Here is a 57,671-nt window from a genome sequence, read left to right as displayed (position 1 = left end):
ACGGCATGGCTTCGAGTATGTTTGGCGTACACCGGAATAATGCCAAAGCCCGGGCCGTTTTGCAAGCCGATGGCAAAGTAATTGTGCAAAGTGCTACCAGCGATATTGGGCCAGGTACCGGCACGGCCATGACCCAGATTGCCGCCGATACGCTAAACATTTCGCCTGCTCTAATCCGCTTCGATTTAGGCGAATCTACTTTACCCGATGCACCCGGCCAAACCGGTTCTACTACGGTTTCGAGCGTAGGCTCGGCGGTAAAAGTGGCCTGCGAAGCCTTAAAACAAAAGCTGCTGCAATTGGCTGTAACTTCCCCTCATTCAACTTTATACAATGCTAACCCCGCAGATTTATCTGTGGCGGATGGGCGAATATTTAAAACCCAGAACCCAGCGGTTAGTATTACTTATACCGAAATATTAAAGCAAAACAACTTACCCCAACTGGAAGTAACCGAAGAATCGAAGCCCGGAGCCGAATGGCAGAAATATTCCATGTCTGCGTTTGGGGCGCATTTTGTGGAAGTGCATGTAAACCCAATTACCGGCGAAGTACGGGTTAAGCGGGTAGTAACGTGTGCCGGCGTAGGTAAAGTAATTAATTTAAAAACCGCTCGCAGCCAATCTATTGGCGGCATAGTGGGCGGCATTGGCATGGCTTTAACCGAAGAATCGGTAATGGACCACCGCTTTGGCCGCTACGTAACCGCTGATTTTGCCAATTACCACGTACCCGTTCACGCCGATGTGCCCCAAATAGATGCATTTTTTATAGACGAACACGACCCGCACGTAAACCCCGTGGGTGCCAAAGGCCTCGGCGAAATAGCCATTGTGGGCGTTTCTGCTGCCATTGCCAACGCGGTGTTTCACGCTACCGGCAAACGCATCCGGAACCTACCCATAACGCCGGACAAATTAATCTGAGGGAAAAAGTAGCAGGTAGCAGGTAGTAAGTATCAGGTATCAATAACGCCCTCCTATTCGTTTAAATATGTGTAAATTTGCTTATCTTTTTTTGGGAAGAAATATATAGTGGTCGGTTAAAGTAAAGTTCTGAAACCTACTACCTGTTACTACATTCATGAAGGAAATACAGGAAATTGTAAAAGCTTACGACGAAACGCAGTTGGCCGGCAAGCAGACGGCCCTTGCCACAGTGGTACACGTAGCCGGTTCGTCGTATCGCCGGCCCGGGGCCCGTATGCTGGTTACCGAAGACGGTCAGCTTACCGGCGCTATTAGTGGCGGGTGTTTAGAAGGCGATGCGCTACGTAAAGCCCGGCTGGTGATGGTGCAGCAAAAAGCCATGCTGGTTACCTACGACACCACCGACGAAGACGATGCCAAGCTAGGCGTGGGTTTGGGCTGCAACGGCATTATTCAAATATTAATTGAACCCATTCAGTCAGCCAATCCGGTTAACCCTATTGCGTTGCTTAAAGCTGTACTAGCCCGGCGACAGCAAGCCGTATTGGTTACTTTGTTTAACTTGCAAAACCGGCAGGCACCCCAACCCGGGACTTGTTTGCTGCAACTCGCCAACGGTCAACTATCCGGTTCTATATCGGACGATCGCCTGCAAAACCAGTTAACTACCGATGCTGCCGAAGTTTTTGCCACCCAATCATCGGCTATAAAAACGTATGTAACCGGCCTGTATAACCTTACCGCCTTTGTAGAATTATTGAAACCACCGGTAGCTTTGGTCATTATTGGGGCTGGCAATGATATTAGGCCGCTGGTGGAAATTGCCAAAGTTTTAGGCTGGAAAACTACTATAGTAGATGGCCGCAATAATTACGCCACTGCCGAACGTTTTCCGTTAGCCGACCAGGTTTTAATTGCCAAACCTGAAAAAGTATTGGAGCAATTAGCCGTAGATGCCCAGACTGTTTTTGTATTAATGACCCACAATTACAATTACGACCTGGCCATGCTCCGGCAACTAATTAATTTAAATATTTCTTACATAGGTGCTTTAGGCCCTAAAAAGAAACTCGACCGGATGCTGGCCGAATTACAGGACGAAGGCATTAATCCCAGCGAGGCGCAACTCCAGAAAATATACGGGCCAACCGGTTTAGAACTGGGCGCTGAAAACCCGGAAGAAATTGCTTTATCTATTATTTCGGAAATAAAAGCCGTGCTGGCTGGTAAAACGGGTGGTCTGCTCCGCGATAAACCGGATGTTATTCATGCCCGCCAGGACGAAGCCATTACCCAGGTGACGCTTTTGCCGTAATAGAAAATATCCGGAGTGAATATTTAAAAATTTTGCACAATGGCTTCAGTTGGACTTATTTTATTGGCAGCCGGTTCTTCCAGCCGCCTCGGTGAACCCAAACAAAATTTACTATACGAAGGTCAGCCTTTGTTGCAACGTGCCATCCAAACTGCCCTGGCCTCTTCGTGCGAGCCGGTTTTGGTAATATTGGGCTCCAACGCCGAAGCTTTCCAGGCCAGCCTGAACGATTTACCAGTGCAAACAATTTTTAATCCCGATTGGCAGGAAGGCATGGCCTCTTCCATTCGGCAAGGAATATTGGCTTTAAACCAAATGGCACCGGATTTAGACGGCGCCATTATTATGGTCTGCGATCAGCCGTTTGTTACTACTGCTTTATTAAATGACATCGTAGAACAGAAAAGATTGCATGGCCACGGCATTATTGCTTGTTCGTACCACAACACTCTAGGTACCCCCGCTTTATTCGACAAACAATTTTTCCCGGAATTATTAGCTTTAAAAGGCCAGGAAGGCGCTAAAAAATTATTGTTCCGGCACGCCGCAGTTGTAACTCCTATTACCTTCCCGCTCGGCACTTTTGATATTGATACGCCCCAGGATTACGAAGACCTGCAGCAACACCGGGTAGAATAATTAATAACCCTGCATCCGTAAATAAATTACCAGGTACCCACCAGTTGTTTACGAAAAGAATAATAGTAAACAACCGGCAAAAACTACATTACATGAACTACCAACCAAAATCTATCCGCGCATTTATTGGCGCAAAAAACTATGAAGAATCAAGAGCGTTTTACCGGGAACTTGATTTTGAGGAAATTGTAATTGACCAAAAAATGTGTTTGTTTAAGGTAAACGAAAATTTAGGTTTTTATTTGCAGGACTACTATGCGGAAGAATGGGTAAATAATTCGATGATATTTTTAGAAGTAGACGACGTTGAAAAATGCGCTGCCGAATTGCAAAGCAAAGGTTTGACGAGTAAATTCCAAGACGTAAAAATTACAGAAATTAAGCAATTTAATTGGGGCAGAGAATTATTTATGCATGACCCATCAGGTGTATTGTGGCACTTTGGTGAGTTTGCTAAATAAAGGATGATAGCCCGAAACAACCATAACTATTACTACCATCAAATAGTACCTGCGCTTTCCAATGGTTTTGTCATCCTGAGCTTGTCGAAGGATCTATAACAGCATTGTAATGTAATTAATAGCTATTTCGCCAGGCTCAATATGACCCGATAATGTAAGCGCATAAATTGCCTAATAATGGGATTAATAACAAAAAAGAGCCTTGCGGCTCTTTCTGTACAGTATTAATCTCGTTTGCTTTTCAATAACTTTCGTAATTCAGCCAGCTCATCGCGGAATTTGGCAGCTTGTAAAAAGTCTAAATCTTTGGCAGCGGCTTCCATCTGCTTTTCGGTTTTCTTAATCAGCTTTTCGAGTTCGTCGCGCTTCATGTATTGAATTACCGGTTCTGCCGCTAAAGACATTTCCGCTTCGTCGGGGCCAGCATAAATCTTCACTTCTTTCCGGGCATCGGCAACCGAAGTCTGTACCATAATCTCTTCTTTCGATTTGTATACCGTGGTTGGGGTAATGCCGTGTTCTGCGTTGTAAGCCATTTGTACGGACCGGCGGCGGTTGGTTTCGTCAATGGTGCGCTGCATCGAACCCGTCATGCGGTCGGCGTACATAATTACTTTGCCCTGGCTGTTCCGGGCCGCCCGACCCGTAGTCTGAATAAGTGAGCGCTGATCACGCAGGAAACCTTCTTTATCGGCGTCCAGAATGGCTACCAACGACACTTCGGGTAAATCCAAACCTTCGCGCAGCAGGTTAACGCCAATCAGCACATCAATGTGGCCTAAGCGCAGTTCCCGCAATATTTCTACGCGGTCTAAAGATTTAATCTCCGAGTGAATATATTTTACTTTAATATTCAGCCGGTCCATATATTTGGATAATTCTTCAGCCATGCGCTTGGTAAGCGTAGTCACCAAAACGCGGTCGCCCATTTTAATACGGGTATCTATTTCGTCCAGCAAATCATCTACCTGGTTAATGCTCGGGCGCACTTCAATTTCGGGGTCCAGCAAACCGGTGGGCCGGATTATCTGCTCCACTACTACCCCGCCGGCTTTCTGCAGTTCGTAATCGCTGGGCGTAGCACTAACAAAAATAGTCTGCTGCATCATCGACTCAAACTCATTAAACGTAAGCGGGCGGTTATCCATGGCCGAAGGCAGCCGGAAGCCATACTCTACCAGTTGGGTTTTGCGCGAGCGGTCGCCGCCCCACATGGCCCGCACCTGGGGCGTGGTTACGTGGCTTTCGTCTATCACCATCAGGTAATCGTTGGGGAAATAATCTAATAAACAGAATGGCCGCGCGCCGGGCTGCCGCCGGTCGAAATAACGCGAATAGTTCTCAATGCCGGAGCAATAGCCTAACTCCCGAATCATTTCCAGGTCGAACTCGGTCCGTTCTTTAATACGTTTGGCTTCATCTTCCCGGAATTCTTTCAGAAAATAATTGTGCTGCGCCATTAAGTCAAACTGAATTTCCTGAATGGCTTGCTGCATAACGTCCTGGCCCGTTACGAAGAGGTTGGCCGGGTACAAAGCTACCTGGTCTTCATCGCCAATTTTTTTACCGGTGCCGGGATCAATTCGCTGGATGGCTTCAATTTCGTCGCCGAAGAAATAAATACGATACGCGTAATCGGCGTAGGCCGGAAAAATATCGACGGTATCGCCTTTTACCCGGAAAGAACCGCGGGTAAACTCGGCTTCGGTGCGGCTGTATAATATTTGTACAAACTGGTAAAGCAAATGGTTGCGGCTTACCCGCTGGCCCGGCCGAATGTAAATTACGTTTTTACCAAATTCTTCGGGGTTACCAATACCGTAAATACACGAAACCGAAGCCACCACAATTACATCGCGCCGTCCCGATAACAACGCCGACGTACAGTGCAGCCGCAGCTTTTCAATTTCTTCGTTAATAGCCAAATCCTTCTCGATAAAGGTATTAGTGGAAGCGATATAAGCTTCGGGCTGGTAATAATCGTAGTACGATATAAAATATTCGACGGAGTTATTGGGGAAGAAACTCTTGAACTCCCCGTACAACTGGGCGGCCAGGGTTTTATTGTGGCAAAGTACCAGGGTTGGTTTTTTAACCTCCTGAATAACGTTAGCCACTGTAAACGTTTTACCCGTACCCGTAGCACCCAGCAAAACCTGAGCAGGTTCGCCATTTCTGACGCCCTCTACTAATTGGGCAATGGCTTTGGGTTGGTCGCCGGTTGGTTTAAACTCCGATGTTAGCTTAAAATCCATGGAATAAAGTTAGAAATATTCAGATCAATTTGTAACAAAATTTGCGCCCGGCTAGTTGCCTCTGTTCTAATTTATTTAGCTGAATTACTAAATATTACATATAGATTACTAATTATTAATTAATAGTTAAGCCCAACAGTATGTTTTAAACTGAAAATCAGTGGTTAATTACTAACTACTATACTTAAATAAAAAACCTGCTCAAATATTAAGCAGGTTTAGTATGCTATAATAAACAATATTGTAAAAGAATAATCCTCTTTAAATTTTTAGTTGCTATTTACTTGCCCAACGTGTAACTGGAGCTTAAAGCAAGGCCAATGGTATAGGGTTTGCGCTGCTTACTATTTAAATTTTCGGGATGAGCGGCCAGGCTGGTTAAATACTGGGTGCCTTCTAAACCTGCTTTTAAACTAATAGACTCTGATACCCGAAATCCTTTACCAGCCGATAATACAGTGGCAAATTGCCAGGAACGGAAAGGCGAATCTGTGTTACTGCCAAATTTCATATTAGGCACCCGGTCCGATTCGGAAACAATATTGGCTTGCACCAGCAAGTTGGTTAATAACCCCACCGAAGCAAAATAAAACGATTTCCGGCTCTTGGTCTGGTAGTTTAATTTAAGCGGCATGCCCAGCGAGCGGTACCGATATTCGGTTTCGTAAGTAGGCGTTTGAATTACAGCCGCATTACCCAGGTGTTGCTGTCCGGCTAAAGAAGCTACTAACGCCGTGGTGGGTAAAGCGGCGGCCTGTGCCACATTTTTAGTATCGTTCAGGCCGGCCATCGGATCATTATTACTGTAACGAACCGCCAGATAAGAGTTACTAAAAACGTACGACGACTTGCTGGTAGCAATATTTTGGGTAAAGAGCAGTCCGGTTTCTAAAGACCAATGCTCGTTTAGCGCGTAGCCTACTGCGGCCGCTGTATTGTACGAAAAGCCCGAGGAGGTATTCCGGTCATATTCATTCAAGGCTTCGGTATAACTTAAGGTATTTACATTAGCCGCCGGCGCGCCGTTAAAGCTGCTGTTGCCAGGCGCCATTAAATATTGCGGTGCGGCTGCCGATGCCAGTTCTACATTTTGGTTAAAGTACTGCGGAGCATATTTTGCACTAAAACTCCACCGCGACATTTTAGGTTTTTCCGGTTCCGGAGTAACGGTTGGTTGCCAGGCCAAAGCAGGAGGCGTAGCATCAATGGCTTTGGGTTTCCATAAAGAATCGGCGGGAGTTGCTCCTTTGCTCAAAGCCCAGGCATTTACCGATTGGAGTGGTTCCAGCCCATTATTTGCTTCTCTATTTTCGATTAATACTGCCCGTTTCGCATTTCTGGCTAAGGAAATATTATTTGCTCCGGTTAACAGATTATTTTCACCTTTAGTATTATTTAAATTACCAGTTGCCAAACCAATATTTTCTTGATTTACATTATTATTATTTAATTGCGTAGCCGCATACGTTTTAGCTGAATTTTTATTTGCATTAACCTGATTATCTGGCAAGTTAATAGCATAATTATTTGTAGCATTATTTTTAGAACCTGCTTCTTTTGCGGCTAATGCAGGTTGCGCCGGCAAAGCAGCTTCGGCAGTTGCGTTTGTATTTTCGGTTGGTTGGCTGTTGTTATTATTTAACGGACTGGAGGCTACGGGTGAAGAAGTTTTGCTATTGGCACTAGCGGGGTTATTTTGGGTTTGCGGCAAAGTTGCTACCTGCTGATTGGCCGGATGCTGCGTATTTGCATCGTAGTACAGGTACACGGCCGCGCATACTAGTAAAGCAACGCAAGCCGCTGCCAACGACCGGTACCAGACAACCCGCTCTTTGTAATAACCGGCTTCTTTCAGGTCTAACCCTTGTTCAATCCGCTCCCACACCCGCTCCGACGGCGTTGCTTCCGCCGCTTCCATCTGGGTCCGGAATAAATCTTCCAGGCGCTGCGGTTTGCTTTTATCTGATAATTCTTTCATTGTACTTTTCTTCGTGACGTTCCAACATGTTTTTTAAAATTGCACGCGCACGTGAATATTGTGATTTAGAGGTTCCTTCGGAGATTTCCAGCATGGTGGCAATCTCTTTATGAGAATATCCTTCTATAGCATATAAATTAAATATGAGCTGATATCGCGGGGCCAAACTTTGTACCATACCCAATAAATCTTCGTAGGCATAGTTCGACAAAACAAATTCTTCTTCCGGAATATTTTCGATTTTATCGCTTTCGGCTACCGAGCTTACATACATTTTTTTGCGATGGTGCTTCAGGGCCGTATTCACCATAATGCGTCTTATCCAGAATTCTAGCGGGCACTCGCCTTTAAACGTAGCTATATGCTCAAAAATCTTTACAAACGCTTCCTGCATAATATCTTCTGCCTCAAAACTGGTTTTGGCGTAGCGCAAACAAACCGCCATCATTTTTTTGGCATAAAGGTCATAGAGGGCCTTTTGCGTAGCTCTTTTACCTGCTATGCACCCCTGCACCAGTTCTTGCTCAACTGTAAGACTTTTCCGAAAGAGCTTCAAGTAGACGTCCGAATATCTGAATAGTTATAACCTTCACCCCCATGACCCACTAGTAGCAGGAATGGTTGCAAGGAGAAAATTTATTTAAAGAATTATTTCAAATATACTATGTAAGGCAGCACATAGAAAGGGCCGGCACAAATATTTATGATATTAAATAAAGGTGGTTATGAGCGGTTTAAAGAATATTTCGGAAGCAGCAATTTTTCTTAGCGGTTCCAGATTTCCCAGGCAACTTCGGCTTGCCGCACCAGCATTTCGTGGCCGTTTTTAGTTTTGGCACCAGCTTCGCGCCCTTTTTTCAGGAACAAGGTTTCGGCGGGGTTGTATACCAAATCATATAAATAATGATTACCGGTAAGCGCTTCGTACGGCAGATCCGGGCAGGTATCTACTTTGGGGTAAGTACCCAGAGGCGTAGCATTAATTAACAAAGAATATTCGGTTAACAGGTCTGTGGTAAGGTTGTTGTAATGCAATTGGCCAGGTTGCGGCTGGCGCGAAACTATTTTGTAAGCAATTCCCATTGCATCCAAAGCTGCTAGCACGGCTTTTGCCGCCCCACCCGTACCAAATATTAAAGCCTGTGCGCCAGCCTTAATTGGGTAAAAATTCTCTAAACTCTGAATAAAGCCCTGGTAATCGGAGTTGTAACCCGTAGTGCGGCCATTCTGGAATTTTATAACGTTTACGGCGCCTATTTTTTTTGCTTCTGCTTCCACCTCATCCAAATAAGCCATTACTTTCTCCTTGTGGGGTACTGTTACATTTAGGCCATGCAGGTTGGGAATAGATTTTAGGAGTGCCGGAAACGCTTGAATATCCGGCAACTCGTAAAGTTTGTAAACACAATCAGTAATATTCTCGGCCTTAAACTTTTCGGCAAAATATTTCTCAGAAAAAGAATGCGTTAAAGGGTAACCAATCAGGCCGTATGCTTTCATGCTATTGCTTCAGAAATTATTGGTGCTTGGGTTTTGTTTATCAGACGCGGCTTTTGGCGCTAAGCTTGTGCTTGGCAAATTCGTATAATGGTGGCAGAATGGAAATAATAATAATGGCAAAAATAGCCAGGGTGAAATTCTTTTTCACGGCCGGAATATTACCAAAAAAGTAGCCCGCGGCCACAAACAAAGCCACCCAAATAAAGCCTCCAATAATATTATAGGCAATAAATTTACTGTACTTCATGGTACCTACGCCCGCAATAAAGGGGGCAAAGGTGCGAATAATAGGAATAAACCGGGCAAAAATAATGGTTTTGGCGCCGTGCTTCTCGTAAAAATGCTGCGTTTTAAGCAAATGCTCTTTTTTCAGGAAACGGTAGTTGCGCCGGAACACTTTAGGGCCAATATAATCGCCGATGTAATAATTAAGGGTATCGCCTAAAAAAGCCGCTACAAATAAGAGCCCAATCAGGTAAAAAACGTTAAAGGGCCCCGGCACCAGTTCGCCGGCTTGGGTTAATTGGGGCGCGGCAAAAGCCCCGGCCGCAAACAGCAACGAGTCGCCGGGTAAAAAAGGCATTACCACCAAACCAGTCTCCACAAAAATAATCAGGAATAAAATCAGGTAGGCCCAAATGCCGTAATCATGAATTATTTGAGACAAATGCACATCCAGGTGCAGAAAAAAATCGATAAAATTGTGCAACAGCTCCATGTAGGCTGGTTAAAATATAAACTTATTTAAAACTAAACGGCCAGAACAGGTATTTGCCACTATACCTATTCCGGCCACCAATTATTTAACCTCGTTCAGGTTTATAAAATGTAAAAAAGTATCGCCTCGCAAACCAAGCCTGATTGTTTCCAGCGGCACTACCTCTTTCGGCGAAATATTGCCCAGGTTTACATTAGCCCCTAATAATTTAACAAACCAAACCTGCTGTTCTTTTTGCGGTGCTTCCCAAATAATTTTTTCGAAAGGAATTTTGGTTAATATTTCTTCTACCAAACCACTCCGCACTTCGCCGGTAGACCGGAACAAACCTACGTTGCCGCCTTCGCGGGCTTCGCCAATTACTTTCCAGGCGCCGGCATCGAGTTCGGCCTGCATTAAGCTAATCCACTTATAAGGCGGAATTATTTTCTGATCGTCTTTTGAGCCAACTTCCGACAAAACCGTTACCTGCGAAGCCAAAGTGCTGATATATTGACACTTCTCATCGTGCGGTAACTCAATAGAGCCATCCGATACCTCGGCGTATTCCAGGTTATATTTATCCAGAATCCGGCGATATTCGTCAAACTCATTCCGAATAATAAAAGCTTCGAACAAAGTGCCGCCAAAATATACCGGAATGCCGGCCGCTTTATAAACATCTAACTTGCCCTGCAAATTAGGTACTACGTAAGAGGTAGACCAGCCCAGTTTCACAATATCTACGTACTCGCCGGCTACTTCTATAAAATCTTCTACCTCCCGGATGCTAAGGCCTTTATCCATGGCCATGGTGTATCCTTTTTCCCGCGGTTTGGCATCCCGCTCAGGCAAATGGTTCAGGGTATAATTCATTAAGATTTATTGTTATATTAACTAATGTAGAATGGTTGTTGCCCAAATGATTTAATAATTAAGAAGCTTACAGATTATTTAAAAATCATTTAAAATTGGCTATTAAATAATTTAAGTTAACTAAAACTATTAAGTGCCCCTGCCTGTCGTTTATTTCCGGTATTGGTCTATCAGGCGGGCCAGGGCTTTCTGCGATTCCAGTTCGGGAAAATATTCAAAAAGCAGGTGGTGCTTATCGAAGTCCAAAATTAATGCATTTTCGAGATAATTATAGGCTTCCTTGTAATTTCCTGCCGAAAGCAAATAAGCGCACATGCGGTAATGCAATTCGGCTTCTTCCGGCTGAATCTCAATAGCATTCTCCATCAGCTCAATAGCGCCCTCGTAATTGCCTTGTTCGTACAGCAAAATAGACCAGTTTAACCAAATATCTTTATTAGCAGGGGCTAGTTCGCTGGCCTTTTCGTACGCCTCAATACTCGATACAATGTGCCCCACGTTATACTCGGCTGCGGCCAGGGCCAGCCAATAATCCGAACTATCGGGGTAAATGGTGGTGGCTTTCCGGAAAAAATGCACGGCTTCGAACCACTTGGCTTGCGCATTTAAAATTACGCCAATGCCAAACCAAGCCTCATCCATGTTCGGATCTAAATCAATGGATTTCTGGTAATATTTGCGGGCCTGGTCCCATTGCCGCAGCTTTTCGTAGCACTCACCAATATTACAGTAAATATCCGCGGATGGCGCATCATGCTGGGTAAATTGGTTAAAGTGGTCAATGGCTTTGGCAAAATCGCCGAGTTGTACGTAGGTATTAGCTAGCTGTAAATAGCCATTGGCAAAATCGGCTTTAATAATGGTGCTGTATTCAAAAGCGCTCAGGGCTTTCTCGTACTGCTCCAGCCTAAACTGCACCAAACCCAGGTTATACCAGGCTGTATGGGAATAAGGGTCGGCATCGATAAACTCCTGAAAAAAAGGCAGGTTGTTTTCCAGGTTACCCGTAATATCCAGGCAATACAGCAGTTCCTGCATGCACAAATCATTTTCGGGGTTTATTTGCAGGCACTGCTTGTAATATTTTGTAGCCGATTTAAATTTACCCCAACTTTGATAGGTAAGCCCAATGTTAAAATAAATATCGTCGCGATCGGTGGTTACGGCCGCCGCCTTCTTAAAATATTCAATAGCCGTGCTGTATTCGCCTTTCTGGGTATAAATAACACCCCGGGTTACTAAAATATCGGCATTGTCGGGGTCTATCTGCGCCACTTCTTCAATCAATTGCAGCGCTTCCTCAAATTTACCGCCCATAGCCAGCAATTGCGATTTATCAATTAGCAATTCCGTAGAAAAGGGGTATTGTGCCAAAGCGGCATTGCAGGCCGCCAGTGCTTTGGTATAATTTAAATTAGTAGTATAATGATCAATGATTAATTCGAATTCCGATAAATCAAAAAATATGGTATCGTTTTCTTTTACCATATTTTCGAATTTATTTATTAACTCCAACTCCTCATTTCTATCTTCAAAATGTTCATCCATCTATCGGGGTCTCCTTTCCGCTGCAAAAATACAGCCTCTTTTTCTAACAACAAGCATTACTTTTAACCTAAGCTAATTGGGCCCGATGCAACTGGTTAAGTTCCTGGCAGCACCAATTAATGGTTTGGGTTAGCGGTACAAACTCCAATCCAAGCTTGGTTTTAATTTTCTCGTTGCTGTACATGTGTTTCTTTTTGGCAATACGGGCCGTTTCTTTAGTTATTAAAGGTCTTTTACGGGTAAAAAAAGATCGTACGGCCTCAGCCCGCCAAATTATTTCGGTTAATACCCCGGGGACTTTTACCGAAGGTGCTTTTTTCTGCAGACAACCGGCCACCTGGTTAAAAAATGCTTCGTACGACAGCAAACCGGCATTTAAAATAAAGCGATCACCGCTAATATCAGCCTGCATCAAAGCAGTCATTGCCTTAATAACATCCCTTACATCCACAAAATTCGCGCTGCCCCGGGTATAAAATTTACGTTCTTCAAAAACGTATTTAAATAATTGGGTGCTGCTCCGGCTCCAGTCGGAAGCTGGCCCCAATACCACCGAGGGGTTTACAATAACGGCCTGCAGCCCTTCGGCAACTCCCCGCCACACTTCCAGTTCGCCGAAATATTTAGAATTAGCGTAAGCCGAATGTGCAGCATTCAAATCCCACTTAGTTTCTTCGGTTAAAATTTGTTTGCCTTTAACGTGCCCAATGGCGGCAACTGAACTAACGTGGCATAACTTAACACCCGGGTTTTCCAGACAAGCATCTACGATATTGGCCGTACCGGTTACATTAATTTCCTTTAACAAAGCGGCATCCTGGGGCGCATACGAAACTAAACCGGCACAATGGTAAACCTGGCTCACCTCTCGGATGGTGTCGCGCATTAAAGTAGTATCTAAAATGTCGCCTTTAATCCATTCTATTCTGCTTTCGTTTTTAAATTCGGTGGGAATGTGCTGCCGGTACAATACTTTTAGCGACGCCCCATCGGCCAGCAATTTCCGGATCAGAAAGCTGCCAATCAGGCCCGTACCCCCGGTAATAAAAATCATTGGCAGGAAGTTTTAGAAATTAAAGTTGCGGGTTGCGCAAGGGCAAAGCCAATGCTTTTTTAAAATAAGAGCTGGCAGCGGCTTTGGGTAATATTTCCAGGTGCCGGAGCGCATGCGCATCGCTCCCGACAAAATGTACGAGTTTTAAATCTACCAACTTTTCGGCTACCTTTTTAGCTGCCTGCGAGTAATAACCCGAAAACGAATTAAGGTTTAGCTGAAATAAAACCCCTAGATCATGCATTTCTTCCAGGGCATCTAGTCGGTTATATAAGTATGTATACCGCTCCGGATGTGCCAGTACCGGCATGTAGCCGGCGGCTTTCAGCGAAAAAATAATTTCTTTAAAGTTGAAAGGCTCATTTATGTAGGAAGTTTCAATTAAAACGTAATTTTCGCCAAAGCTCAACAGCGGCTCTTCGGCTTTTATTTTACCTAAAAACCATTCGTCTAGGTAATATTCGGCGGCACAATCCAACTCCATTTCCCAGCCTTTTTCCTTTACCGCCGTTCTTACCAAAGCTAGTTTTTCCCGGATACCAGTAGGTGTATTCCGGTAAAAATCGCCCATAATATGCGGGGTAAGAATAAGCTTGCGGTAGCCTAAATCGCCTAGAACTTGTATCATTTCCAGCGATTTTTCTATAGTATCCGCGCCATCGTCTAAGCCGGGTAAAAGATGCGAATGCATATCTACGGCTATTTCGGCAAACGGGCTGCCGTTATTATTTTTCCGGAAAAACTTCTTAAAAGCCGTTAACATTCAGAATATTACATAAAGGTTCTTCTGAAACGCTTCCAAGGACTTTCCCGGACTTCATCGTCGTAGTAAGCATTCCCGTAACCATAGCCGTAGCCGTAACCATAACCGTAACCATAACCTGCAGCCATGCCTTTAGCATCGTTCAGAATTACAGTAAGTCGGGTAAAGTTATTTGTTTTCATAATCTTGTTTATATTCTTCAGGAACGACTTCTTCGAATAATCGGCCCGAACAATATAAATAGGCACATCGGCTTTGCGCATAACTAAAATCCCATCGGTTACCAGCCCTACCGGTGGCGTATCCACAATTACCACATCGTACAGTTGGTACAATTCCTCCAGCATTTCGTCGAAACGGGTATTTAAAATTAGCTCCGACGGATTAGGAGGTGTTGGGCCAGCCGAAACAAAATGCAGATTAGGAATATTACTTTGCTGGATACACTCCTGCACTGAATGTTTGCCTATCAGGATGGTACTTATTCCAATAATATTTTCGGTTTCGAAAGCTAAGTGTACTTTAGGTTTACGTAAATCCAAGTCCAGAACAATTACTTTCTGATCCGATAAAGCAATGATACCCCCCAGATTTACGGCCACAAAAGTTTTACCTTCGCCGCTTACGGTAGAGGTAACCGATATTAGACGTTTCTTTTTAGAAGATGCATTTATAAACTCCAGATTAGTCCGGATAGAGCGGATAGACTCACTAATAGCCGATTTGGGGTTTTTATCGACAATCAGTTTTGAAATATTAAGTTTTTCGCGGGTATAAGATGGTACAACTCCTAGTACAGCGGCTTTTGTGCTACGCTCAATCTCAGCCACACTCGTAACGGTGTTGTGCATAAAGTACCGACCAGCAATTAAACCAATGCCCAGCATTAAACCACTAGCTAAACCAATGGCATATACAATCATTCGGTCTGGAGATATTGGCTTACTGGGCAGCGAAGCCGGCGATAGAATTTGAAAGTCAGCGACTGTACCTGCTTTGGAAATACCGTATTCTACCTTTTTATCCATCAAACTCAGGTAGTATTTCTCGTAAAGGCCAAAAACCCGGGCTAAACGGGCCCGTTCGGTTTCTTTTTGCGGCATACTTTGTAGCTTACCTTCTATTGTACCCATGTTGCCGTTAATGGTAGCTATTTCTTTTTCCAGCAGCTGAATATTCTGGTCCAATAATTTACTGGCAGCTTCTTTCGTCAGGCTTATTTCTTTCTGGGCACGTTTTACGGCTTCGGTTTCGGGTTTATAAGAGCGTAGTAGCAATTTGTAATAAAGCTGCATGTCGCTGAGTTCGGCTATTCGCTGGCTTAACTCCTGATCTTCTACGGCCTTTAAGGACGGAATTACCTGATCCAACTCACTATCGTTATTTATCAACTGAGCTACATCCCGTAAGAGCGATATCCGCATACTTAAATCCAGACGCGCTTTGCCTAATTCTTCCAGCTTGCTTATTTGGGTACTTACATCGGCTTTAACATCGTACGTTCTGTTTTCACGCACAAAGTTTTCCATTTTCCCTTCTGAGTTAGCCAAGTTATCCTGGGTTTCTTTTAGCTGTTCGTTCAGAAATTGTTCTATCTGACTGGTAGCTAAGTTTTTTTGCCTGATCTTCTGTTCGAGGTAAGCCGAATCTATTTTATTTACAATATCGCGGGCTTTGGCCGGATTAAAATCGGTAAAAAAAATACCAACGGTATGGGCATCTGGATTAACAATTTCTACCGAAAGGTTTTGGTTAAAATAGGCATTCAGGGCACCATCACTATTTATAACAAAGTAATATTTACCGTCCAGGGTACCTTCGCCAAAATTATTGTTGGGGTAAAGTGTTAAGCTGATTTCTTTTTTATCGATCTTTTCACCAAAGCGGTAATCGCCGGAAATTTCTTCTTCTCCCACCAGATACGACAGCCTGAAACGGTTCGCATCCAGAAAATCCACATTAATTTTTTTGTTGTAGAATCTTCCGTCTTTTATATCATACGTAATTTTAAATGGCGAATTATTATACAATTCTTCGCTTAATACATTCCCCAATGCATAATAACTTACATTCAAATTAAGCCGCCGCTTCAGGTTCTCGTATATTAAATCAGATTTAATTAATTCTATTTCCCCGGATAAAGAAGAAATAGCTTGCTGGTCACTTAGAGGACCACCTAAACCTAATGCACCCGCTTGTGATTGCTCGTCTATTTTAATAATAGATGATGATTTGTAGATTGGTTTGGTATATCGTAAAAACAAATAAGAAGCTGTAAGCCCCAGCAAAATGAGTAAAATCACCCAAACTAAGCTTTTGCGGGCTACAGCCAGAAGCGTTACAAAATCTACGTCACTACCGCCTTCCTCTTCTGAATCCGTATCAGTAACTCTGCTGTTGAGTTCATCAATGTCGGCGAATTTTTCTAATGCCATTAACTAGCTAATATTTATTAATATTGATTAACTTCAATATACCTACTCAGAACTACTTTAAATTGTTTACTAATAAAACAGTAGTAATAATAGCACTTGCCGTGCCTAATACAGTACTCACAATTGGCGCAATTTCCCGGAAAACTTCAAAAAATAACCGCTGGTTTGGTTCTATGTAAATCACATCGTTTGGTTCAATATGCAGGCTCGCCTGTTTTAATCCTGCAATTGTGGTTAAATCCACCACCTGCACAATTGGGTCATGATCCATGTAATTCCGAATAATTTTTATTTTATCAGCACGACCAAATCGCGATTGTCCAAGAGCAGTTCCCCCTCCACTTCTACCTCCATCAACTCCCCCAGCTAAAGCAATAACTTCCAACAGGTTCATGTTATCATTGGTCATTGGGATAACTTGCCCTCCCGGAGAGCCCAATACGAACACACGATTATTTGTAACCTGCGTTGTTACGAATGGATCAACATAATACGTTGCATAAAGTGTCTGTAGTAGACTATCCGCCTGTAATAAGGTCAAGCCCGTTACTTTCACATAATCCACCATCGGCAACTTTATCCTTCCATCATATTGGACCAAAAACTGAGAGTTGCTAATCTGATTATTTTGCCCCCCGCTAGTTCGATTACCTCCTCGCTGGCTAGCACCTCCACCCGGCGCACCAAAAGGCAACTCTCCATTCGGGTCAAAAATCCGTTCACCTTTATTGGTATAAACCCGTACATCCAGGTAATCGTTCGGCTGAATAATATAATTGCGCTCTACGTTAGCCAAAGATTGTTTTAGCTTATCCAGGTTAACACTCCCTTCGCCCCGGAACATAATATTCTGGTTATAGCTGCGACAGGAATAAAAAGAAAGGGCAAAAAGGATTATAAAAAGACGGAGTAAATTAGGCTTAAGAATAGCTTGCATTTAATACAAGAAAAAAGAGTTAACTAAATATTGGGTTCTGTTAAATTAATTTTTAACAAAACGCCTGCAAAGTAAAACAAAATCAGGCGGGTATCAAAAGATATTGTGCCGGCATCGGGTAATATTTCGTCTGCAACTGGCTCTAATCTTCGGTATTTTGGCGCACGGTTTACAAACAAGGCCAATAATGTCCGCAAAAATCTTTTCAATTCCTCCTTTCAAAACTATATATTTTATTATCTTGTAATAACACCGTAACCAACAACCAGGCAACACCACATGAATTTAGTTAAAACGGAAAATCAGGAAATAATTGCCCAGATGGTACGGGATTTTGGAGCCAGACATATTCGGCCTTACATGATGGACTGGGACGAAAGCCAGAAATTTCCGATCGAAGTTTTTAAACAATTAGGCGAACTGGGCCTGATGGGAGTATTGGTGCCGGAGCAATACGGGGGCGCTGGTTTCGGGTATCCGGAATACGTAACGGCCATAGCCGAAATAGCCAAAATTGATGGTTCTATTGGTTTATCGGTAGCGGCCCATAACTCTTTGTGTACCGGCCATATTTTGCAATTTGGCAACGAAGCACAAAAACAACGCTGGTTACCCAAACTAGCAACCGCCGAATGGATTGGTGCCTGGGGTTTAACCGAACCCAACACTGGTTCCGATGCCGGCAATATGCGTACGGTGGCAGTGCCCGATGGCGATTATTATGTACTAAATGGTGCCAAAAACTTTATTACCCATGGTAAATCGGGCAACATAGCGGTAGTTATAGCCCGTACCGGCGAAGTAGGCGATTCGCACGGCATGACGGCTTTTGTAATAGAAAAACCGCACGAAGGCTTTAGCCACGGCAGAAAAGAAAATAAACTGGGCATGCGGGCCTCCGAAACTACCGAACTGATTATGCAGGATTGTCGGGTGCATAAAGACAATATTCTGGGGCAGGTTGGTGACGGCTTTGTACAGTCGATGAAGGTGCTGGATGGCGGACGAATTTCGATTGCAGCTTTAAGCCTGGGCATAGCCCAGGGAGCTTACGAAGCGGCTTTAGCCTACGCCCAGCAACGCCGGCAGTTTAACCAACCTATTGCTCATTTTCAGGGTATTTCTTTTAAACTGGCCGATATTGCTACTGAAATAGAAGCGGCAGCGCTGCTTACTTACCGGGCTGCTGATTTGAAAAACCGGGGTATAAATGCGACTAAAGAATCGGCAATGGCTAAATATTATGCCTCAGAAGTGGCGGTAAGAGCGGCTACTGAAGGCGTGCAAATATTTGGCGGTTACGGCTACACTAAAGATTATCCAGCCGAAAAATATTACCGCGATGCCAAACTCTGCACCATTGGCGAAGGCACTTCCGAAATTCAAAAACTGGTGATTGCGCGGGAAGTACTGCGGTAATTATAGAGGGTAAGTAGGGTAAGTAAAAGGTAGCGTTTAAAAATATTTAAAATTTAAACCTTCTCCTTGATTTTCAGTATTAATTGCTTACATTTGCAATCCTGAAAGAAAAATACAAATATTTAAACATGATAATTGTTAACGTAAAAGATAACGAGTCAGTAGACAGAGCTCTTAAAAGATTCAAGAAGAAATTTGAAAGAACCGGCGTTCTGAAAGAATTACGCGCCCGCACGTATTTTGAAAAACCATCTGTGTCTAAGAAAAGACAAAGAGAGAGAGCTGTTTACAAGCAACAACTTTTCGCTACCGAAAATTACTAGTACTTAGCTACTAGCTTTAATAGTTTAATTCCATAAATTAGTGGCTGTGTAGGATATGGCACAGCCACTTGTTTATGGAATTATTTTTTAAATACCTGCGGTACGAGAAACGCTACAGCCCCCATACGCTGCTCTCGTACCAAACCGATCTCGGACAATTTTCTGCTTACTTAGCTTCTGTTTACAATATAACTGATCCGGCCGAAGCCGACCACGCAATTATTCGGTCCTGGATTGTTTCGTTGGTGCAAAAAGACCTGGATGCCCGCACCGTTAACCGCAAAATAGCTTGTTTACGTTCGTACTACAAGTTTTTACTTCGCAACAACCGCATTACCAAAAATCCTATGTTGCGGCTGAAACCACCTAAAACTTCAAAAAAATTACCGGCTTTTGTTTCAGAAGAAACGTTTAATAAATATTTAGATGCTTTTGCCTTTGAAGATACTTTTGAAGGACAGCGCGATAAGCTTATTCTGGAATTTTTGTACGGCACCGGCATTCGGCTGGCCGAACTGATTGGCATTGCCGATGAAGATTTAAACATGACTGGTAAAACCGTACGGGTAACTGGTAAAGGCAACAAAGAAAGAATTGTACCAATCAATGATACCCTTCTAATAAGCATTGAAAAATACCTGGAAAAGAAAAAAAGCAAATTTCCGGATAACTTAACCGCAAAACTGCTCGTTACTAAGAAAGCGCTTCCGCTTTATCCTAAGCTTGTTTATAGAATTGTGAAAAAACACCTGAGTTTAATAACCACCTCCGAACACGCCAGTCCGCACGTATTGCGCCATTCGTTTGCTACCCATTTATTAAATAAGGGTGCCGACCTGAATGCTATCAAGGATTTGTTGGGGCATACGAGTTTGGCGGCTACCCAGGTTTACACACATAACTCTATCGAAAAGCTGAAGTCTATTTTCGATAAAGCGCATCCGAAAGCATAAGTTCAACCTAAAATTAATAAACTATGAAGCTACAGATGTATTCCATCCACTTCGATGCCGACCAATCTTTGTTAGATTTTATTCAGACGAAACTTAATAAACTGGATACTTTTTTTGATAGAATTACAGATGGCGAGGTATATTTAAGACTTGATAATAATAATCCTGTAAATAATAAAATTGTAGAAGTTAAGCTGTTTGTACCCGGGCAAACGCTTTTTACCAAAACCGAAGGCGCTACTTTTGAAAATGCAACCGACGAAGCCTTGGATATTTTATCGCGGCAGGTTAAAAAATACAAAGAAAAGTTAGCTACGCATTAAAAACAGGATTGTATAAAATAAAAAAGAGCGGCCTGACTTCATGAAGTCAGGCCGCTCTTTTTTAGAGGTAATTAGCAGGCTTATAAATTAAAAGCAGCTTTCACCTGATCTACAAAGTCCAGTTTTTCCCAGGTAAATAATTCTACTTCTACCTGGCGGCTATCGCCATTATTACCCGAAAAAGTTTTGGTTACCGTTTCATTTTTCCGGCCCATGTGCCCGTAAGCAGCAGTTTCGGCATAAATTGGGTTACGCAGTTTTAAACGGGTTTCAATGCCGTAAGGCGTCATATCGAAAATCTCACCTACTTTCTGGGCAATTTCGCCGTCGGTTAAACCAACTTTGGCCGTACCGTAAGTATTTACATAAATACCCATGGGGTCTTTAACCCCAATGGCATAAGAAACCTGCACCAATATTTCGTCGGCTACGCCGGCAGCTACCATGTTTTTGGCAATGTGGCGCGTAGCGTAAGCAGCCGAGCGATCTACTTTAGATGGGTCTTTGCCCGAGAAAGCACCACCACCGTGCGCACCTTTACCGCCGTAAGTATCAACAATAATTTTACGGCCGGTTAAGCCGGTATCGCCGTGCGGGCCACCAATTACAAACTTACCGGTTGGGTTAATGTGGTATTTAATAGCATCGGTAAACAAAGCTTGCAGTTCTGGTTTAAGCTGACTTTTTACCCGCGGAATTAATACATTAATAATATCTTCCCGAATTTTTTGCTGCATGGCTGCTTCGCTGTCGAAATCATCGTGCTGGGTAGAAACCACAATGGCATCAATCCGGATGGGGCGATGATCATCGCTGTACTCGATGGTTACCTGCGATTTAGCATCCGGGCGTAAATAATCAATTTCGCCATTTTCGCGCCGAATAGCAGCCAGTTCAATTAATATTTTGTGCGCCAGGTCTAATGCCAGCGGCATGTAATTATCGGTTTCGTTGGTGGCATAGCCAAACATCATACCTTGGTCGCCGGCACCTTGCTCCTGCCGGTTCAACCGGTCTACGCCCTGGTTAATATCGGCAGATTGCTCGTGAATAGCCGATAATACCCCGCAAGAATTTGCTTCGAACATATATTCAGACTTGGTATAGCCAATTTTCTGAATTACTTCGCGGGCAATTTTCTGCACATCTAAATAAGTCTGCGATTTTACCTCGCCGGCCAAAAATACTTGTCCGGTAGTTACCAAGGTTTCGCAAGCTACTTTGGAATCGGCATCCCAGGCTAAAAAATTATCAATCAGGGCATCTGAAATCTGGTCGGCAATTTTATCCGGATGCCCTTCGGATACGGATTCAGAAGTAAATAAATATGGCATTTCTTTATATGAGTAAAATATATTTAATTATCTATGTTATCGCAAAGCTAAAACAAATCCGGCAGAGTTAAAACTTTATTTCTTACTTAAGAACAACCTATTTACCTAAATTTCAGTACGCAATGGCCCCTTGTTGTCAGGCAGATATAGGTCAGATTATTAATTTTCCTATAACCAAAATGAGTAGCTAAAGTGCTCCAGCGTATGCTTATGTTACCCTATATATTTCTTTATTGCGGGGATATTTAAAGATGAGAAAAAGCAAAAAACAACTACAAAATTCTAATAATTCGGCTCGGCGGCCCGAAGGGCAAAGTGCTATTAAGCCGAAAACCAGAAAAAAACAAATAGTTTGGTAAAGCTGTGGTACCGGAATAGCCAGCGAATTTACTATATTTTTAAAGGCAGGTCTTCTTTGGTAAAATATAGGTAAAGCTACCAGGTAAGCGGCCATAACTACAATCAGCGTTCGGGAAAAAATAATTAAATTAATGCTGCGCCCTGCAACTACCAGGTTGTGCAGGTTGGTTTCTTTCTGCGAATTATTGGCTTTAAAAAATTCGGAGCTTTCTAAATTTAAAAAGCGCTGACCCCAGCTAAGTTCTTCGCCGGCTAAAAAAAAGCAAAGCAGCATAAACCCGGCCAAAGCACCTAAAAACAAAGGCCGGCGTACCCGGTATAATTTAATTATTCGTTTTCCGCTAATAACCATCATTGCTATTAGTGGCAGCAACGTCACCCATTCAATAAAGCCATCTTCGGCGGTGTAAGTAAAATCGAACCAATAACGGTCGGTGCGCGATAGCACAATGCCAAAAAAAAGCAGCCCGAAAGTAATGTAAAGAATAAAGGCTTCGGGTTTAGATATTTTATTTGGCGCCATGCGGGTAGGTTTCTGCCACCAAAGATACGGTTAATGCTTCTTTCTACCAACAACCGTTCGGGTACCCTGCTTGCGGGGCATACCAGGCTGCATCTAAAAACTTTTACCCCAGGTTTACCGTTTCAAAACCACTCAAGTATTAAAAAAACGATATAAACTTTTATGAAGAATAAAATATTACTTCTGTTTACCTTATTGCAGGTTTCTTTTGCTTCTTTTGGCCAAGACAATTCGCCTTACAAAACCAATCTGAAAGTAGATTTGCCGGTAACCATAGCCGGTGTTGGTTTAAGCGGATTGGGTGTTTATTTTATCAGTCAGAAAGAAAGTATTCCGGAAGCCCAGGCCCTAACGCTTTCCCGTTCTAAAAACGACATAAATTCTTTCGACCGGTTTTCGGCGGGCTATTATAGCGAATCGGCTAAGAAAACGAGCGATATTCCGTTTTACGGTTCTTTTGTAGCGCCTTTAGCCTTGCTCCTTGACAAAGATGTTTACCAGAATGCGCCCCAGGTATTTTTGCTTTACGCCGAAACCATGTCGGTAACGGGTACTTTATTTGCCATGACGGCGGGCCTGGTAGACCGTAAAAGACCCATGGTATATGGCACCGAAGCGCCCCTAAAGGACCGAACCAGCAAAAACGCCCGCAATGCTTTTTTTGCGGGGCACCCGGCCGCTACCGCCTCGGCTACTTTTTTCCTGGCCAAAGTTTTTCATGACTTTAACCCCGATTCGCCGGCCCGACCTTTTGTTTGGGGAGCTGCTGCCGCTGTACCAGCCACTGTGGGCTATTTACGTCTTAAAGCCGGCAAGCATTTTTTAAGCGATGTAATAACCGGATATTCTATTGGCACCGCCGTGGGTATTTTGGTACCGCACTTACACAAAAAAGGAAATGCTTCCGGCTTCTCTGTTACGCCAGTAGTTATGCCGGTAATGGATGAGATTTCGAACGGTATGGCGCTGAGTTATAAGTTCTGATTTTAAGTTGTTAGTAGTTAGTTATTGGTTGTTGAACTTAAAGGAATAAAATTCAATATTTTTTAGTGCGGCTATATCTGAGGAGTTAAACTGTCGTCCTTAAGTATCTAAATGAAAAAACCTCACAGGTCTTTGGGATCTGTGAGGTTTTTCTTTTAGCTGCAGCTTAATTCAATTCGGCATAGGTTTAAATATTAGGCTGGATCTCTAACTAATTCTACTGTATCAGTTTCTGGTTTGTAAAGGCCGGGCCGTGCTATTTCCAGACAATTAGCGGCATCTTTTAGCGGCGTAAAGCCAAAACGAGTGTAAAGAGTATGGGCATCCCGGGTCATGAGCATAAAGCGCCGTAAGTTTTGTAAATCGGGGTACGCCATAATGCATTCCATTAACCATTTAGATAAGCCTTGCCCCAGGTATTCCGGCAACACAAAAACATCTGCTAAATAAGCAAACGTGGCATAATCGGTAATAATCCGGGCAAAACCTATTTGCTCACCTGATGCCGTGTACAAGCCAAAATTTAAAGAGTTGGCGATTGCCCGCGTAACCACTTCCAGAGGAATATTTTCGGCCCAGTAAGATTCTTTCGCTAAATATTCGTAAATAACCGCTAACTGCAGTTTAGCCGAATCAATGGAAATAATAAAATCGCCCTTGGTATATTCTGCTGACATTTATAGAAACTGGTTTAAGGCTTAACAGCAGGTTTTAAGTTTGTTTCAAAGAGTTTAAAAATGCGTTTGTACTCGTCGGCCCAACTGCTCGGTTCGGTAAAAGCATGGTCTTCTACGGGGTAAACGGCTAATTCCCAGTTTTCTTTTTTAAGCTCAATTAACCGCTGCGACAACCGCACAATATCCTGAAAATGCACGTTGGTATCTACCATGCCGTGGCACATGAGTAAGGCACCTTTTAAGCCTTCAGCAAAATATATCGGCGAACTCTTTACATAAGCGAGACTATCGGTAAAAGGCTCATTTAAAATATTAGCAGTATAGCCGTGGTTATAATGCGCCCAATCGGTAACGGATCGCAAGGCCGCCCCCGCTGCAAAAACATCAGGCTGCGTAAACATGGCCATTAAGGTAATAAAGCCACCGTACGAGCCGCCATAAATACCAATGCGTTTGGCATCCACGCCGTACTTATCTACCAGTAATTTAGCGCCGTCTACGTGGTCAGAGAGGTCTTTGCCGCCCATGTGGCGGTAAATGCCGGTACGTACGTCGCGGCCATAACCTGAGCTGCCCCGGTAATCAATATCCAGTACGGTATAACCTTGGTCAACCAAAAAATTATGAAACATGTACTCCCGAAAATATTGGCTCCACCATTTATGCGCGTTTTGCAGATAACCGGCTCCGTGTACAAAAATTACCGCTGGGCCTTTGGCAACGGTTTGGGCCGGGCGGTATAATCGGGCAAAAATATTAACGCCATCGGCGGCTTTAAAAGATAATACTTCGGGTTCGCGCCAGTTATAGGCCTTAAAAGCGGGGGGTAACGAATTGGTAACTTGCTTGGGTTTAGCCCCTGGCCGATTATCCTGCAAATACAATTCCCAGGGCTTGTTGCTGTAAGAATACCGGATGGCCAGCGTTTTCTCGTCCGGCGATAAAGTTACCTCGTGGCTGCCGGGCAAAGACGTTAAAGCAATGGCTTCGCCGCCCTGTAGGGGCAACCGGTAAAATTGAACATCGCCGGGGTGGTTTTTGTTTGCATTAAAATACCAGTACTTTTTATTACGGGATAGCTGCAGGTTTGATATTTCGTAGTTGCCGTGGGTTAAAGCTTTTTTGGCGCCAGTTTTAATATTTACGGTATACAAGTGCGAATAACCGGTTTCTTCCGATTGAAACCAGATGTGCTCATTATCGGGTAACCAGCCAATTTCGCCGGCTCCGTAGCCAATACCAGGGCCATTAATCCAGGCCTCGTCGTGTTGCCGGTATAATAATTTGGTAGTACGGGTAGTTGGCTCAAAACTAAGCAGCCAGCGGTCTTTGTTATCCTGGGCGCGCGCTACCAGCAAGGCATTTTTTCCATTATCGGACCAAACCGGCCCGTAAGCTATTATCGCGCGAGGCTTTGGCGTATTTTCTTTTTTAGTTGCATAATCTTTCCGGAAAGCTGGTACTTCGTTTATACCCGGCAAATCTGTGAAAGGAACTTGGTAAGTTGTATCCTGGTGGCGGTTGTAAACAGCCATTTCGTAAGCCGGCTGGGGATGACCTACTTTGGGGCGCGTAGCAATATTTTGGGTAAAGCCTGAACCCGTTACAAAATTTGGCACCTGCGCTATTTGGGTATTAGCTGCCACCGAAGCAGACAAACGGTAAGTAATATATTGTTCGTCGGGGCTCAGTACTATATTATCTACAGCTTTATCGCCGAGGTAAATTGTTAAGGGCCGATTTCGGGTATTGGCTTTAACCTGGGCTTTTGCTGTGGCTTTATCAGCTTCGCGAAGTTTTACAATATTTAATAATGCGGGTTGCTGGCTGCGTAGCCATTTTTCCTGTTCGCTTTTGGGCGCTTCCGGGTCAGTAGGTTTGGGGCCTTTTCTAAAATCGGTTAGCTGCACCAACTGGCCGGAACCCAAGTGCAAGTAAAACAAATTGTTATTTTGCAGGAAAGCTATTTTCTTTTGGTCGAAAGTAAAGTCCGGCAAATATTCTCGCTCTACGGTATTGGTAAGCTGCTCTATTTTACCTGATTTTACATCCAGCAAATAAATATCGCCGTTTTTTTCATACACTTTTTGGGTGTAGTTGCGGTTATAAGCCCCGTTACTAGTTGGCAATAACTGGCTTGCCGAGGCCGTTACTTTCCGGATATTTTTGCCATCGGCATTAACGGTATATAAAGAATCGCGGCGGTTGTTATCGGGGTTCCACTGGAAATATATTTGCCGGCCATTTTCCGACCAAGAAATATTGCTGGGCGAAGTGCCGGTAAAAGCCGTTCCCTGCATTATTTGGTCTATGGTTAGGGTGGCCGTAGCGTTTCCCTGACAAAAACCTGTTTGGGAGAATAAACCCGATAGAACTGTAAATATTAGAATATTGAACCGTTTGGAAAGAAGCATAGCAAGAGGAAATAAATTCGGTACAAGTTTTAATAAAATTCTGATAAAAACAGCATGGCTGCTCTTGTTTACCCGCCATTATTTATATTCAGAAATGCACGGAAGTAAATCCGCGCTATAGCGGTTGCTGATAATAAAAACAAGGGCTGCTCTTGCGAACAGCCCTTGTAATACTATTAGTTAAATTATAATTTCCGGATAGCTTATTAGCTATCTAAAAACTACTTATTGGTTCAGCACTGGATTGTTTAATACTTCGGCCTGCGGAATTGGGAAAGTTAATTCGTCGGCGTCATACGTAAACGATTTCCCGGCTTCGAACAAATGGTTAGAACCGCGGGTAACGGTTTTCTTCAGGCGTTTCATGGCTAAATAAGCTTTGCCTTCTCCCCATAATTCTATGCGGGTTTGCAGGTAAATTTCATCTAGCAAGGCTTGTCCGCCCAAAGCATCTACATAATTAACGTTGGTTAGCCTTTTGGCTAACAGTTGTTTCAGAATGTCTTTGGCGGCACCTTCCTGGCCTAACCGGGCTTTGGCTTCGGCGTTTAATAAATACATTTCTTCTAAGCGCATGTACACGTAATCGGTAACCACATTACGCTGACCACCAATTACGCGAGCCGGATCAAAGAATTTATTTACCGGCATTAAGTCCATGTCGCCTTCGGCGTAGCCATCTTCTTCGTAGAATTGCTCAACACCACCATCTTCCGGATCAAACTGATTTTTTCTAACATCGTCGGCCCGAATGGCATCATACAAGCCTTTGTCGATGGTTTTAGGGTCACCGGCCCAGGCATAGCTGTAAGTAAAAATATCCATTTGTCCCCACCACGATACCAGGTCGAGGTTATTGGCTAAAGTAAGGTCTACGCCCCACATCCAGCTTGGGCTAGCTACATTGTTAAAGCCCGATTCCGGATTTAACACACGGCCGGTAGCCGGATCAATCTGGGCAACTACTTCGTTTTTCTCTAACAACCGGAAACCGCCATTGGCAATAACTTCATCGGTAAGCTTAACTACCTGATTTAAATCGGCGGTTGTACCCCTTGCCGATAAAGCGTAAACCAATAAGCCTTTTGCTACCTGCTGATTTATCTGGTCTTTAGAAGCCCGGTTAAAGCCGTCTAAATATTCGATGGCCTGGGTTAAATCCGACACGATAAAATCATAAACCTCAGCGGTAGTGCTTTTTGGCTGGTTCGGCGAATTGGTATCTTTGTAGATAGGCAATATTTTTTCGGTGCCATTACCATAACCGGTTGCATAAAACTGCGCCAGGTAAAAGTAAGCGTAAGCCCGAACTGCTTTGGCCTGGCCCATGGTATAACGGTTTTGCGGTAAGGTTTGCTCGGCATCTGAACCACCCAAGGCATCTATTACGGTATTGGCGCCCAAAATAAGCCGGTAATAATACCGCCACGGTTGGTAAGCCGGGTTACCCGTAAAATCTTTAGTAGCCTGATACCGTACCACGGTGGTATACCAGCCGTAATTTGTACCGGCCAAAGCCACATCCGATACCAGAAAATCGCTGAAAATATCGTAGCCTTTTTGGCCGAAATCGTCGTGGTTAGTGGTACCGCCAGTTTCGGTATTATACATGGTAGCGTATAAACCCGCAATACTGCCATTTAACAAAGTAGGGTCTTTTTCCGCTGCTTTGGCAATTTGTTCCGGCGATAACCGTTGGGTTGGTTTTTCATCCAGAAAATCATCTTTACAACTGCTCACCAAAAACGAAAGAGCAACTGCACCCATTAAATATATATTTTTCTTCATTTCTGTTTAATTAAAATTTAACGCGTAAACCACCGGTTAAGGTAGATAAAGGATTGTACTGGTATCTGCTTTGGTTATTATCGCGGTTAGAGCTACCAGCCTCCGAAATAGCAGGGTTAAAGCCTTTACGAGCAGTATTAATCCATAAATTATCGCCGGATACCCATACGGTAAGACCACCTAAACCAACTTTTTCGGTTAAGTTAGCCGGAACGGTGTAGCTTAAGCGCACATTGTTCAGGCCCAGGTAATTGGCTTTGGTCAGGAAGCGGGTAGAAGCACCGGCTGCGTTTAAATCGGCGTTGTTAGAAAGACGCGGAACTACGCCATCGCCTGGTGCATCGGCGCTCTGCCATCTGTTTAAAATATCGGTGTGCCAGTTGTTGCTACCAATTAAACCGTTGCCCATTAAAGAAGCATAGCGGTAATCGTAAGCATAACCACCCAGGCTATAAATAAACTGCGCACTTAAATCAAAACCTTTGTAACCGCCAGCTAAGTTAAAGGCGCCTCTTATTTTAGGAATAGCCGATTTGCCAATGTATTTCTGAGTGGCACTGGTGTAGGTTTTGGTAGTAGTGGTCTTCAGGTCAGATTCCTGCACATCCGGATTACCAGCTAAATAATTGGTTAAGTCAGCGATACCTTCGCCGGCATCTACTGTATTATTATTATTTGCGTCGTTGTATACTACATTCCACATAGCTCTGCCATCTACTTTATCAACACCGGCATATTCGCGCATGTAAAAATCAAAAATAGAATGACCTACCGACCAACCGTAAGGCGCTTGCACGTCTATGGGTTTTTGCTTGCCCGTAACCGGGTCTAAAGGCATTTCGGTAATCTCGTTATCAAAAATTTCGCCGTTTACATTCAGGTCTAAACGGTAATCTTCGGTTTTCAGCACATGGCCGGTTAAATCAAATTCAAAGCCCCGGTTTCTTAATTTACCGTCGTTTACCAGCAATAAGGCATAACCAATAGAAGGCCCAACTCTTCTTTCGAATATTAAGTTGTCGGTGTTTTTGATATAATAATCCAATGAACCGTCTAAAAATTCGCCTAAACTAAATTCAATTCCGGTCTGGAACATCTTAGAAGTTTCCCAGGTTAAATTGGGGTTACCTTTGGTGTAGAAAGAGAAAGCCGGCGCATCGTTTAAGTTATCAACGTTAAATAAATCGTACCCCGGATAGTAACCTACCCCCGCCTGATCGCCGATTAAGCCGTAGCTAGCCTTTAATTTTAAATTATTTAGAATAGGCAGATTGCTCATAAAATCTTCGCTGGATATTAACCAGGCAGCACCTATTGAACCAAACGTACCCCATTTATCTTCGCGGAACCGGGAAGAACCATCTCGCCGGATAGTACCGGATAAGAAGTATTTTTTAGAGAAATCGTAGTTAACCTGCGCGAAGTAACTTTCTAAAGAATAAGCATTGGTGTAAGAATTAGATGGGTTAAATACCACCGCATTGCTCAAGTCTAACAAATCCGGATCTACCAGGTTATAACCCGAAGCAATTAAAAGGCTCCGGCGCCAGTTGCTGGCTTCGTGCGCGGCTAAAGCTTCTATACCGTGTTGGCCAAAAGTTTTATTGTATCTTAATAAATTTAATAAGTTAAAAGACGTTAACTCTTCTCTTTCGGTATAAAGGCTACCATTCTGAGAAGCAGAACTGCCGTAATATTTATTACCCCGGTTTACATATTTATCGTTGTAATACTGCAAACCCAAGCGGTTCTCAAAGGTTAAGCCTTCCAGAATATTAAAGTTTAAGTTGGCGCTACCGTTCAGTTCGTTCCGGTTATTCCGGTTTACATCGTAAGTAGCATCCGAAATAGCATTGGTTAAACCACCAAAACCACGGGAAGTAGCATTAGAACCACCACCGTAATCAAAGCGGTTACCGCCAAATATTGGGTCGGTGAGTAATTTACCTTCGCCATCGCGCATAAACAAAGGATAAATGGGCGGCATGTTATCGGCAAACCAGAAAATACTACCTGAATCTTCTGACTGGCCGTTATTATTGCTTTCGGTTCTGGCATAACCAAAGTTTACCCCGCCGGTTAACCATTTTTTAATTTCCTGGGTAACATTTAAACGGGCCGATAAACGTTGGAAATCAGAGTTAATAATATAGCCTTGGTCGTCTAAGAAACCGAAAGAAGAATAATAATTTGTTTTACCGGTAGAACCGCCAAACTTAACGTTTACCTCGTTGCGGGCCGCGTTTTGGAAAGCAAAATCTTCCCAGTTTTCCGGAGTGTATTTCCGGGTAACGCCGGGTCTTACAGTGCGGGTAGCCGGATCAATTAATTCGGCAGCTGTGGCATTCCACATGTTATAATTGGTCCGGATACCAGAAGTAGAGAATAACCGGGTGTTGGCGAAGTTGGTAGGGTTGGCATTATTTAAGGCCACACCTTGGTTGTACAAAGCCTCCCAGCCTAAGCCAATATATTGCTCCGGCGACTTAATGGTGCTGTAGCGGGGCAGCAAAGCCATGTTGGTACCCGTGCTGGCATCAGCCTCAATGTAAGAAGCTTTACCTTTGCCGCTTTTAGTAGTAATTACCACTACCCCGTTGGCGCCTCTGGAACCGTAAATAGCCGTAGCAGCCGCATCTTTCAGTACCGTAGCCGACTCAATATCGGCGGGATTAATGGCGTTAAGGTTACCGGTAAAAGGCACGCCATCAACTACATATAAAGGATCGCGGTTACCGTTTACCGAACCTAAACCCCGGATACGGATGGTGCCGGTAGAACCAGGCTGACCGCTGGTGTTAATAACCCGCACCCCGGCTACTTCACCAGCTAAAGCCTGCGAAACGTTAGAAACATTCTTTCTTTCTAAGTTTTCGCCGCTAACTACTTTGGCCGAACCCGTAAAAGATTGTTGGGTTTGCGTAGAATAACCCGTAATAACTACTTCGTTTAACTGGGCGGCATCTACGTTTAAGGTTACATTAATGGTAGTAGCATTGCCAATAGCCCGCTCTACGGTAGTGTAACCAATAAAACTGAAGCTTAAAACACCTGAAGCAGGTACATTAATGGTATAATTACCATCCACATCGGTGCTGGTACCGGTAGAAGTACCTTTTACCAGAACTGTTACACCAGGCAAGCCTTGTCTGGAAGCGCCATCGGTTACAGTACCCGATATTGGTCGCTATTGCGCGCTTACTTCGCTTATTAAGAAAAGCAGCAGCATGCATTTCATGAATAAAAATTTTGTCATAAGGTTTGTTTGTTGTTTGTAAGGGTTTGTTTAAATAAAATAGACAAGAGGCAAAGCTTACGCCTTTCTTTTGCTTATTCAGGATAGTAGTTTGAAAATAGGCAGCATTGTTTTAGTTTAACACTCAACCACACAATTGGTTAATCAACAACCAGTTACAATATTTGTTTAACCTTACCCAGGCTGGTTCAACAATATTGTCAAATGCCGGTTAACCCACCAACGTTGAAGCATCAGTTAATTTCAAGCTGATTCTTCCCAAACTAAACGGTAGGGACAGGTACTATAAAAGATAGGGGGAACGAAAGTTTGCTTTAGAAGTCATAATAGCTTGTTTGTTTGTTAGATAGTTCAGTTTACAATATCAAAATTAAAGTTATATTGTATATAAAAAAATAATTCATCCTTAAAACAGGAATTATATCATATTCAGGATTAAATAATATTTAATATTAATAACCTAAACCTGAAATATTTTAAATCAATTTGCTTATATCAACCCAATTGTAAAATATATTTAATGTGAAGGCTGTTTTTAAAATTTTTAAATTTTTCTCCTCATCTCCAGGAACAAGTTTTGGTGATTATAATTTATTATAACTGCATTATGATTAAATATTCTCAACACTTAAGCTTATACATTAAATTTTATCTGAATAAATTGGCATAATATTAAACCATAACAAAAAGCCTTTTTAGTTAAAACTGCCCTATTTTAAACTTGTATTGCCAGGTTATTTAAATTTATTTAAAATATTAAATTTCTATAATTTTCATTGCATTTAAAATATTCAAGCAAATACTTATTGGAATACTACAAATATCCATCAACAATTTACAAATAGCATTCTGATGATACTTGTAAAAACCCTTAGCTATACAAGATTGTGGCAAAGTAATAAATACCCAATTTTTTAGGCGCTAGCTGATTATAAAGCCATAATAACCTATGGCAACATCTGGTAAGAGCAACGATATTTTGGAATATATTAGACGCCAGAAGCGCTAATGCTAACTGTAAAAACAGGAGCATCACAAGTTTGCTTTAATCCGTTGGATTAAATTAGCGCCCAAACAAGCAGGCTGTTGGGGTTAACAGCTACAAAAACAATTATATTATTGCTGATTTAAGAACAAGAGAACCTGAATGGAATGCGTTCAGCCAATCGGGTAGGTAGCGCTTTTGCAACCGTATGAATATTACTTTTGAACCCAAGCCCGACGGAAAAAATAGCCGGTTAAAGCCGCTAAACCACCAACCAAGCCTCCCACCACCGCGGTAACCAACAAGAGCAACCAGGGTTGCGGCAACGTAAAAAGTGTAGCAACCCGGCTGGTTAAGATGCCATCGTTGCGCAAATGAAAAAATAAGCTTAAACCCAGCCAGCCCAAAAATATAGCACCAAAGCCTGCCCAAAAGGCGCCGCTACCTTTTTTAGCCAACCAAAAAGCCAGAACAAAAGATACTATGGCCAAAATCCACCAGGGTAAAACCCACTGCAAGGCAAAACTTAAAACTAACAGCAATAAAAATAAACGCATAAATTTAGTTTGGCTAAACAGTTAAGATCTATTTATTATAAATTAATAATTCTAAAACCAGCTGCGCTACTTTTTCCGCAAGCTTAATTTAGATACGAACTGAGCATTACCATCAGTTGGAGATTGCAAATACACCAATTCATTAAGTTTGCCTTGTCGCCAGGTTTCCAGCAGGTTGTCGTAGTAAAAGCTGCCGGGGTTGCCCGACTGGCCGCCGGGGTAAATGCCGTAGCCTTTTACCTGCGGCCCCAAGGCCACTACCATGCGCCACGATGGCCCGTTTCGCTCCGAAGTGGCATTTACAATATTGCGACCACCGCCAACAAATATATTTTCGTGGCCAAAGCCCGGCAATTTAGCCAAATGCTGCACCGAAGTAGCTTTGTGGTTGGCCCACTGCCACTTTTTACCTAATGCGCCGTGCTGTTTTGCCAGCGAATCAATAGTAGCAACAAAAGTTTGTTGGGCCAGCATGGGCAGCGTTTCTTTGGCGGGCGTATGAATATTATCGTACCATTTGGCCTGGGGTTCCTGCAAAACTAAATGCCAGGTGCGGTCGCGGTTAGGGTAACGCATTTCTAACCCGGTTTTGCTCCCAAACTCATCGTCCCAGATAGCTTTGCTTAAAGCTTGCCACCACACCTCAAATATTGTCGGGCTGAGTTGGTCTGGGTGGTTATAATATTGCCATTTTGAAAGTTCCAGAAATGCTTGTTGCTGGGTTTGGTTTAATTTATTTTTATCTAACTGAGCCAACAGCGTGGGCAATACAGTTTGGGCGTTAATATTAAAGTTATCGTTTTGCAGGCCGCGCATGCTGTCCGGCGATATTTTTTGCATGGCCGCAAGCCGTTGGTTTATCCGGATACCCCGATCGGCGGGGGCAAACTCCCAATTTATATAATACGGGTAATCCGGGCCAGCCGAAAACTGGTTGGCCGAAGACACAAAACCCCGCGCCGGATTTTTCACGTGCGGATTTTGTGCGGCCGGAATCCAGCCTTGCCAATCGTGGGTTTTATTACTGCCATCCAGGGTAAATTTGCCCTGGGTTTTCCATTTCAGCGGAAATTTACCATTGGGCCACAGAGCAATATCCTGGTGCACATCGGCGTAAACAAAGTTTTGGGCCGGGGCTACCCAGTATTGCAAGGCCTCTTGAAAATCCTGGTAATTATGCGCCCGATTAAGCAGGTAAAGCGTACGCAGCTCGTTCGATTTATCGTGGGCAATCCAGCGCATGGCGTGGCTTACCGGCGTTTGCTTGTTAAAAACTTCTTCCGGGCGGTCGTATACCACCGGGCCGTGGTGGGTATAATAAACAGTATCGTTGCGGATAGCACCGCCTCTTATTTTTATTTTTTCTATTACCTGCCGCACCGGTTTCCATTGGTTGTCGTGGAAATATTCTTTTTTGGTGGCATCTTTAAATTTTATCTGGTACCAATCCATCACATCGGCATCTACGTTGGTTACGCCCCAGCTTACCTCTTTATTAAAGCCAATAATAATACCCGGCGCACCCGGAATAGAAACGCCGTACACATTTACGCCCGGTGCTACCAGTTGCACTTGGTACCAGATAGACGGCAAATTAAGCTGCAAATGCGGGTCGTTGGCCAGCATGGGGAAACCCGTAGTGGTTTTGTTGCCGGCTACGGCCCAGTTGTTACTGCCTAATTCGGCGGGCGGCTCTTTTTCCAGTACTTTGTTCGAAAATTCTGCCATAAAATTTTCAGGCGCAGCCGGAATATTTAGCGGCTTAAAATCGAGTTCGGTACCCACCGGCACAATAGGATCTTCGCGAAACGGGTAATTCGGGAATAAATCTTTAACTACTTCCGGGCCATATTTTCGCAGAATATTGATCATGCGCAAATCGTTGGAGCGGCCTGCCAAATCGTAAGCCATTACTTTCAGCAGCAGGGCACATTTCAGCGGCGTCCAGGGTTCAGGGGCGTAATCTAATAATTTATATTCCAGGGGGTAAGTTTTGGGCGATAGTTGGGCAATATAGGCGTTTACGCCGGCCGTATAACTTTGGAGCATGGTACGGGTAGTAGGCTCGGCCATCATACCGGCCAGCGATTGCTGCGCCCCGTACACCATGCCCATGCGCCGCTGAAACCTATCAAAATCGATGGCTTTGCTGCCAATAATTTCGGAAATACGGCCGGCCGCCGCGTGCGTCTGAAACTCCATTTGCCACAACCGGTCGCGTGCCGTTAAGTAGCCTTGGGCAAAATAAAGGTCCTGGTCGTTTTGGGCGAAAACGTGCGGAATACGGCTTTTATCGAACAGGATGGTAACATTATCCTGTATGCCCGGTAAGGTTAGTTCTTCTTCAGCGGCCAGGTCTTTGCTTTCGGCTTGCTGCCAGAAACCGGTAAATGGGCTCAAAAACTTTCCTACGGGCGGCACATCGCCAAACTTGGTATTTAATGCATAAACTAAAGCTAAAAGAATAATTAAGGAAAGAATCGCCCGGAGCCACTTCATAATTTATGTTTATAGCGGATTCAAGATACCTAAATTCTATAAATTATAAAGAGGAGAATATTTTTTCTGCAGCGAGCCTATACTGCGTGGCCTTAACAATAAGTTGCAATAAGTTAAATTCTGGACGATTGTTTTGCCAGAATATTTAATTTAGATTTAAAGAAATACTTAATAAGAACAGAATAATCATTCTTCTTTTAATATTTGGTTTAAACCGCCAACTACGTTTATCCTGTCACTTTTAGGCACCAGCTTGGTAGGTTTTGTAATCGCTACGCACCTGTAATAACACGCATCCATTTTTTATTTAAAAAACATCGGCTTTTCTGTGATTTTCTTGTAAGTCTTGCGAATAATATATAAACCAAAATCTTAAAGTGAATTCAGCATCGGAAAAAGAATGGTTTATTGGAATATTAAAGGAGCATAGAAGAATCTTATATAAGGTAGTTTATGCTTATTGCCAAAGCCCTGAAGACAGAAAGGATTTGGAACAAGAAATTATAATTCAATTATGGAAATCGTTAAAGCACTACAATAAGGATTTTAAACCCTCTACCTGGATTTACAAGATAGCTTTAAATGTGGCCATATCACATTACCGAAAAGATTTTAAGCGAAAGAAAACGAATATTCCCTACGACGGCACAATCTTTCAGATAGCAGAAGAGGCTAATTTTTCAGAAGAATATATAAGTAAAACAGAACAGTTGTATAAGTTTATTAACAGATTAAATGAATTTAACAAAGCAATAATTATTCTTTACTTAGAAGATAAAAGCTATAAAGAAATAGCAGATATTATTGGACTTACCGAAACCAACGTGGGCACAAAAATAAACCGGATTAAAAAGAAATTGAAAGAAAGCATTTCTATTGCAAATAATTAACTACATGAATCTTGATGAATTAAAAAATACCTGGAAAGAAGAAGATAAGCATTTAGAGAATAAAATTAGACTTAATGAAAACCTGCTGCTTAAAATGAACCTGGAAAATACTACCGGAGCGATTAACAAGATTATAAATAAGTCTTTAATAGGCAGAAATTTAGCTTTACTTTATTGCTTTATTTCTATAGGAACGGCTGTAATGATAATTGAGGAAATTGCGTACAGTTTACCGGCTATTATGGGTGGTTTAGCCATGCTCTGGTCTTTTGTATCTCATCTGGCTATAGAAAAACCTAATTATACGGTTTCATTGGTTCAGCTACAAAAAACCATCTGCAACTTTAGAATTCATATGGCCGCTAATGCTAAATACGATATTGCTATTGTAGCATTCTGGTTGTTAACTTTAGCACCAATCTATTTAAAATATATTTACAAAATACCTGTATATAGCAATCCTAAAGCACTTTCAATCTTTGTTTTGATTTCTGTAGTAGTGCTTACGGTTATGATAGCTGTAAGCCAGAAAGCTTACAAAAAATATGACCAGATATTAAAAAATTCGGAGGCTTACCTAAGCAAACTAATTGAATTTGAAAATAAATAACGAATACAAACTACTGTGCACAAAACATTAGAAAGCATTTTAGCATATTAGTTCGCTGTATAAATAATGTTATTAATATTTACGGCTATTAATTAGCGAGTCTTAATCCTAAACTATCGTAACGCTGGTTAATAAATTAGCTGCCCAAAACACCACCCCGCAGGTTGTACACCTCACCGGTAAAACCAGCATCCTGCACCAAGGTTGCCGCCGCCAAACTACGCTGGCCGGTAGCACAACAAAACACAACTGTTTTATCCTGGGGCAATTGCGTTAATTTATTTGGTAAATCAGCGAACGGAATATTTACGCCGCCCAAATTATAGGCAGCAAATTCTTGGGGCTCCCGCACATCTACCAGGTAAAGTTGGTCTTCTTCCTGCTCCAGCCAATCGGTTAGTTCCATTAAAGAAACCTGGGCAATTATGGGTTTAGGGGCCTGGCAATTTTCCGGGGCAATCGTTTCGGGCGCCGGTTGGTCGGCAGCCGCGCTGCGCCGGACAGTGAAAATACTCGTGCGGTTTTCCAAGGCATCTAACAACAATAATTTTCCCGACAGCGGAGTACCGATGCCGCAAACCAGCTTCATTACTTCGTTGGCCATGTATAAGCCTATGAGGCCGGGCAGCACACCTAAAACACCAATATCGGAGCAGTTCGGTGATTCGTCGGCGGTGGGTGGCGTAGGATATAAACAGCGGTAAGTAGGGCCATTCTGGTAATTAAATACTGCTACCTGGCCATCGAACTTAAATACCGAGCCAAACACAAGCGGCTTATTCAGGGCTACACAGGTATCGTTTACGAGGTAGCGCGTCGGGAAATTATCGGAACCATCTACAATTAAATCGTACGGTCGGAAAAGTTCAGCCGCATTTTCTGAGTTAAGTCGCTCCGGGTAAACCTGAACGGTAACGAAAGAATTAAGGGCTTTGAGTTTTTCGGCGGATACTTCGGCTTTTTTGCGGCCTACATCAACGGTAGCAAATAATATCTGGCGTTGCAAATTGCTAAAATCAACTACATCGTCGTCTACAATTCCAATGGTACCCACCCCGGCCGCCGCTAAATATTGCAGCACCGGACAACCCAGGCCGCCTGCTCCTATTACCAGCACTTTGGCAGCTTTTAGTTTCTCCTGACCAGCAAAACCAATTTCGGGTAATAGCAAGTGGCGGTTATAACGTTTCAGTTCTTCTGACTCCAGCATGGCTTTCTATAAATCTCTCCCCGGTATAAATTATCCCTTCTTTAGCTCTTGTACAAAAACAGCTATTGGCTAAACTTATTTTAACTGATGCTTCACAAAGGTTAGGAAGAAGCCGAAGTAACCCACTACTGTCATTCAGGAGGAACCTATGTAGCAGGTAACCAAATAGTTTCCTCCTGAATGACAGTAGTGAACTCCTTAGGCCAATTTTCTATTTACAAGGAAATATTGTGTAACATCGATTATTATAAGCAAAGGTAACTAATTCCTTTGGAAATTAGCTTCAATGGTAACTAGCACCCTCTCCAGTTGATTTTAAGTTTTAAGTATTAATTATTTGTTTTCCCAGCTTATTAACCCATTAGGAAATAGCAAGTTAAATAATAATTAAATATACATCCGGTCCCAATCCTTCCAAACGGGTTCGTAGCCTTGGGCTTTTAGCATGGCTGTTATTTCGGCCGGACTGCGTTCGTCGGATATTTCGAACTGCTCCAGCGATTCCGGTTCTACCACGTAGCCGCCCGGATTGGTTTTGGAACCGGCGCTCATGGCGGTTATACCCAACCTAATAATATTATTCCGGAACTTCTCCGATTCCCGGGTTGAGATAGACAATTCTACTTCTTCGTAAAACAGGCGGTAAGCACAGATTAACTGCACCAGTTCTTTATCGGTCATTTCTACTTTTGGCTCCAAACCACCCGAAAAAGGCCTAAGGCGCGGAAAAGACAAACTATACCGGGTTTGCCAATAAGTTTTTTCGAGGTAATTTAAATGCAGCGCCGTAAAAAAAGAATCGGTACGCCAGTCTTCCAGCCCTATCAGCACGCCTAAACCAATTTTATGAATACCGGCCTCCCCCAATCGGTCGGGTGTATCGAGACGATAATAAAAGTTTGACTTTTTTCCTTTAGGGTGATGCTGGCGGTAATCTTCCTGGTGGTAGGTTTCCTGGTAAACCAGTACCGTATTTAAACCATACGGAATAAGTGCTTCGTAATCGGCTACTTCCAAAGGCTGCACTTCCATGGATATATGCGAAAAATGCGGCCGGATGAGTTCGAGTACTTTTTTAAAATATTCTACGTGCACCGTTTGGTTGGCTTCGCCTGTTACCAGCAGCACATGGTCGTAACCCATAGCTTTTATGGCCGCTACTTCCTGCATTATTTCTACGCCCGATAAGGTTTTGCGACGCACTTTGTTATCCAGACTAAAACCGCAATAGGTGCAAATATTCTGACATTCGTTGGATAAATATAGCGGCACGTAAAGCTGCATTGTTTTGCCAAAACGCTTTTGGGTCAGTTGCTGGCTAAGTTGGGCCATGTGTTCCAGGTAAGCCGTAGCAGCCGGCGAAATCAAGGCTTTAAAATCTTCGAGGGTGCGCTTAGGCGCGGCTAAAGCCCGTTCCACGTCGGCAGCGGTTTTGGCATAAATACTTTTCTTTACCTCGTCCCAGCTGTACGAATCGAAAATAGCCTTAAAACTACTCATCTAAAAAAGCGGTTAAAGGACTACTGGCTTCGGCATAATTGCCGGTAGCCGCCAGTTTTGCTTCGTAAGCTAAGCGACCGGCTTCTACGGCCAGTTTAAAGGCAATGGCCATTTGCACCGGGTTTCCGGCTACAGCAATAGCGGTATTTACCAGCACAGCATCGGCACCCATTTCCAGAGCTTTAGCCGCCTCCGACGGCGCGCCAATTCCGGCATCTACGATTACCGGCACCTTGCTTTGTTCTATTATTATCTCCAGAAAATCGGCGGTTTTCAAACCTTTGTTGCTGCCAATCGGCGAGCCCAGCGGCATTACGACCGCCGTACCCGCATTTTCCAGGCGCTTACACAAAACCGGATCGGCGTGAATGTAAGGCAGCACTACAAAACCCAGCTTCGCCAGCTCTTCGGTAGCTTTCAAGGTTTCAATGGGATCGGGCAATAAATATTTTGGGTCCGGATGAATTTCGAGTTTTATCCAGTTGGTTTCTAAAGCTTCACGGGCCAGTTGGGCGGCAAATACCGCTTCTTTGGCGTTGCGTACACCGGAGGTGTTAGGTAATAAATGAATGTGCGGGTGTTTTAAATGGAGCAAAATATCGTCCTGCTCGCTCGTAATATCTACCCGTTTTAAGGCCACCGTTACCAGCTCCGAACCCGAAGCAACCAGGGCTTCTTCCATTTGGCGCGAGGAACTAAATTTGCCCGTACCGGTAAACAACCGGGAACGGAATATTTTATCTGCTATCTGTAACATCTTAATTTCTTTAATAATGTTCTACCGGCCGGTTTAAACTTTGCTGCACCTGTTGTACAAATTGAGCCGGGTCAGCCGCCTGCGTTAAGGCTCCGGAAATGGCAATGCCGTACACACCGGCTTCCAGCAAGGGAGCTACATCGGCCAGACCAATGCCGCCAATGGCAATAATGGGTAGGGTAATATTTTCGGCTTTTACCTGTTGCAGCAATATTTTATACCCGGCTAAACCCAGCACCGGACTTAATTTTTCTTTGGTTTGGGTAAACCGAAAGGGACCTAACCCAATGTAATCCGCACCTTCAATTACCCGCTGCCGGATATCGGCCAAGGTATTCGCGGTGCCGCCAATAAGTATATTTTTGCCCACCAACGCCCGGGCTTCCGGAATAGACTTATCGGTTAAACCCAGGTGCAAACCATCGGCACCTACTGCTAAAGCTACTTCCGGATAGTCGTTAATAATTAATTTGGCCTTGTATTGCATACATAACTTTTTCGCTTCCTGAGCCAGCGCTAAAACCGTGCTTTCGGGCTGATTTTTCACCCGTAGTTGTACCAAGTCGCAGCCGGCAGCCAGTGCCCGTTGCATGGCAGTTAAGTGCGATAAACTTTCGGTTTGCTGCGATATATATTGTAGTTTACTAATCATAAATAATGATAACCTAATAAAGCAGGTGTGCTGCTTAAAAACAATTCGGTATATTTTTTGGCGAGGCGGCAAGCTTCCGGTAAAGCATAACCCAAAGCCAGGTTGGCCGCAATAGCTGCCGATAATACACAACCCGAGCCGTGTTTTGGAAATACTTCCGCGGAACCTGGCTTAAAGGCCAGGAAGTGGCCGTTCTGGAATAAATAATCAGTGCCCGGCGCAGCCGGATGATGCCCACCCTTCAGCAACACCGCGCAGGTAGCAGAAAGACTTAAAGCGGTCTCTTCCGGGCTGCTATCAGCACGCAATTGTTTCATCTCGTTGTAATTGGGCGTTAGCAGGCTTAGTTTGGGCAACACCTGCTGCCAACCCGCTTCGGTGGTTTGGAAAATATACCCCGCACTGGCTTGCAACACCGGGTCCAGCACAATGGGTAAATCCGGATTAATTTGCTTCAAAAAATTTAGCACCTCGTCCAGCACTTCCCAGTTCTGGATAATACCTATTTTACAAGCCGCCAGCGGAAATTTAGTAACCAGCGGCTCTAACTGCGCGATGATTTCGGGAGCACTTAACCATTTTACGCTGAGAAAATCACTATCACTTTGCACTGTTAGCGCAGAGCAAACCCCGAAACCATAAACCTGGTGTTGCTCAAAAGTTTTTACATCGGCTAATACGCCGGCACCCCCGCTAGGGTCTAAACCGGCAATACTTAGCACGTAAGGGCGATCTGGCTGCATGCGTGTTGTATAATTTTAAAATTATCTAAAGCCTTTTCCGGCTCCTGCCAGATGGCTCCTAATAGAGCCGCCCCGTCAAAATTCATCTTTCTAACCTGACTAATTTTGCTCGCTGATATTCCTCCCAAAGCAATTACTGGGAAAGGTTTATCTTCTGCCTTTAGATAATAATTATTGTTTAAAACAGATTGATAACTGGGCTTAGAAATACTGGTAAACACCGGGCTGAAAAACCCATATTCAAAAACCGGCGGCAATATTTTAATTATTTCGAGCTGATGAACCGAAGTACTTAATTTATAACCAGCGGCCTGTATTTTTTGCCAATCCGAAACACTTAAACGTTGGCGTTCCTGTTCCGGAAAATGGAGGCGACTAATCCCAAACTGTTCGGCCAGGCCATGATGGTGGTGTAAGGCAATACGCGGGTAATAAATAGGGTTAATCTGGTTCAGCAACGTCGCTATTTCCGCTGCCCGGGTATTTGGTTTCCGGAGGTGCAATATTTCCAGTCCGGCAGCAAACAACCGGTTTATAATAGCTGGCTCATCGGCTATCGCTACCGGACTGGAAATCACAATTAACTTCATCTATAGGTAAATTTCGCTACCTTGCTGGGTAAACTCGCGGGCTTTTTCTGCCATGCCTTGGGTTAACGCATCGGTTTCCTCCACTCCTATTTTGCCGGCGTAATCGCGTACATCCTGCGTTATTTTCATGGAGCAAAAATGCGGACCGCACATAGAGCAGAAATGGGCTACTTTGGCACCTTCGGCGGGAAGCGTTTCATCGTGAAATTCCCGCGCCGTGTCGGGGTCGAGCGAAAGGTTAAACTGGTCATCCCACCGGAACTCAAAACGGGCTTTACTCAGGGCATTGTCGCGGTACTGGGCACCGGGGTGGCCTTTGGCTAAATCGGCAGCGTGGGCCGCAATTTTATAGGTAATCACGCCGTCTTTCACGTCTTTTTTATTAGGTAAGCCCAGGTGTTCTTTGGGCGTAACGTAGCACAGCATGGCGGTGCCAAACCAGCCAATCATGGCCGCCCCAATAGCCGAAGTAATGTGGTCGTAGCCCGGTGCGATATCGGTGGTTAAGGGCCCTAAGGTATAGAAAGGCGCCTCTTGGCATTCTTTCAGTTGCTTATCCATGTTTTCCTTGATCAGGTGCATGGGTACGTGGCCCGGCCCTTCTATTATGGTTTGGATATCGTGTTTCCAGGCAATTTTGGTAAGCTCGCCCAAGGTTTCCAGTTCGGCAAACTGGGCCGCATCGTTCGCATCGGCAATGCTGCCGGGACGTAACCCATCGCCCAGCGAGAAAGCCACATCGTAGGCTTTCATAATTTCGCAAATTTCCTCGAAGTGGGTGTACAAAAAGCTTTCGCGGTGATGCGCCAGGCACCACTTGGCCATTATAGAGCCGCCCCGTGATACAATACCCGTTACCCGTTTAGCCGTGAGCGGAATATAGCGTAGCAAAACCCCGGCGTGAATGGTAAAATAATCGACACCCTGCTCAGCTTGCTCAATCAAGGTATCCCGGAATATTTCCCAGGTTAAGTCTTCGGCTTTGCCGTTTACTTTTTCCAAAGCCTGGTAAATGGGCACGGTACCAATGGGAACCGGCGAATTCCGGATAATCCATTCGCGGGTTTCGTGAATATTTTTACCCGTCGACAAATCCATGATGGTATCGGCACCCCAGCGACAGGCCCACACGGCTTTTTCTACTTCTTCTTCGATGCTGGAGCTTACCGCCGAGTTACCAATATTGGCATTTATTTTTACCAGAAAATTACGGCCAATAATCATGGGCTCGCTTTCGGGGTGGTTAATATTGGCGGGTATAATAGCCCGACCCGCGGCTACCTCCTGGCGCACAAACTCCGGCGTAATGTAATTTTTAGGCGTGTTGGCGCCAAAGCTGTGGCCGGCGTGCTGTTGCCCCAGGGTGCCGTACTGGCCGTTTAATTGCTCTTTTAATAATTCAATCTGCTGATTTTCGCGGATGGCAATATATTCCATTTCGGGCGTAATAATGCTTTGGCGGGCGTAGTGCAATTGCGATACATTCTGGCCCGGTTTGGCGCGCAACGGCTTCCGGATATGTTCAAAGCGCAGGTGATCTAAATTTTGGTCTTTCTGCCGTTGTTTGCCATAGGCCGAAGTGGTGCCGGCTAATTGTTCTACATCGCCCCGGTCTAAAATCCATTCCTGGCGCAGGCGCGGCAAACCTTTTTTAATATCAATATTTATTTCGGGGTCGGTGTACGGGCCGCTGGTGTCGTAAACCGTAACAGGCGCGTTTTTTTCGGTTTCCCCAAATTTGCCGTACAGCTTGGTATCCGACAACGATATTTCCCGCATAGCTACCCGGATATCGTGGAGCTGACCCGGCACATATATTTTGCGGCTGCCCGTAAAAGGAGCACATGTAAGCTGGGCCTGGCCAGGATTTTCTTCTTTTTTCATAGCTTGAATATTTTAAATGTAGGACAACAACAGCAGCAGTTACCCGCCCTGGGTTGCTTTAATAATGGTAATATAATCGGAGGGTTGAAGCAGGAATTGGTCCCATTCGGATTTGGGCACAATGGCATTATTTACGGCTACCGCAATACCAGTTGGCGATTGCGGTAAAACAGTTTGCAATAGCTGCCGCACCGAACAAAAGTCGGTAACTGTGTGTAATTGCTGGTTGATTTGTATTTCCATTCCTGTAAAAAAAGTTTAGAAACTTTAGGAATGGCCTTTTGCGAAAAGGAAGGAAAGATGCCATAACTTTTTCCTACGGCTGTATGAACAGCATCAGGTTCAAAGGGTAAAATCTCAGCCCCGGCAACGGGACACCCCTAAAGTTTGGGTCAATACTAGTTTTAATATTTTATTCTACAAAATAAAAAAAGCTTTATTTCAGAAAAGAGTCATAGGCGAACTTGAAAATAATGGCACTCACAATAATCAGAAAGAAGATGCGCACAAACCCGCTACCTTTGGCTATGGCCAGCCGCGCGCCTACCTGCGAACCCAGAATATTACAAACCGCCATAGGTATACCAATGTGATATAATATTTGCCCGGTGTAAGCAAAATAAGCCAGCGCCGATAAATTCGTAGCCACGTTTACCAATTTAGCCGAGGCCGAAGCGGCCAGAAAACTAAACCCGAATAAGCCCACAAAAGCAAAAATAAGAAAACTACCGGTACCAGGGCCAAAAAAACCGTCGTAAAAACCAATAGCTACGCCTAACAAAACCGCGTACAATTTCTCTCTGGCCGGGGCTAATTTGGGGGCGTGCAATGCGCCCAGGTCTTTCTTGATAAAAGTATAAATAGCCACACTTACCAGCAACACCAAAACTACCGGCCGCAAAGCCTCGGTTGGAATATGACTGACCGCCCGGGCCCCGATAAAAGAGAAAATAAATGCCGCCACAGCCGCCGGCAAAATAGAAGGCCAGTTAATTTTTACAGAACGCCCGTATTGCAGCAAAGCCGAGGTGGTACCCGCAATACCCGAAACTTTACCGGTTCCAAACAAAGTAGGAATAGGCACGTGCGGTAAAAATACCAGCATGGCCGGCGTCTGAATGAGTCCGCCCCCGCCCACAATAGAATCGATAAAGCCAGCCAGGAAAGCAAAAAAACAAAGAAATACCAGGTCGGTGGTTAAAGCAGTGTCCAATTACCCGAATTAAAAATTTCGGCAAATATATTAGTTCTGGCGGCTAAAACGGCGCTTTAACGCAATATTTAAACCCAGCGAATACGGCCGCAAGCCCAAAGGCTCCCGCTCTTTAAAAGTAGAACCCATGAAATAATTAAGCGACGGCATGAGCATAAGATCTAATTTTTGTCCCAGGCGGGTATTGTAGCCAGCGCCCACCAGCAAATTATAATTGGCTTGCTCTAAAATATTGGCCCGCGAAGGAAACACCACTTTTCTGGAAAACTGCCCGTTCCGGGATTCCTCGGTTTCGCCTCTTACCAGCAAATTAACGCCGCCGGCTACGCTAAAATTAAAGCGCTGCCGGCCGTTGTTCCAGAAATAATAAGTAGCACCCAGCCGCCAGCCGCCGTAGGCGTAAGAACTGGCAAGCTGCCGCTCTTCCATTTTATAAACCGGGTTTATATTGGTCTGGCCCGGCGTTGCGGTTACCACAATAGTATCGATGGTGCCGGTGGTGTAAGTATAAGTCAGGTTTTCTTTTAATTGCAGCCAGGCTATGCCGGTTTCTACAAAAAAATTATCGGTGAGCGCCCGCGCTACATTAAAGCCAAACTCATAGCCTAACCGTTCGGGCTGGTTTTGGTTGCGGGTGTTAATATCCGTAATAAAAATATTATCGGTAGCATTGGGGGTAAATTTCCGGAAAGCGTAACGTGTGGCAAACGTAAAGCCGGCCTCCCACGTTTTTGGTTTGTTCTTCTTTTTGTCTGTTTCCTGTTCCTGGGCCAATGCCTTGTTTTCCGCCGCAACTGAATCTGGCTTAGTGGATATTTGGGCAGTATCCGGCTTAATTATTCCGGGTTGTTTATTAACCGAATCAGTTGCAGCGGTTCTGGGGGTAATAGGGTTGGCGGTAACCGTTTGCGGCTGTTCCTTTTGGGGTACTTCTGAATTCGAAGAAGTACCCGGAATGGACCCACCAATATTTACGGGAGCAGTTGGTTTGTTATTTCTGTTTCTGGCAACCTGTTCAGCGGAGCTATAAGACCGACTGCTGCCCGACTTTACAGCCGGTTTTCTTCTTGTTGGTTTTGTAAGGTTATCTGCATTGGCAATTGGTTGTGGTGTTTGGGCTCTTGAACCTGGTTCCGTAATTTTATTTTGTTTAGGTTGATTACTGTTGATAGCCGTGCTGCTGTTATTTTTTTCCGGTTCAGGGTTTACATTGGCCGAAGCGGATGCACCGGTTTTATCTTCTTTATTGCTAACAGTTGTGGCTGTTTCGGCGGGTTTTACAACTGGCTTATTATAAATGTAATAAATTCCTGAACCCGTCAGGAGTAAAAGCAACGGCCCTACCCACCACCAGATGGGCCGGCGTTTTTTGGGCGGCCTGATATCTGCGGCAATTTTTTTCCAGCCATCGGTTGGCGACGCTTCGTCGTGCGCCGCCATTTTCTGGCGAATTAAATCTTCAAATTCTTTATCTGATAACATGGTCGGAAATTGAATATTGTTGCAGCAATTTTTTTAACAAGCCTTTGGCTTTCGCTAACTGCGACTTAGACGTTCCTTCGGCTATATTTAGCATCTCGCCGATTTCGCGGTGGTTGTACCCTTCAATCACGTACAAATTAAAAACAACCCGGTATCCTTCGGGCAATTTATTTATTAAAAGTAATAGCTCCTGGCTGCTAATAGTACTTAACACATCGTCGGCGGCCGGTACGCTTTCTTCTACTGCGCTATAATCGAGTTGTGCTTGGTATTTGCGGTTTTTGTGGTAGTGGTTAATGGCGGTATTCACAAATATTCGTTTCATCCAGCCTTCAAAAGAGCCGCCTTCGTGGGTGTTTATGAATTTAAATACTTTTACAAAAGCCTCATGAAAAATATCTTCGGCCTCAAAACGATTATTGGTATAACGCACACAAATGGCCATCATTCGCCGGGAGTAAAGCTGGTATAGCTTTTCCTGGAAATGCGGTTTTTCCTGTTTGCACCCGGCAATTATTTCGTCTTCTGCGTGCACGTAGCGTGAGTACCTTTGTTCCTTTAAGTTAGCGTTTTCCTGGTTTTTTCAAAATAGCTGCAAAGCCGGCAAAGGCAATATTTTACGGAGTGGCTTTCACCCGAAGGGTTATAATATTTTCGAGGTAATTGGTATTATCGGTATAAATCCGGTACCGGAAAGTATCGTCGCCTACAAAGTCTTTGGGCGGATAATACACCATTACGGTAGCTTTGGGGCTACCAGAATAATGATAATCGCCGTAATTCCCTAGTTGGGGTTTAAAATAGGTGCGACTGCCGGTTGTTGGGCAAATAATATCTTTCCGATGTAATCTAATATCTACTGGGGTATTTTTTAAAGTTTCGACGGTAAATGGGGTTAAACGGGTAGTGCAGTTATTCGGGTCCAGGCGAGGTTCTATTACAAATATTATTTTTTCGGTTTTACAAATATTTTCGGAGCAAACCTGGTACGTCAGGCTGTCTAAACCTACGTAATTTAATTCGTGCTCGTAATACACATAGTTATCTTCCTGAATTATTTTGCCGTGCCGCGGCTCACCGTAAGTAACGGTGGCTTTTACTTGCAAGCTATCGTTTGCCAACGGATTTATTAAAAGCGGCCAATCGGTGGCTTCTTTCCGGTTATAAGTAAAAGCCGAATCTCTTCTTAACTCGAACTGCTGAAAAGATAACGGTACCACATCGCTTTCGTAAGTATCGCAACCACCTAAAAAAAAGAATAAGCCGCTGGCTAACAGGCTTATCAGCTTATAAATATTAAACTTTTTCATCATAGCTCAAATAAGTGGCGTTTTAAGATCGGGTTTATGAGGAGTAGACAAAGGGTAAGCCGGAACCGTTGCCTGCGCAAAAATATATTTTTAAAGCCGGCAGGAAAATAATACCACTGTTAGTCAATTTATACGCTTAAATTATTGTAGTCATGTTGAGCTTGTCGAAACATCTAATAATTACCTTTATTGATGCTGTTATAGATCCTTCGACAAGCTCAGGATGACCAATAATGTAAACTTAAGCGCAGAACCTGTTTTATAATAGTATAAGTTAAAGAAGGGCAATAATTATTAGAATCTGGTGCCAACTACCACGGTTTCTTTATAAGCTTTAACCTGGCCTTGTAAGTTAAAAAGCTCAATAAACAACACGTAATAACCCACCGGCACTTTACGACCACGATCATCCAGACCATCCCACCGGAAAAATCCGTTTTGGGCCAATAATTCGTTTTTTACCAGCCTTTTTATTTCCCGGCCGCTGGCATCATACACGGTAATATTGGTTACAAAACCGGCCGCTTCGGTGCGGTAATTAATGGTGGTAAAATCATTTTCGCCGTCCTCGTCGGGGGTGAATATTTTAGGCTCGATGTTGAAAAATTGGGTGGAAGGCGTTTGCTCAAAATATTGCGAATTTTTATAACCCGGCGTAGCATAATTTACGGAGCTGGCCGCCGAATGCCAGTTAGTGGCGCTGCTATCGCCTTGCAACCGGATACGTTCCAGCGAAACCCCGTTTACATCGGCGAGCAGCTTAAAGTGCATATCTTCGTGGTAAGCGAAACGGTCCATTAGCTTTTGGTTTGCCTCAATTAATAAAACGGTACCCTGCTCGTCGGGGAAAGAAGGCAGCCGATCCATTTTTATAAAAGCTTCTGGTTTGGCCGCCGGATAATGCGCCTGTACTACATCGGGGCGAGTTGTTAATAGTAAATATTCGCCGGGCGCCATCACCAGCGATTCCTCCGTAATAATTTTCTTATCCGAAGCGGAATCGGGCTGCAAATTACCCAGTTGCCAGTTTTTTAAATCGATATATTTAATAGACCGGTTAACAATTTCCACAAAATCAACGCCGCCGCTGCGCGGGTTAAACAATATTTCATTTATAACGACATCGCCAATAGCCGCTGGTTCCGGCAGTACAACAGTAGCTTTGGCTTCGCTAGATAAGTTTCCGGCACAATCGCGCACCTGGCGCACGGTAATTTCATAAACCTGCCTGGGTTGTAAATTATTTGCGAGGGTCAGCAGCACTTGCTGGTAAGTTTTACCTGTAAACGTAACTGCCGTAATATTTATAGCCGGCGAAACAGTGTAAGCGGCAATATTCCGGGCAGTCAGGCTATCCAGGTTTTCCGAAAAAGTTAGTTTTAGTTGGTTACCAGCCATTACTTCGGTTTTGAGCAAGGTTGGCGGTTGCGTATCGGGCGTGTTGCTGTAAACCGAATTTTGTTTGCCGGGTGTGCCGCCGCTGGGGTCAGTGGCCGCTATCCAGTTAGTAGCTTCGGAACAGTTTAAGAGCGGGTTAATTAATTCCAGGCTCCAGCCGCCTTCGGCTTTGCGGGCATCCTGGTACCAGGCGGTGGTATAAATTATTTTATCGATTAACTGACCAGTATTATTAAAAAGCCGTACTTCATCGCCGCTATCGTTTAAAGTTGGGAAAACTGAAAGCCCTAGCACGTTGCCGAAAGGCCGGAAAGCAGTTGTATCGGTAACCCGGCATAATATTACGTAGCTGTTGGGTGTTAAAATATAAGCTGGTAAAGTACCTCTGGCGGTGGTAGCATCGGCATATTGCCAGCCTTGCAGGTTTATGGTTTTACTGCTGTTGTTATACAGTTCAATAAATTCAGCCGCCGGCAAGCCTACGGTTGGGTTTACATCGGCTAGTACTTCGTTAATCCGGACTTCGCGGTAATTTATTGCTACAGGGGGGTTATAAGAAAATGTAGTGGTTTGGGGCGCTACCAGTTTATTGCCATACAAATCTGTTAAACCCGAAACTATAAGCGTATGTGTACCAGCCGGAAAAGCTTGCGCAAAAGTAAGGTGTACCAAAGCCGGATTAGTGGCATCTCTTACAGCTACCAAGGGTTGGCCAATATTTTGTAGTAAATAATTTTCGGGGTTCTGGGCAGTTGGTAAAGCTACCGGCTCGTTAAACAAAATATTAATTGCCAGATTATTTATTACCTGCACTTGCCGAAGCAGTGGCGGCGCGTTATCGGTTATAATAAAATCATCGAAGAAAAAACGCTGGTTATTAGCCGAGGAATATTTAACTAAAACCCCAAAGTAACCCGACTGCTGGTACGTAGCATCTATGGCTTGCCCCTCTTCCTGGTAGTTTTGGCCGGTGCCGGATACATCTACCCACAACGTCCAGCGCGATTCTGAGTCGCGGGTAACTTTTACTTTAACCACGTTATTTGTAGTAGCGCCAATAGTGCCATCGCGGCCATTAATTATATAAACCGGATTACCGCCTGCATCTTTCCGGAACAAACTTACCTCATCGGGCGTGCCGCCAATTCTTACAAAATACCCATTGTTTCGGCCTTTAAAGTTGGCGGAGTCCGAAATCAGGAATATATCGGCGTAATTACCCGAGGAAGTAGCTAAATTTAGTCGGGCAAAAAATTCCCAGGTAGTGCCGGTTACGGCCTGGCAAGGGGTAGCCAGTTGTAGTTCGGTGCCGGTTACGGCCGGGCCGTTGGTTTGGAGTTGCCCAGCGGCGTTTACGGTAAAATAATCAGTATCGCCGGTCCAGGTAGGGTCATGGGTAAAGTCACCGTCCGAAAAATTTTCCTGTAGTTGCGCATAAGTGTAAAATTGACATAAAATCAACCACAGAAGCAAAATTTTCCGCATACATAGTTATAGCTGTTGAAAAAGTCTTTAATTTGCGCCCCAATTAGCTGAACCCGAACCGGGTACGGGTTACTAAATACGAAAAAAAAGTAAAACGTTTTGGTTAGGAGCAGCAGGTTATATAATTTTTTTAATTTTTATCCATCAAAAAAAATGAAAGTAGCAGTAGTAGGAGCCACCGGCCTGGTAGGCGGTGAAATCTTAAAAGTACTGGCGGAAAGAAACTTCCCCGTAGATGAATTATTATTGGTTGCCTCCGAAAAATCGAAGGGTACTAAGAAGACTTTTAAGGGCCAGGAAATTACTGTTATTGGTGTAGAAGAGGCTATTGCGGCCAAACCCCATATTGCTATTTTTTCGGCGGGTGGCAGCACTTCTACCAAAGAAGCTCCTCGTTTTGCCGAAGCTGGTATTACCGTAATCGATAATTCCTCGGCCTGGCGCATGGACCCAACCAAAAAACTGGTAGTGCCCGAAATTAACGCAAAAGAATTAACCAAAGACGATAAAATTATTGCCAACCCCAACTGTTCTACCATTCAGATGGTGGTGGCTTTGCACAAACTGCACGAAGCTTTTAAAATGAAGCGGGTAGTAGTTTCGACGTACCAATCGGTAACCGGTACCGGTAAAAAAGCTGTGGACCAGCTCATGAACGAGCGGGCCGGCAAAGAAGGCGAAATGGCTTACCCGTACCGCATCGACCTGAACGTGTTGCCGCACATTGATGTGTTTACCGAAAACGGTTACACCAAAGAGGAAATGAAAATGGTGAACGAAACCAAAAAAATCCTCAGCGACGATAGCGTAAAAGTAACCGCTACTACTGTCCGGATTCCGGTAATGGGTGGTCACTCCGAATCGGTGAATGTAGAGTTTGAAAAGGATTTTACTTTGGATGAAGTATACCAGATTCTGGAACAAACCGAAGGTGTACTGGTAGTTGATGACGTAAAAAACCTGAAATACCCGATGCCGATGGATGCCCACCAAAAAGACGAAGTACTCGTTGGCCGCGTACGTTGGGACGAAACCCAACCCCGCACTATTAACATGTGGATTGTAGCCGACAACCTCCGCAAAGGTGCCGCTACCAACGCCGTACAAATTGCCGAATATTTAATTAAGCACGACTTGGTGTAAAATATTAATCCGTTAAAAACAAAAAAGCCACGGCAATTAGCTGTGGCTTTTTTGTTTTGGTTATCTTACGATTAGGTTCCACTTTTGGAAGAATAAAAGGAATAATTACCCAAACACAACAGTCGACAGCAAGTCAGAAAATGAGAATAAGATTAATTCTACTTCTTGTCTTAGTCCCCTTCATTAGTTTTGGTCAAAGGGAAATTCCTTTTGAACAGATTGCATTTGATTATTATAAAGATACCATTCTAAAACAATATCCATTAAAGAAGAAAATAACCCTTCGACAAGATTTAGAAAGGGAACATTTTTTTTTGTGGAGTACTCATTGTTTAACAGATTTGGGTTTCAGATTAAATTCTACAGATACATTGGCCCTTAATACATCAAATCGAACAAAAATAGATTTAGGACAAGATAAAAGATTTAGAATAAAAGAAAGAAATGAAGAAAATTACCCAATAGTTTATTCAACAATTTCTTTTAGTAAAAAGAAGGACCAAAATATTGTTACAATAGTGGAAATGCATGAATATAGTGGTACTACCTATCATATAATAATGAACGATGCGGGTACGGTTAAAAATTGGTGTAAAGGAGGTTATGTTAATTGAAAGACTTGCTGATAGCTTCACAACATACACGCAGCACGTTACGCCTATAAACTTAAAAGATTTTAATATTATGAAGTATTTTGTAATTGTATTATCAATTCTACTGTCAAATATTAGTGTATTCGCGCAGAAAACTGATATGATAATTCGTATTTCAGAAATAGAGATTGATTCGAAATACCTTAATGAATATAATAAAATTCTACAGGAAGAAGCGGAAGCATCCGTGCGATTAGAACCAGGGGTTATTTCTATTTTTCCCATGTATCAGAAAGAACACCCGAACCAGATTAGAATTTTGGAAATGTATGCTAACCAGACAGCTTATGCGGCACATTTAAAAACGCCGCATTTTCAGAAATATAAAACCACTACGCTAAAAATGGTAAAATCGCTTAAACTGATAGACATGCAGGCACTAGACGCGGATACCATGAAAGAAATATTTTATAAATTGAAAAATTAAAATCCTCTACCAAGGTCTGTGCCCTCACAGACCTAATGAATAACACTGAAAACTGGCTTGCTTTCGGCTGGTGAGGGCACCAAACGAGGAGCGAAATTGAAAATCTGCTCCACAAATTATTATTTTCTAATTAAGCCGCCCAAACCAAACATCAATAATTAAGTGGAACCACTATTTATAGAAACGAAAAGACTGCAAATAAGAAACCTCCAACCGAAAGACCTGGAGCCTTTTTATGTTTATCGGTCTAACCCCGAAGTAACCAAATACCAGGGGTTTGAGGTAATGACAAAAGAGGAAGCCCGCAATTTTATTCTGGAGCAAAAGAATAAATTGTTTGGAAATCCGGGCGAATGGGTACAGTATGGCATTGCGCACAAGTTAACCGAAGAGCTGATTGGTGATTGTGCCATTAAACTTACCGCTGATGATTCCAGAATAGCCGAAGTAGGCATTACGATTTCGCATTTACACCAAAAACAAGGCTACGCCAAAGAAGCCTTTACTGGAATTTTACATTTTCTTTTTAACATAAAAGGACTGCACCGGGTAGTTGAAACGGTAGATGTTGAAAATATTGCTTCTGTTAACTTACTTAAAAGTTTATCGTTCAGACAAGAAGGCCATTTTATTAAGAATATTTTTTTCAAAGGTAATTGGGGTAGTGAATACCAATTTGCTATGTTAAAAGAAGAATGGGACCTGCTTTCACACAAGTATTAAGCATAAGTAAGTGCTATTACCCAACAAAGAGATTGAGGCTTTTAGAATAGATTTCTCTGGCCTAATTAGTTTACAGTAATAGTTAGGCTTAAATTTTAAGAAAACCCTATAACGCAGAGGCAACTGGATATTATCTTATAATAAATGCTTTAATGGTTAATTAACAGAATTCATTTATTCAGCCTAATATTTCCTTTGCAGTAGCCAAACCACTAGCCAACGCTGCTTCTACGGTTCCCATTTCAGGGCCTTTGTATAAACCTTCGCCGGCAAAAAACAAGGTATTGGCTACAGGTTGGGCTACTATGGCCCCAGCTTCGGAGGCGGCCACGGTGGCATAAGCATAAGCGCCGCGGGCAAAAGGGTCGGCAGCCCAGTTAAACACTACACTGGCTTTTAAGTGCTCCAGTAATATTGCTACCGAGGTGTTAAACATATCGGCCACGGCGGTTAATGCTTCGGTTATGAGCGCTTCGTCGGGTAGGTTTTTGTATTTCTCGGCGGGCGGACCGGCTAGCCAGGCGGTAAGCAAAGGAGTCTGGTCAGGCAATTGGGTCCACCAGGCGGTAAAAAGATGCGTATCGGAGAAAAGAAAGGCCAGGTCCGGGGCTTGTTTGGTATTCTGGGCGGAAAAAGCTTCATCTTGCCAGAAAGCAGTTTTAAACTCCAGGCAAACTTTAATAACTGCACCAAAACCCATTTGGGCTAGGGCTTGCTTTTTTTCGGGTAGTTCGGGCACAAAATTAATATAACCGGCACTTTCGGGTTGGGCTTGCAGTACACCAATAGATACTGTTATTAAGGCTTGCTGCGCTACGTAAGTTTCTCCACTGCTGGTAACCAGTTTAACCTTACCCGGCTCCCACCTAATTTCCCGCACTGGCGTATTTAGCTCAACCGTTACACCAGCGGCTTTGACTTCCGTAGCCAGAAAATCTATTAATTGGCTGTAACCGCCATGCGGATGATACGAAATAGCGGCCCCGCCGGCTTTCCACTCTTCCCGAATAGCCAACGTACTTACTTTTTGGGTATCGGCGGCATCGTAGCCTTCGGCAAACCGCGTAACCGAATTACGCAAATCCTGGTATTTTTCTTCGCTGAAATATCTATCCAAAAAAGCAGCCAGCGGTAAATCTTCGGTTAAGGTTTCCAGCTTTTCCAGCAGTACTTCAAAATCTTCGATAAACTCGCCGGATTCGTGTAAATCGCCGTGCTTAACTTCGTAAGAGGTTCCTTTCATTAAAGCATACGTTACACCGGCACTGTTCAGCAAGTTTTGGGTTAGTGGCAAATCGCCGTGAATAAATTCGGCCCCGGCTTCTACGGGTATTGAAAAATCATTTAAGCGAGCGGTATAAATCCGGCCACCTAACCGGTTGCGGGCTTCCAGCACCAGTACCTGTTTACCGGCTTTGGCCAATTCCTGGGCAGCCATTAATCCGCAGGCGCCGCCTCCTACTACAATTACGTCCAAATTATTCATAGCCGACTTTTACGCAGGTATTAAAGCAATGATTATTTTTTGTTCCGGAATAGTTCTTAACCAACCAATAATTATTACTGCTGCAGATTAATTGGTTACCCAAAACAGTTGTATTCTAAAAATTAAGTATATTACTCTCTTTACCAGACCTACTAGCTTCAGCTATTATCCGACCACCACTATGCATCTGAAAATTGATATTCTTGGGGCAATTATTTTAATAGCGGCATTTACTTTCTTGCCCGGCCGCCTGTGGGCACAGCAAACTATTAACCCCAATATGCTGTGCCAGGGCAATTATTTTACCGAAGCCGAAGGTAAAGCTGCGCTTACCCAATTTGCCGCCACCTATTACGACCAGAAAAGCTGGGAGAAAAGGGCCGAACGCATTCGCCGCGGTATAATAGAAGGCGCTAACCTGAAAGTTTTACCGGCCAATACGCCTTTAAAACCCATTGTGCACAGCAAAAGAACTTACGATGGGTACACGGTAGAAAACGTAGCTTTCGAGAGTTTACCCGGCTATTTTGTTACGGGTAATTTATACCGGCCTACCCAGCCGCAAAAATCGTATGCAGCTATTCTGGCGCCGCACGGCCACGGCAATAATCCGCGTTTTCAGGAGTACGTGCAAAAGCGCTGCGCCACGCTGGCCCGGATGGGTGCCGTGGTGCTGGCTTATGATATGGCCGGCATGGGCGAATCGGACCAGAACACGCACAAGTTTCCGCAGGCCGTAACCTTACTCAGTCGCAACAGCCAGCGAGCCGTAGATTTTCTGTTAACATTACCCGGCGTAGATCCCAAACGGATTGGCGTAACCGGCGAATCGGGTGGCTGTACCCAAACTTTTTTATTAACGGCACTGGATAAAAGAATTGCCGTGTCGGTGCCTGTAGTAATGGTTTCGGCGCATTTTTTTGGCGGTTGTGCCTGCGAGAGCGGCATGCCTATTCATAAAAGTGCCGACCACCAAACCAGCAACGTAGAAATTGCCGCTCTGGCTGCTCCGCGCCCCATGTTGCTGATTTCGGATGGCAAAGACTGGACAAAAAACACACCCGATGTAGAATACCCGTATATCCGCAATATTTACGCTTTCTATAAAAAAGAAAACCTGGTGCAAAACGTACACCTGCCCAACGAAGGCCACGATTACGGCATTAATAAAAGAAAAGCTGCCTACCAGTTTTTAGCCAAACACTTGGGTTTATCTTTAAAACCCGTAACCAACGCTGCCGGCGAAATTGACGAGAGCTTTGTAAAAGTAGAGCCCGAAGCCACCTTGCGGGTATTTAATACCCAACATCCCCGCCCTAGCTACGCCGTAATGGGCGATGAGGCTGTAACCCAAATGCTGGCTTCGTATACGAGTAAAGGTAAATAATGCTATTGTGGTAGGGTTTACCCAAAGTTGTTAGCTTCTGGTTCTGCCATAAAACACACCTGAATATATTTGCTCCAATAACCAGGAAAAGTCCCCCTTTGGAGGGGGTAGGGGGAGGTTCTATTATTTTGAAGATTAAATATAAGGTTTATAACCATCTGTTTGGGTAAGTATTGCTTCCGGATACTGGATATACTACATGTGTAATCCTCCCCCTACCCCCCTACGATTAGGACACAAATTTTTGGGCCAGGGTCCACCCGTGCAAGATATGCTGGAAGTAATTCCAACCGCGCAAAAGGGTAATCACCCCCGCCTGCTTTTCGTGGGGTTTCCACCCGCCTAA

50 protein-coding genes and 1 riboswitch (1 of these 51 running past the window's edge) are annotated in these 57,671 nt (G+C 43.8%); of the genes, 16 read left to right on the top strand and 34 right to left on the bottom strand.

Going from position 1 to position 57,671, the window contains the following annotated elements; all coding sequences use genetic code 11:
* From F0145_RS22915 to F0145_RS22900, 4 genes are all read left to right on the top strand, one after another.
* Window positions 1-926, top strand: the final stretch of a protein-coding gene (locus F0145_RS22915) for a xanthine dehydrogenase family protein molybdopterin-binding subunit (RefSeq protein WP_150092408.1). Its footprint begins 1,324 nt before the window's first position; only the last 926 of its 2,250 coding nucleotides appear in the window; the start codon falls outside the window, past its left edge; its stop codon occupies window positions 924-926.
* A 157-nt stretch (window positions 927-1,083) separates the two neighbouring features.
* Window positions 1,084-2,244 (top strand): XdhC family protein, encoded by a 1,161-nt coding sequence (locus F0145_RS22910; RefSeq protein ID WP_150092406.1) that lies wholly within the window; start codon window positions 1,084-1,086, stop codon window positions 2,242-2,244.
* Between the two features lie 39 nt (window positions 2,245-2,283).
* On the top strand, window positions 2,284-2,883 hold the full coding sequence (locus F0145_RS22905) for a nucleotidyltransferase family protein (RefSeq protein ID WP_150092404.1): 600 nt from the start codon (window positions 2,284-2,286) through the stop codon (window positions 2,881-2,883).
* 92 nt (window positions 2,884-2,975) lie between these two features.
* On the top strand, window positions 2,976-3,344 hold the full coding sequence (locus tag F0145_RS22900) for a VOC family protein (RefSeq protein WP_150092402.1): 369 nt from the start codon (window positions 2,976-2,978) through the stop codon (window positions 3,342-3,344).
* Window positions 3,345-3,568: 224 nt separating this feature from the next.
* Here F0145_RS22900 and uvrB read toward each other — a convergent pair whose 3' ends face one another.
* The 12 genes from uvrB to F0145_RS22840 form a co-directional block, all read right to left on the bottom strand.
* Window positions 3,569-5,599: an excinuclease ABC subunit UvrB gene (gene uvrB / locus F0145_RS22895; RefSeq protein ID WP_150092400.1), complete on the bottom strand. Its 2,031-nt coding sequence runs from the start codon at window positions 5,597-5,599 to the stop codon at window positions 3,569-3,571.
* 280 nt (window positions 5,600-5,879) lie between these two features.
* Window positions 5,880-7,577, bottom strand: a complete 1,698-nt coding sequence (locus F0145_RS22890) for an outer membrane beta-barrel protein (protein WP_150092398.1) — start codon at window positions 7,575-7,577, stop codon at window positions 5,880-5,882.
* Window positions 7,558-8,133, bottom strand: a complete 576-nt coding sequence (locus tag F0145_RS22885) for an RNA polymerase sigma factor (protein WP_150092396.1) — start codon at window positions 8,131-8,133, stop codon at window positions 7,558-7,560. Before F0145_RS22885 ends, F0145_RS22890 begins: the two co-directional genes overlap by 20 nt.
* A 209-nt stretch (window positions 8,134-8,342) precedes the next feature.
* A complete protein-coding gene (locus F0145_RS22880) occupies window positions 8,343-9,077 on the bottom strand; it encodes a shikimate dehydrogenase family protein (protein WP_150092394.1) in 735 nt (244 codons plus the stop codon).
* 40 nt (window positions 9,078-9,117) lie between these two features.
* Window positions 9,118-9,795 (bottom strand): DedA family protein, encoded by a 678-nt coding sequence (locus F0145_RS22875; protein WP_150092392.1) that lies wholly within the window; start codon window positions 9,793-9,795, stop codon window positions 9,118-9,120.
* Window positions 9,796-9,876: 81 nt separating this feature from the next.
* Window positions 9,877-10,650, bottom strand: a complete 774-nt coding sequence (locus F0145_RS22870; protein ID WP_150092390.1) for a phosphosulfolactate synthase — start codon at window positions 10,648-10,650, stop codon at window positions 9,877-9,879.
* Window positions 10,651-10,800: 150 nt separating this feature from the next.
* On the bottom strand, window positions 10,801-12,198 hold the full coding sequence (locus tag F0145_RS22865; RefSeq protein ID WP_150092388.1) for a tetratricopeptide repeat protein: 1,398 nt from the start codon (window positions 12,196-12,198) through the stop codon (window positions 10,801-10,803).
* Window positions 12,199-12,265: 67 nt separating this feature from the next.
* Window positions 12,266-13,252, bottom strand: a complete 987-nt coding sequence (locus tag F0145_RS22860) for an NAD-dependent epimerase/dehydratase family protein (protein WP_150092386.1) — start codon at window positions 13,250-13,252, stop codon at window positions 12,266-12,268.
* 19 nt (window positions 13,253-13,271) lie between these two features.
* Entirely contained in the window at window positions 13,272-14,015 is a 744-nt protein-coding gene (locus F0145_RS22855; RefSeq protein ID WP_150092384.1) for a tyrosine-protein phosphatase, read from the bottom strand.
* Window positions 14,016-14,023: 8 nt separating this feature from the next.
* Window positions 14,024-16,450, bottom strand: coding sequence for a GumC family protein (locus F0145_RS22850; RefSeq protein WP_150092382.1), 2,427 nt, complete (start codon window positions 16,448-16,450; stop codon window positions 14,024-14,026).
* A gap of 52 nt (window positions 16,451-16,502) precedes the next feature.
* A complete protein-coding gene (locus F0145_RS22845; protein ID WP_150092380.1) occupies window positions 16,503-17,387 on the bottom strand; it encodes a polysaccharide biosynthesis/export family protein in 885 nt (294 codons plus the stop codon).
* 23 nt (window positions 17,388-17,410) lie between these two features.
* A complete protein-coding gene (locus F0145_RS22840) occupies window positions 17,411-17,596 on the bottom strand; it encodes a hypothetical protein (RefSeq protein ID WP_150092378.1) in 186 nt (61 codons plus the stop codon).
* Window positions 17,597-17,666: 70 nt separating this feature from the next.
* Between F0145_RS22840 and F0145_RS22835 the strand changes: the two genes are divergently transcribed.
* From F0145_RS22835 to hpf, 4 genes are all read left to right on the top strand, one after another.
* The gene (locus F0145_RS22835) at window positions 17,667-18,806 is read left to right on the top strand and encodes an acyl-CoA dehydrogenase family protein (protein ID WP_150092376.1); all 1,140 of its coding nucleotides are present in this window, start codon (window positions 17,667-17,669) and stop codon (window positions 18,804-18,806) included.
* 128 nt (window positions 18,807-18,934) lie between these two features.
* Window positions 18,935-19,129: a 30S ribosomal protein S21 gene (rpsU, locus tag F0145_RS22830; RefSeq protein ID WP_146898138.1), complete on the top strand. Its 195-nt coding sequence runs from the start codon at window positions 18,935-18,937 to the stop codon at window positions 19,127-19,129.
* A 74-nt stretch (window positions 19,130-19,203) separates the two neighbouring features.
* Window positions 19,204-20,082 carry a tyrosine-type recombinase/integrase gene (locus F0145_RS22825; protein WP_150092374.1) on the top strand — a complete coding sequence of 293 codons (879 nt, stop codon included), beginning with the start codon at window positions 19,204-19,206 and terminating at the stop codon, window positions 20,080-20,082.
* Between the two features lie 23 nt (window positions 20,083-20,105).
* Entirely contained in the window at window positions 20,106-20,405 is a 300-nt protein-coding gene (gene hpf / locus F0145_RS22820) for a ribosome hibernation-promoting factor, HPF/YfiA family (RefSeq protein ID WP_150092372.1), read from the top strand.
* Between the two features lie 80 nt (window positions 20,406-20,485).
* Here the strand turns inward: hpf and metK are convergent, their stop codons facing one another.
* Window positions 20,486-21,739: a methionine adenosyltransferase gene (metK, locus tag F0145_RS22815; RefSeq protein ID WP_150092370.1), complete on the bottom strand. Its 1,254-nt coding sequence runs from the start codon at window positions 21,737-21,739 to the stop codon at window positions 20,486-20,488.
* A gap of 208 nt (window positions 21,740-21,947) precedes the next feature.
* A complete protein-coding gene (locus F0145_RS22810; protein ID WP_150092368.1) occupies window positions 21,948-22,622 on the bottom strand; it encodes a hypothetical protein in 675 nt (224 codons plus the stop codon).
* Between the two features lie 162 nt (window positions 22,623-22,784).
* On the opposite strand from F0145_RS22810, the gene F0145_RS22805 reads away from it, so the two are divergent.
* On the top strand, window positions 22,785-23,606 hold the full coding sequence (locus tag F0145_RS22805; protein WP_150092366.1) for a phosphatase PAP2 family protein: 822 nt from the start codon (window positions 22,785-22,787) through the stop codon (window positions 23,604-23,606).
* Between the two features lie 194 nt (window positions 23,607-23,800).
* On the opposite strand, the gene F0145_RS22800 is transcribed toward F0145_RS22805, so the two are convergent.
* The 6 genes from F0145_RS22800 to F0145_RS22775 all read right to left on the bottom strand — a co-directional run bounded on the left by F0145_RS22800 (window position 23,801) and on the right by F0145_RS22775 (window position 35,782).
* Window positions 23,801-24,283, bottom strand: coding sequence for a GNAT family N-acetyltransferase (locus F0145_RS22800; protein WP_150092364.1), 483 nt, complete (start codon window positions 24,281-24,283; stop codon window positions 23,801-23,803).
* Window positions 24,284-24,297: 14 nt separating this feature from the next.
* Window positions 24,298-26,697, bottom strand: coding sequence for a prolyl oligopeptidase family serine peptidase (locus tag F0145_RS22795; RefSeq protein ID WP_150092362.1), 2,400 nt, complete (start codon window positions 26,695-26,697; stop codon window positions 24,298-24,300).
* 225 nt (window positions 26,698-26,922) lie between these two features.
* A complete protein-coding gene (locus tag F0145_RS22790; RefSeq protein ID WP_150092360.1) occupies window positions 26,923-28,485 on the bottom strand; it encodes a RagB/SusD family nutrient uptake outer membrane protein in 1,563 nt (520 codons plus the stop codon).
* A gap of 10 nt (window positions 28,486-28,495) precedes the next feature.
* Window positions 28,496-31,666: a SusC/RagA family TonB-linked outer membrane protein gene (locus F0145_RS22785; RefSeq protein WP_223816212.1), complete on the bottom strand. Its 3,171-nt coding sequence runs from the start codon at window positions 31,664-31,666 to the stop codon at window positions 28,496-28,498.
* 1,275 nt (window positions 31,667-32,941) lie between these two features.
* Window positions 32,942-33,283, bottom strand: coding sequence for a hypothetical protein (locus F0145_RS22780; protein ID WP_150092358.1), 342 nt, complete (start codon window positions 33,281-33,283; stop codon window positions 32,942-32,944).
* Between the two features lie 66 nt (window positions 33,284-33,349).
* Window positions 33,350-35,782, bottom strand: coding sequence for a penicillin acylase family protein (locus tag F0145_RS22775; RefSeq protein WP_150092356.1), 2,433 nt, complete (start codon window positions 35,780-35,782; stop codon window positions 33,350-33,352).
* Window positions 35,783-36,159: 377 nt separating this feature from the next.
* Here F0145_RS22775 and F0145_RS22770 point away from each other — a divergent pair, with 377 nt between their 5' ends.
* Window positions 36,160-36,672: an RNA polymerase sigma factor gene (locus F0145_RS22770; RefSeq protein WP_223816209.1), complete on the top strand. Its 513-nt coding sequence runs from the start codon at window positions 36,160-36,162 to the stop codon at window positions 36,670-36,672.
* 4 nt (window positions 36,673-36,676) lie between these two features.
* On the top strand, window positions 36,677-37,282 hold the full coding sequence (locus F0145_RS22765; protein ID WP_150092352.1) for a hypothetical protein: 606 nt from the start codon (window positions 36,677-36,679) through the stop codon (window positions 37,280-37,282).
* A gap of 136 nt (window positions 37,283-37,418) precedes the next feature.
* Here the strand turns inward: F0145_RS22765 and moeB are convergent, their stop codons facing one another.
* The 13 genes from moeB to F0145_RS22700 all read right to left on the bottom strand — a co-directional run bounded on the left by moeB (window position 37,419) and on the right by F0145_RS22700 (window position 51,482).
* On the bottom strand, window positions 37,419-38,492 hold the full coding sequence (gene moeB, locus F0145_RS22760) for a HesA/MoeB/ThiF family protein (protein ID WP_150092350.1): 1,074 nt from the start codon (window positions 38,490-38,492) through the stop codon (window positions 37,419-37,421).
* A 387-nt stretch (window positions 38,493-38,879) separates the two neighbouring features.
* The gene (gene thiH, locus F0145_RS22755) at window positions 38,880-39,992 is read right to left on the bottom strand and encodes a 2-iminoacetate synthase ThiH (protein WP_150092348.1); all 1,113 of its coding nucleotides are present in this window, start codon (window positions 39,990-39,992) and stop codon (window positions 38,880-38,882) included.
* On the bottom strand, window positions 39,985-40,749 hold the full coding sequence (locus F0145_RS22750) for a thiazole synthase (RefSeq protein ID WP_150092346.1): 765 nt from the start codon (window positions 40,747-40,749) through the stop codon (window positions 39,985-39,987). Before F0145_RS22750 ends, thiH begins: the two co-directional genes overlap by 8 nt.
* 10 nt (window positions 40,750-40,759) lie before the next feature.
* Window positions 40,760-41,401 (bottom strand): thiamine phosphate synthase, encoded by a 642-nt coding sequence (locus F0145_RS22745; protein ID WP_150092344.1) that lies wholly within the window; start codon window positions 41,399-41,401, stop codon window positions 40,760-40,762.
* A complete protein-coding gene (locus tag F0145_RS22740; protein ID WP_150092342.1) occupies window positions 41,398-42,144 on the bottom strand; it encodes a hydroxymethylpyrimidine/phosphomethylpyrimidine kinase in 747 nt (248 codons plus the stop codon). Before F0145_RS22740 ends, F0145_RS22745 begins: the two co-directional genes overlap by 4 nt.
* On the bottom strand, window positions 42,117-42,734 hold the full coding sequence (locus F0145_RS22735) for a thiamine phosphate synthase (protein WP_150092340.1): 618 nt from the start codon (window positions 42,732-42,734) through the stop codon (window positions 42,117-42,119). Before F0145_RS22735 ends, F0145_RS22740 begins: the two co-directional genes overlap by 28 nt.
* Complete coding sequence (gene thiC, locus F0145_RS22730; RefSeq protein ID WP_150092338.1) at window positions 42,735-44,618, bottom strand: phosphomethylpyrimidine synthase ThiC; 1,884 nt, start codon at window positions 44,616-44,618, stop codon at window positions 42,735-42,737.
* Between the two features lie 39 nt (window positions 44,619-44,657).
* Window positions 44,658-44,861 carry a sulfur carrier protein ThiS gene (gene thiS / locus F0145_RS22725; RefSeq protein ID WP_150092336.1) on the bottom strand — a complete coding sequence of 68 codons (204 nt, stop codon included), beginning with the start codon at window positions 44,859-44,861 and terminating at the stop codon, window positions 44,658-44,660.
* 53 nt (window positions 44,862-44,914) lie between these two features.
* Window positions 44,915-45,010: riboswitch (TPP riboswitch) on the bottom strand.
* Window positions 45,011-45,054: 44 nt separating this feature from the next.
* Window positions 45,055-45,831, bottom strand: coding sequence for a sulfite exporter TauE/SafE family protein (locus tag F0145_RS22720; RefSeq protein ID WP_150092334.1), 777 nt, complete (start codon window positions 45,829-45,831; stop codon window positions 45,055-45,057).
* 30 nt (window positions 45,832-45,861) lie between these two features.
* Window positions 45,862-47,313 carry a hypothetical protein gene (locus F0145_RS22715; RefSeq protein ID WP_150092332.1) on the bottom strand — a complete coding sequence of 484 codons (1,452 nt, stop codon included), beginning with the start codon at window positions 47,311-47,313 and terminating at the stop codon, window positions 45,862-45,864.
* Window positions 47,300-47,848: an RNA polymerase sigma factor gene (locus tag F0145_RS22710; RefSeq protein ID WP_150092330.1), complete on the bottom strand. Its 549-nt coding sequence runs from the start codon at window positions 47,846-47,848 to the stop codon at window positions 47,300-47,302. The genes F0145_RS22715 and F0145_RS22710 overlap by 14 nt, the downstream gene beginning before the upstream one ends.
* Window positions 47,849-47,930: 82 nt before the next feature.
* Window positions 47,931-48,626 carry a hypothetical protein gene (locus tag F0145_RS22705; RefSeq protein ID WP_150092328.1) on the bottom strand — a complete coding sequence of 232 codons (696 nt, stop codon included), beginning with the start codon at window positions 48,624-48,626 and terminating at the stop codon, window positions 47,931-47,933.
* A 291-nt stretch (window positions 48,627-48,917) separates the two neighbouring features.
* On the bottom strand, window positions 48,918-51,482 hold the full coding sequence (locus tag F0145_RS22700) for a lamin tail domain-containing protein (protein WP_190277616.1): 2,565 nt from the start codon (window positions 51,480-51,482) through the stop codon (window positions 48,918-48,920).
* A 177-nt stretch (window positions 51,483-51,659) separates the two neighbouring features.
* On the opposite strand from F0145_RS22700, the gene F0145_RS22695 reads away from it, so the two are divergent.
* The 4 genes from F0145_RS22695 (at window position 51,660) to F0145_RS22680 (ending at window position 54,452) form a co-directional block, all read left to right on the top strand.
* Window positions 51,660-52,649 (top strand): aspartate-semialdehyde dehydrogenase, encoded by a 990-nt coding sequence (locus F0145_RS22695; RefSeq protein ID WP_150092323.1) that lies wholly within the window; start codon window positions 51,660-51,662, stop codon window positions 52,647-52,649.
* 140 nt (window positions 52,650-52,789) lie between these two features.
* Window positions 52,790-53,263, top strand: a complete 474-nt coding sequence (locus F0145_RS22690) for a hypothetical protein (protein WP_150092321.1) — start codon at window positions 52,790-52,792, stop codon at window positions 53,261-53,263.
* A gap of 139 nt (window positions 53,264-53,402) precedes the next feature.
* A complete protein-coding gene (locus F0145_RS22685; RefSeq protein ID WP_223816208.1) occupies window positions 53,403-53,729 on the top strand; it encodes a putative quinol monooxygenase in 327 nt (108 codons plus the stop codon).
* A 162-nt stretch (window positions 53,730-53,891) separates the two neighbouring features.
* Window positions 53,892-54,452 (top strand): GNAT family N-acetyltransferase, encoded by a 561-nt coding sequence (locus F0145_RS22680; protein WP_150092317.1) that lies wholly within the window; start codon window positions 53,892-53,894, stop codon window positions 54,450-54,452.
* Between the two features lie 178 nt (window positions 54,453-54,630).
* Here the strand turns inward: F0145_RS22680 and F0145_RS22675 are convergent, their stop codons facing one another.
* Window positions 54,631-55,938: a flavin monoamine oxidase family protein gene (locus F0145_RS22675; protein WP_150092315.1), complete on the bottom strand. Its 1,308-nt coding sequence runs from the start codon at window positions 55,936-55,938 to the stop codon at window positions 54,631-54,633.
* Window positions 55,939-56,119: 181 nt separating this feature from the next.
* Between F0145_RS22675 and F0145_RS22670 the strand changes: the two genes are divergently transcribed.
* Window positions 56,120-57,325 (top strand): alpha/beta hydrolase, encoded by a 1,206-nt coding sequence (locus F0145_RS22670; protein WP_150092314.1) that lies wholly within the window; start codon window positions 56,120-56,122, stop codon window positions 57,323-57,325.
* Window positions 57,326-57,671 lie beyond the last annotated feature (346 nt).

The organism is Adhaeribacter rhizoryzae, from assembly GCF_008629685.1.
GTDB lineage: Bacteria > Bacteroidota > Bacteroidia > Cytophagales > Hymenobacteraceae > Adhaeribacter > Adhaeribacter rhizoryzae.
The sequence above is the reverse complement of the archived record's forward strand: the minus strand, read 5'-3'. Positions and strand labels throughout refer to the sequence as shown.

Excerpts from the sequence above, each read along its gene's own strand:
- F0145_RS22910 (WP_150092406.1), top strand. The coding sequence starts at position 1,084 with ATGAAGGAAATACAGGAAATTGTAAAAGCTTACGACGAAACGCAGTTG.
- F0145_RS22905 (WP_150092404.1), top strand. The coding sequence starts at position 2,284 with ATGGCTTCAGTTGGACTTATTTTATTGGCAGCCGGTTCTTCCAGCCGC.
- F0145_RS22900 (WP_150092402.1), top strand. The coding sequence starts at position 2,976 with ATGAACTACCAACCAAAATCTATCCGCGCATTTATTGGCGCAAAAAAC.
- uvrB (WP_150092400.1), bottom strand. The coding sequence starts at position 5,599 with ATGGATTTTAAGCTAACATCGGAGTTTAAACCAACCGGCGACCAACCC.
- F0145_RS22890 (WP_150092398.1), bottom strand. The coding sequence starts at position 7,577 with ATGAAAGAATTATCAGATAAAAGCAAACCGCAGCGCCTGGAAGATTTA.
- F0145_RS22880 (WP_150092394.1), bottom strand. The coding sequence starts at position 9,077 with ATGAAAGCATACGGCCTGATTGGTTACCCTTTAACGCATTCTTTTTCT.
- F0145_RS22875 (WP_150092392.1), bottom strand. The coding sequence starts at position 9,795 with ATGGAGCTGTTGCACAATTTTATCGATTTTTTTCTGCACCTGGATGTG.
- F0145_RS22870 (WP_150092390.1), bottom strand. The coding sequence starts at position 10,650 with ATGAATTATACCCTGAACCATTTGCCTGAGCGGGATGCCAAACCGCGG.
- F0145_RS22865 (WP_150092388.1), bottom strand. The coding sequence starts at position 12,198 with ATGGATGAACATTTTGAAGATAGAAATGAGGAGTTGGAGTTAATAAAT.
- F0145_RS22860 (WP_150092386.1), bottom strand. The coding sequence starts at position 13,252 with ATGATTTTTATTACCGGGGGTACGGGCCTGATTGGCAGCTTTCTGATC.
- F0145_RS22855 (WP_150092384.1), bottom strand. The coding sequence starts at position 14,015 with ATGTTAACGGCTTTTAAGAAGTTTTTCCGGAAAAATAATAACGGCAGC.
- F0145_RS22850 (WP_150092382.1), bottom strand. The coding sequence starts at position 16,450 with ATGGCATTAGAAAAATTCGCCGACATTGATGAACTCAACAGCAGAGTT.
- F0145_RS22845 (WP_150092380.1), bottom strand. The coding sequence starts at position 17,387 with ATGCAAGCTATTCTTAAGCCTAATTTACTCCGTCTTTTTATAATCCTT.
- F0145_RS22835 (WP_150092376.1), top strand. The coding sequence starts at position 17,667 with ATGAATTTAGTTAAAACGGAAAATCAGGAAATAATTGCCCAGATGGTA.
- rpsU (WP_146898138.1), top strand. The coding sequence starts at position 18,935 with ATGATAATTGTTAACGTAAAAGATAACGAGTCAGTAGACAGAGCTCTT.
- F0145_RS22825 (WP_150092374.1), top strand. The coding sequence starts at position 19,204 with ATGGAATTATTTTTTAAATACCTGCGGTACGAGAAACGCTACAGCCCC.
- hpf (WP_150092372.1), top strand. The coding sequence starts at position 20,106 with ATGAAGCTACAGATGTATTCCATCCACTTCGATGCCGACCAATCTTTG.
- metK (WP_150092370.1), bottom strand. The coding sequence starts at position 21,739 with ATGCCATATTTATTTACTTCTGAATCCGTATCCGAAGGGCATCCGGAT.
- F0145_RS22810 (WP_150092368.1), bottom strand. The coding sequence starts at position 22,622 with ATGGCGCCAAATAAAATATCTAAACCCGAAGCCTTTATTCTTTACATT.
- F0145_RS22805 (WP_150092366.1), top strand. The coding sequence starts at position 22,785 with ATGAAGAATAAAATATTACTTCTGTTTACCTTATTGCAGGTTTCTTTT.
- F0145_RS22800 (WP_150092364.1), bottom strand. The coding sequence starts at position 24,283 with ATGTCAGCAGAATATACCAAGGGCGATTTTATTATTTCCATTGATTCG.
- F0145_RS22795 (WP_150092362.1), bottom strand. The coding sequence starts at position 26,697 with ATGCTTCTTTCCAAACGGTTCAATATTCTAATATTTACAGTTCTATCG.
- F0145_RS22790 (WP_150092360.1), bottom strand. The coding sequence starts at position 28,485 with ATGAAGAAAAATATATATTTAATGGGTGCAGTTGCTCTTTCGTTTTTG.
- F0145_RS22780 (WP_150092358.1), bottom strand. The coding sequence starts at position 33,283 with ATGCGTTTATTTTTATTGCTGTTAGTTTTAAGTTTTGCCTTGCAGTGG.
- F0145_RS22775 (WP_150092356.1), bottom strand. The coding sequence starts at position 35,782 with ATGAAGTGGCTCCGGGCGATTCTTTCCTTAATTATTCTTTTAGCTTTA.
- F0145_RS22765 (WP_150092352.1), top strand. The coding sequence starts at position 36,677 with ATGAATCTTGATGAATTAAAAAATACCTGGAAAGAAGAAGATAAGCAT.
- moeB (WP_150092350.1), bottom strand. The coding sequence starts at position 38,492 with ATGCTGGAGTCAGAAGAACTGAAACGTTATAACCGCCACTTGCTATTA.
- thiH (WP_150092348.1), bottom strand. The coding sequence starts at position 39,992 with ATGAGTAGTTTTAAGGCTATTTTCGATTCGTACAGCTGGGACGAGGTA.
- F0145_RS22750 (WP_150092346.1), bottom strand. The coding sequence starts at position 40,749 with ATGTTACAGATAGCAGATAAAATATTCCGTTCCCGGTTGTTTACCGGT.
- F0145_RS22745 (WP_150092344.1), bottom strand. The coding sequence starts at position 41,401 with ATGATTAGTAAACTACAATATATATCGCAGCAAACCGAAAGTTTATCG.
- F0145_RS22740 (WP_150092342.1), bottom strand. The coding sequence starts at position 42,144 with ATGCAGCCAGATCGCCCTTACGTGCTAAGTATTGCCGGTTTAGACCCT.
- F0145_RS22735 (WP_150092340.1), bottom strand. The coding sequence starts at position 42,734 with ATGAAGTTAATTGTGATTTCCAGTCCGGTAGCGATAGCCGATGAGCCA.
- thiC (WP_150092338.1), bottom strand. The coding sequence starts at position 44,618 with ATGAAAAAAGAAGAAAATCCTGGCCAGGCCCAGCTTACATGTGCTCCT.
- thiS (WP_150092336.1), bottom strand. The coding sequence starts at position 44,861 with ATGGAAATACAAATCAACCAGCAATTACACACAGTTACCGACTTTTGT.
- F0145_RS22715 (WP_150092332.1), bottom strand. The coding sequence starts at position 47,313 with ATGTTATCAGATAAAGAATTTGAAGATTTAATTCGCCAGAAAATGGCG.
- F0145_RS22705 (WP_150092328.1), bottom strand. The coding sequence starts at position 48,626 with ATGATGAAAAAGTTTAATATTTATAAGCTGATAAGCCTGTTAGCCAGC.
- F0145_RS22695 (WP_150092323.1), top strand. The coding sequence starts at position 51,660 with ATGAAAGTAGCAGTAGTAGGAGCCACCGGCCTGGTAGGCGGTGAAATC.
- F0145_RS22690 (WP_150092321.1), top strand. The coding sequence starts at position 52,790 with ATGAGAATAAGATTAATTCTACTTCTTGTCTTAGTCCCCTTCATTAGT.
- F0145_RS22685 (WP_223816208.1), top strand. The coding sequence starts at position 53,403 with ATGATAATTCGTATTTCAGAAATAGAGATTGATTCGAAATACCTTAAT.
- F0145_RS22675 (WP_150092315.1), bottom strand. The coding sequence starts at position 55,938 with ATGAATAATTTGGACGTAATTGTAGTAGGAGGCGGCGCCTGCGGATTA.
- F0145_RS22670 (WP_150092314.1), top strand. The coding sequence starts at position 56,120 with ATGCATCTGAAAATTGATATTCTTGGGGCAATTATTTTAATAGCGGCA.